We start from the raw sequence: 57,671 nt of genomic DNA, 5'->3' as shown, positions 1-57,671 counted from the left end.
GTTGACGTAGAGCTCGATGACATCCTTGATGCCCAGCTCACCGAAGGACCTCTGATACTTCTCGAGATAGCCATCCGGCTCATGAGACGCGATGGTGGCAAGCACCAGGCGGCCATTCGGAACCAGGCTCGCCACCTCCTTCAAGATGACACGATCGCCATCATGGTCCTCGTGGCCGCCGATGATGACGAGCGTTCCGGCTTTACCGTTCGAGGATCGTTTTTTCTTCTTGTCGGTCATTTGCCCACGTCTTTCTTGCGCAGGAAAACGTGCGGGTGGTTGTCCTCGCTGGTCATGAAAGCGACTGCGAACTCCCTGCTGTTATGCGCCCATCCAGACACGCCGGTCGCGGTAAGCACGATGGCTCCGGCTTCGCCGCCGATCGCCTCGACTTCCCTGAGCGCGGGATTCAGCACCTGCTCCAGGCCGCCTTCAGCCTGCCCCGAGGACAATGCCTGCCGCGCCGAGAGTGCCTGCATGACACGGGCCGCGAGAGCCTTTCGCGCAATATGCTCACCGTCTCCCGAGAAGGCGACGGCTCCCAACCGGTTGTCGGCATAGTAGCCGCAACCGGGTTGCGGAGAATCCCCCACACGACCCGGAGCACTGCCGTCCAGTCCGCCGGTCGAAGTGCCCACGGCGATGTCCCCGTACTGATCCAGGGCAACCACACCGATCGTATCCTTCGCCTCCGACTTGCTGGAGGCGTCGCGCTGCTGCGGCGTGATCAAATCCGCCGGATCGCAAAGCTCCAGCTGCTTGTCGGCGGCGAAACGCCGGGCCCCCTCCGACGCCAGCAGGATCGGCTCCTCATGCAGCATGGCCTTGGCGACACTGATTGGATGGCGCACGCCCTTGATCACTGCGACGGCACCCACATTGAAGTCCCTGCCCTCCATCAGGCCAGCGCACATCTCGACCTCGCCGTCCGAATTGAGGGCACTTCCATATCCCGCATTGAACGTCGGGTCCGCCTCGAGGATGCGACCGGCCGCTTCCACGGCATCGACCGCCGTTCCGCCGCCGGCCAGGACGGCCCGACCTGCCTCGAGTGCCTCGATGCATCCGTTGCGATGCGCCTCCTCCTCTTGCGGATCGATCTCCTTGGCGCCGCCGTGCAGGATCAGCGACCACATCAGCCAGCCCTCAGATGGCGAATATGGGTCTGATCGGGCCCTCCCCTCGAAGGCGTCGCGCCTCCGAAGCCGGTTACCTGCCGCCACACGGCTTCAACGTCGTCGACGGTGAGCACGACAAGGTCGTTCTCCCGAGCAAGCCGGAGACACACGTCGACGGCCTCCTTCTCGGGACAGACGGCGTGTATGCGGCCTGGGGCGCAGCCGGCGTTCAAGGCACCTTCCCGCAGCAAGCCGGCGATCGCTCCGGGGGCTCGGCCGCGCAGCTCCTGCTCATCCTCCTTGAAGACGATGACGTCGAATATCCGCGAAGCGATCGCGCCCATCTCGCGGATGTCGCAATCGCGGCGGTCGCCCGGTATGGCGACCAGGCCGATCGTGCGCTGATAGCCGCGCCTCATGTGGGAAACGAGCTTTCCGAGCGCCCTCAGCCCCTCCGGATTGTGCGCATAGTCGACGATCGTGCGGAAACCATGCCCGTCGAAGACGTTGAGGCGACCGGGAGATTGCTCGAACGAGGTGCCAAACTCCGCCAGCGCCGCCCGGATCGTTGCCGCCGGAACGTCGTGGCAATGCGCCATAGCGACGGCTGCCAGGCTGTTGGCAACGTTGAATTCGGCCGAACCCTCGAAGGTCGCGGGAATTTCGTCGACGCTCATCAGGAACATCGATTCCCCATCCTCGTGGATGAAAATGTCCCAGCCGTCGCTGCTGGGCTCCCGCGTCACGGCGCGGCCGCCTTCCGCCAGGTGGCTGCGCAAGAAACCGGGCCACTCGCTCCTGCTCGCCAGCGAGAAGTAGCAGATCCTGCCGCCGGCATCTCGCGACATTGCGGACGTGTGGACGTCGTCGGCATTAAGAATGCTCCATCCGCCGCGGCGGACGGACTCGACCACGACCGATTTCACCTCCGCCAGGTCCTCGATCGTGTCGATGCCCCTCAGCCCGAGATGGTCGCCGTGGACGTTCAGAACCGCGCCAACATCGCATGCATCGAAGGCAAGCCCTTCGCGCAGGATGCCGCCGCGCGCACATTCCAGCACCGCGACATCGACACCCGGCTCGCGCAGCACGATCCTGGCGCTCTGCGGACCGGAGCAGTCCCCTGTCATGATCCGCTCGCCGTTCAAGTAGACGCCGGTGGTGGAGGTGAGCCCGACGGTTGCCCCATTCGCCTGCAGGATGTGCGCCAGCATCCGGGCAGTGGTCGACTTGCCGTTGGTTCCCGTGATCGCGAAGATCGGAATCCGGCCGTCCTTGCCGCCTTTGAAGAGAAGATCGAGCACGGGCCGTGCGACGTTGCGGGCGCGCCCCGACGAGGGTTCGAGATGCATGCGAAAGCCAGGACCGGCATTCACCTCTATGATGCCGCCGCCGGTTTCGCTCACCGGCCGTGAGATGTCGGGACAGACGAAGTCGATCCCGGCAATGTCGAGGCCGACGATCTGTGCCGCCCGCCTGGCGATCAGCGCGTTTTCGGGATGGATTTCTTCCGTTCGGTCGATCGCGGTCCCACCGGTGGAGAGATTGGCGGTGGGCCGCAAGAGCACCATTTGACCCGGCGCTGGAACGCTCGCCAGGGTGAGCTGCGATTTTGACAGGAAATGCTCGACGCATTCGTCGATCTCGATGCGGGTCAATACCGAGGAATGGCCCTCTCCCCTTCGTGGGTCGCGGTTCGTCTCCTCGACGAGCTCGGCGACAGAACTCCGGCCATCGCCGACCACATGGGCCGGAACCCTCTCGGCGAGCGCCACCACCTTTCCGCCGATCACCAGGATCCTGTGGTCCGAGCCGACGAAATGCTGCTCGACTATAACGCTACGGCTGTGTTCTCGCGCCTGTTCGAAGCCCCAGCGGACCTCGTCTTCTGTTGCCAGACCGATGTTGACGCCGCTTCCATGATTGCCATCGAGTGGTTTGGTGACCACGGGGTAGCCCAGCCGTGCTGCCGCCGCGACTGCGTCCTGCGCCGATCGCACCAGCTCCCCGCGTGGCACCGGCAGGCCGGCCTGTTGCAGCAGGAATTTGGTCAGGTCCTTGTCCGAGGCGATCTCGGTCGCAATCTCGGAAGTGAGGTCGCTGCAACTGGCGCGGATGCGCTTCTGATGCTTTCCGTGACCAAACAGCACGAGGCTGCTGTCGTCGATCCGCGCCGCCGGAATGCCTCGCCTCTCGGCCTCGCGCACCAAGGAAGCAGTCGTAGGCCCCAAGGCACGCTCGGCGGCCAGAAGCTTGAGCTGCTGCAGCCTGGCTGCGAACTCGAATGGCCCCTGCGTTTCCGCAATGTCGCCGAGCCCCTCGACACCATGGAGATTGGCCGGCAGCAGGCTGTCCACCAGTTCGAGCGCGACGCGCCCGGCGAGCAGCCCGACAAGCTCGTCCTTGTAGGCGAACATGACGTTATAAGTGCCCGGACTGCCTTTGACCGACCGTGTCTTTCCTCGTGTCACCCGGTGACCGAGCATGCTCTGCAGTTCCAGGGCGACATGCTCGACGACGTGGCCGAGCCAGGTTCCTTCCTGCATGCGGCGGACGAAGCCGCCGGCGGCGCCATAGCTGCAGCCATGGCCCGCAAGGCCGGGCAACAGTCGGACGATTTGTTCGGAAAACCCGGGCAGTTTGTCTGTCGGGAACGCCTCAAGGGCTCCGAGGTCGATCCGAATCTGGACCATTGGCGTCATGCTATAGAGGTGCGGCCCGCGAAACACGCGGGCGTCCACGACGCGGATAGGGCGAAAACGCGAGGCGCCCCGATGAATTTCTTTGTCCGACATAGTCCGTTTCTCCTGACTAACTCCGCAACATCCGGAGGATCGGTTAGTTCCCGGCCTTTCAGCCCAAATATTTTTGCAGGAGAGAGAAACAAAAGTGGCCGTTAACATATGTTGGACCAAGAACACCCTCTGGTCATCTCGGCCACGTGCGGTCGCTGTTCTGAGGGCTACTTATCTCTCGGGACGAGGCGGGCCAGGCATTCGCTCGTTTTCACAAGCATTCGCCGGGCACATCGCGGCCGTTGAGCTAGTGCCCGGCTTTAGCTCATGGCGACCCATTGTGCGGGTCCAGCACTGAGGCATTAATCTTCAGCACGCCTTCGGCACCCGGGAACATTTCCAGACGCGTCAGGTTTGGAACCATCCTTGCACCGGAACTACAGCCATGCAGAGTCGAAAATCGGTGAAGGCCGCGCTCGTCAAGGAGATCGACGCGGTCCGCCTTCGTATCTCGCTGCTTGAAAGCGAGCTATGCAGAGATGGCAGACCCAGGCAAATTGGATGGCGTTCAGGATACGAACTGAACGCCCACAAAGCCCGCCTTGCTCGACTGGAGACCGTGCTTGCCCACTATCCGTCGGCACCGACGGCCCGGGCATCGAAACAGCAACAGCTTGAGTTGCGCGCAAGGCAACCAAGTAATTTTGGGGAAACGCCATGGCTGACAGACCCTCAATCAGAACTCCGCTAGCTCGAGTGCGGGGCCTTGGATCGGCGAAACACGGAACCGAAACGTTCATGCTGGAGCGGCTGACATCTGCTGCCCTGTTGATCCTTGTCATTTACATCGTCGCGGTCGTTATAATGCTGGTCGGTGAGCCTCGAGACGCCGTCCTCAGCGTCGTAGGATCGATCTATGTCGCGCCAGCCCTTATTGGCTTCATTCTCGTAAGCTGCGTTCACATGCGGCTTGGAATGCAATCGATCATCGAAGATTACTGCCATGCCACCGTGCTCAAATCGCTTCTTCTGATCGCCAATTGGTTATTCTGCTGGGCAGTCGCGCTCGCAAGCTTGTTCGCTGTGCTGTTAATCAGCTTCAGATAGCGATCCGGTTCTCAGCTGCAGCCAACGTCTGCCACCGGCAGGCTGAAGTTCGCCTCAGCGGCGAACCGGGCTGGCTTGCGCACAGGAGTTCGACAACCCGGCCTCATCTGATTTGCGGCAGCCTGTCCCATTGATGGAAAGGGGGTGGAGAGGTCAGCTCCCACTCCAATGTGGTAGCTCCTGGCCCCCATGGGTTCATGCCGGCGGCTCTTTGCCGGTAGAAAGCTTCCAAGATGCCGAAGAGGAAAATCACGACACTCGCGGCCGACAGGTACGATCCATACGAGGACACCATGTTCCAGCCGGCGAATGCGTCGGGATAGTCGACATAGCGACGCGGCATGCCCGCCAATCCAAGGAAGTGATGGGGGAAGAAGACGAGGTTCACGCCGACGAAGGTCGTCCAGAAATGGACCCCAGCCAGAAGCGGATTGTAGAGATATCCCGTCATTTTCGGAAACCAGTAATACCAGCCCGCGAAGATGCCGAAGATCGCTCCCAGTGAAAGTATGTAGTGGAAATGCGCGACGACGAAGTATGTGTCGTGCAGTTCACGGTCGAGGCCGGCATTTGCGAGTTGAACGCCCGTCACCCCGCCTACGGTGAACAGGAATATGAAGCCGAGGGCCCAGAGCATCGGCGTCCGCAGGCTGACCGAACCGCCCCACATGGTTGCAATCCAGGAGAACACTTTTATCCCCGTCGGCACTGCGATCACCATCGTGGCGAAGGTGAAGTAGCGCTGCGTGTCGAGGCCTATCCCGCTGGTGTACATATGGTGGGCCCAGACGACGAAGCCGATCACCCCGATCGCCACGATTGCGTAGACCATCCCGAGATACCCGAAGATCGGCTTTCGCGAGAAGGTCGAGATCACCTGGCTGACGATGCCGAACGCCGGCAGGATCATGATGTAGACTTCCGGGTGGCCGAAGAACCAGAAGAGATGCTGGTACAGCAGCGGGTCGCCTCCGCCGTCCGGCGCGAAGAACGTGGTTCCGAAATTGCGATCGGTCAGGAGCATGGTGATGGCGCCGGCCAGCACCGGCAGAGCCAGCAGCAGCAGGAAGGCGGTGATGAGGATTGACCACACAAACAGGGGCATCTTGTGCAGGGTCATCCCCGGCGCGCGCATGTTGAAGATGGTGGTGATGAAGTTGATGGCTCCCAGGATCGAGGAGGCGCCCGCAATGTGCAGAGACAGGATGACCAGATCCACGGCGGGACCGGGATGGCCGGAGGTCGACAGCGGCGGGTACAGGAACCAGCCGGTCCCAGGGCCATAGCCGCCGGGGACGCTGGGCATGAAGATCGACAATAAAAGCAACATCAATGCCGGCGGCAGCAGCCAGAACGAGATGTTGTTCATGCGCGGGAAGGCCATGTCGGGGGCGCCGATCATGATCGGAACCATCCAGTTGGCGAAGCCGCCGATCAGGGCGGGCATCACAGTGTAGAAGATCATGATCAGCGCGTGGGCCGTGGTGAAGACGTTGTAAAGCTGCTTGCCGGCGTCGATCGCCGCGTCGCCCTGGTAACCGTAGATCATCGACGCCAGTCCGGGGAAAAACTGGATCCCGGGTTGCTGCAGCTCGATTCGCATGCTCACCGACAAGAGCATGCCGATCAGCCCCGCGATGAAAGCGAAGATCAGATAGAGTGTGCCGATGTCCTTGTGGTTGGTCGAAAACAGCCATCGGGTGATGCCGGTCGGCTGGTGGCTGTCGAGACCGTCCGGATCTGCCGCCGTATATTCGTTCATGACCTTCTCCGCTTGAGCCGTCCGTCGCCAGCATCGAACCGTGCTGGAACTTGATTGTTCCCTCCACCGAACCGGCGGTAGGAACATTCCACGGAAGCCGCGGTTAGGTTCCGCGCGGCCGACCCTGCGCGGCTGAGGATCGACGTCCATGCTGGCGATAATTGCTGCGACACTGGTTCTGACTACGGTGGTTGGTGGGCTGATATCCGCCTTCTGGCTCGAGGCGCGTCATGGTCTCCATGGCCCCACGCCGCCGGACATGTCGGCGCCCAGGCAACTGAACGCCCCGGCCTGGAGCCGGTGGTCCTGACATGGACGCGATCACAGCGACACTCGACCCGAGAACGCGAGCCGGCTGGCTGCTGCTCGGCTTCGCGCTCGGCGGTTTCTTCGACGGCATCGTCCTGCATCAGATCCTGCAATGGCATCACCTTCTCTCGGGCGTCGCCGATCCGGCGGGTTCCGACCTGCGCTTCCAGATCATGGCCGACGGTCTCTTCCATCTTTTCATGTATGTGCTCGCCGTCGCCGGCACGGTGCTGCTGGTGGCCGCGAGGGCGGCTGGCGCGCGGCCCGGGACCACCACGGAGATCCTGCGGCTCGCCTTCGCCGGGTTCGGCGTCTGGCATGTCGTCGATGCTGTCGTGTTTCACTGGCTGCTGGGTCTGCACCGGATCAAGATGAACAGCGATTTGCCGCTCGCCTGGGATATTGCGTGGCTGGTCATCTTCGGCATCGTGCCGCTGGTGTTGGTGCTGGTGCTGCCCAACCGCGGCGGACCGGCACGCGGTGCTTCGGCAGCGCTGACCAGCATCGTCCTGCTTGCGGGACTGGCAGCCGGCGCCGGCCCGTTCTTCGACGGTGCCGCCAATTCCATCATCGTCTTTCGGGCCGGGATGGAACCGGCGGCGATGATGCGGGCCGTTGAAGTCGCCGACGCCCATCTCAAATGGGTCGACGCCAGCGGCACCATCTGGGCGGTCGACCGCGTCTCATGGCGCGGGTTGGTAGCCCTTCACGCACGCGGCGCCTTGGTGGTCAGCACGACGCCTGTCATTGCCGGATGCCTTGCCTGGACCGATGCCGCCGGAATGAGCAGTAGGTCCAGCCAGCAGCGAGGCACTCCTGCCAGGCTATGACTTCCGGACAGGGATAGGGGAGTATCAAGCATGCAATTCGCCACCGAGAGCAGCCACGGCCGGAGCCTGACACCGCGCATCGTCGTGGTCGGCGGAGGCTTTGCCGGTCTGGAGGTTGCCAAGGCGCTCGGCAAGGCGGAAATCGGGGTGACGATCATCGACCGCCACAATCACCACCTGTTCCAGCCCTTGCTCTATCAGGTTGCAACCGCCGCCTTGTCGGCGCCTGATATCGCCGAGCCCATCCGCAAGATCCTGGGCCGCTATCCCTCGGTTCAGGTCCTCTTCGGCGATGTCACCGAGATCGGCACCGAGGCCAGGATACTGGTGCTGGCCGATGGGACCACGGTCCCCTACGACATCCTGGTCTTGGCCACCGGTTCGCAGCCATTCTATTTCGGCCAGGAGAGCTGGGCTCGGGTTTGTCCCGGTTTGAAGACCATCGAGGACGCGCGCACGATCCGGTCACGGTTGCTGCTATCGTTCGAGCACGCGGAACGGACCACCGATCCAGTCGAGCAATCCCGGCTGATGACGATCGCCATTATCGGCGGCGGCCCGACCGGTGTCGAACTGGCGGGCTCGATCGCCGAACTCAGCCGGCACACACTGGCGCGCGACTTCCGCAACATCCGGCCCGAGAAGACAAGGATCATACTGGTAGAAGCCGGCGAGCGTCTGCTCGCCGGATTCGCCCCGGAGCTTTCCAGATATGCACGTCTGCGCCTTGAAAGCCTGGGCGTCGAGGTCGCGCTCGGCAACCGGGTCGAGGCGATCGAAGCGCATCAGATCACCGTCGGCGGCCAGGTGATCCCGGTGGCCTTGACGCTCTGGGCCGCTGGGGTGGCGGCTTCTCCGCTGGTCGCCCAGCTCGGTGTCGGGCTCGACCGCGGCGGTCGGGTGAAGGTCGAATCCGACCTGCACGTCGTCGGCCACCCCGATGTCTTCGCGCTTGGCGACGTCGCACTGGTCCTCGATGGGAACGGCCAGCCATTGCCGGGTCTTGCCCAGGTCGCCAAGCAGCAGGGCGAGCACCTCGGCAAGGCACTGGCACGCCGGATAAATGCTGGCGACACGCTGCCCGCTTTTGTCTTCAGCAATCGAGGCAACACGGCCATTGTCGGCCGCCACGCTGCCGTGTTCGAATCGGGCAGGCTGAAACTGAAAGGCTGGTTCGCCTGGTCTGCCTGGGCGCTCATCCATGTCTACCTGCTCGTCGGTTTTCAGCACCGCGTTCAGGTCTCGATCCAGTGGCTCTGGCGCTACCTGACCTATGAGCGTGGCGCCCGGCTCATCGCCGAGGAGCGAGTCGAACCGGGTTCGACATCGTCGCCGGGAGCGGCCCCGAGAGAGCCGCTGCCAACCAAGGCAGACGCCGCCCCGGCATTGCACGCCCGCACTGACTAGATTGCCGGGTGCTCAGTTCGGAGACAGTGGCGATGCGGGGGTCAGCTCTGGATTCCGCCACGGCCCGTCGTCCCACGGCAGCCCGAACCTCGATAATCGAGGCGGGTGGTTCCCAGCTTGTATCCGGTGCCGGCCTGATGGATCCGGATGGCACCAACGACGTTGCGTCCCTATATGAACAAATGAACACAGGCTCCTCGAAACGGGATCTGTTGAACCCCTCCTCTTCAGAGACAGCTCGTCATGACGTCACCTGCGACTGCTGAACAACCCCCGGTCATTCAGATGGGGCTTCCTGCCCTGAGCAACAGCTATGCGCAACTGCCGGAGCGCTTCTTCGCGCAAACACATCCGAAGCCGGTATCCGAACCGCGGCTGATCCGGTTCAACCGGCCCCTCGCCGAGGAACTCGGGCTCGATGCCGACCTGCTTACCAGCCCGGATGGAGTGGCGATGCTGGCCGGCAACAAATTTCCGGAAGGCTTGCAGGCAATCGCCCTGGCTTATGCGGGCCACCAGTTCGGAAGCTTCGTGCCTCAGCTCGGCGACGGGCGCGCTCTGCTGCTTGGCGAAGTGCTGGACGTCAACGGCATTCGCCGTGACATCCAGCTGAAGGGATCGGGACCAACGCGGTTCTCGCGCAACGGTGACGGCCGCGCCGCACTCGGCCCTGTCCTGCGCGAATATGTCGTCAGCGAAGCGATGGCGGCGCTCGGCATTCCGACGACGCGAAGCCTTGCGGCGGTGCTCACCGGCGACCCGGTCTATCGCGAGGTCCGGCTGCCCGGCGCCGTCCTGACACGGGTGGCGGCAAGCCATATCAGGATCGGCACGTTCCAATATTTCGCCGCGCGCCACGACACCGAGGCGCTCAAGATACTGGCCGACTATGCCATTCAGCGTCACTTCCCACAGCTGGCGGGGGAAGCACGGCCGTACCGGGCTTTGCTGGAGGCCGTTGTCGCCGCACAGGCGGACCTGGTGGCGCGCTGGATGCTGGTCGGCTTCATCCATGGCGTCATGAATACCGACAATATGTCGATCTCGGGCGAGACGATCGACTATGGCCCATGCGCCTTTATGGACGCCTATGACCCCAGCGCGGTGTTCAGTTCGATAGACCGCGCCGGCCGCTATGCCTATGCCAACCAGCCTCGTGTCGCCACGTGGAACCTTGCGCGCTTTGCCGAGACCCTGCTGCCGCTCATGAGCACGGACGAGAATGAAGCAGTGTCTGAAGCGGAAGAGGTGCTGAGGTCGTTCCAGGCCTCCTATGAGGCTGTGTTGCAGCGCGGCTTCCGCACAAAACTCGGACTGCTGACCGAAGCGGAAGGCGACTTGCAGCTCGCTGCCGACTTTCTGGACGTGCTGGCTCACGGCGAAGCGGACTTTACGCTCGGCTTTCGGCGCCTGGGCGATGACCTCGACGCTGCGGACGGCCAAGGCACGGCGCGGCAGTTGTTTAAGGATCCAGGCTCATTCGATGCCTGGTCGGCGCGGTGGCGCCAGCGCATTGCAAGCGAAGCAGCCGACACGGCCACGCGCCGTTCTGCCATGCAATCGGTCAATCCCAAATTCATCCCCCGCAATCATCGCATCGAGGCGATGATCCAGGCGGCGTTGGGCGGCGACTTCAGACCGTTCGAGGAGATCCTGGCGGTCGTCAGCCGTCCCTTCGATGAGCAGCCGGGAATGGAACGCTTTGCTGAGCCGCCACGCCCGGATGAGCGCGTCCTGCAGACATTCTGCGGTACATGAGACATTCGTGATGGTCGCTTAACATGTGCAAATGCGGAAGACCCATTTGCAAGCTATCATCACGGGCACTCTCGTAAGGGCTGAGCTATGACGATCATAGAATTGGCATTCGAATTGCTGGCACGGAAGCTCGTAGACCGTACCGGAATATCAGACGAAGATGCTCGAGACCTTGTCGCAGCCATGGGAGCTGACTGGTCATCGCTCGTGCGAGCAGCGAGGGCGATCAAAGAGACTTAGGTCTTTTGACGTCGTTTTAGCTGCCACCAGCTGCGGGCAGATCGGACCAGAGGCTGCTGCCGCGATCCAGGCGCGACACCGCGCTCGTCACCGATCATGTCAGCAACGTGGTCAAGCACTGTATTTCGGTCGCCACTGAAGCCCGCTACGCAAGTCGCCGGAAGCTCGCAATAAACTGCGATAGCAGCCCAGGCTTAGGATTTATATTGCAGGCCCGCACCACTGGCGGGGCGACGCGGGCGGGCCGCTGCCGTTCCTTGAAATCCGCGTTGGGAGTCAGATTCCGTCGGCACCGAAAAGCACAGGTGCTGACGAAGCAGACGGAACTTCCCCCCACGATCACGGTTTTGAGTCACGATGCCAACCCAAGGAGATGCAGATGTCGAGCAAAATGCCGCCCGTGCCGCCTGAGAACCAGAGCCAGAAGCGTCGAGGAGAAGGGCGACAGGTTAGCCACGATGATGCCCAGCACGGCACTCACGGAGCGCCGGATCCGGAGCGCCAAGGGCAGCAAGCCAACACCAAGGTCAACACCACTCATCAGGGCCGTCAGCAGGATCGGTGATCATGTCCACATCGAAGAAACACCCGAACACAATCCGGCAGGGCGGGCCAGGCGCATCGCACGAGAACGCCAGAAAACCCCTGCAGGTCAACAAACCCCCGGCGGATGAAGACCGTCGATCCAAAAGCCGAGTTTCAGGGGGTGGCGGTGAAAAGGACAGTCATCATTCGCACAATCCAGCCAAGAAGGGTAGCAACAATTGAACCCACGCCTTGTGAATGATTGTGCTGAAGCGCGCCGCGTGTGCATGTCATTGTCTCACAACCGAGCCATTTTTTGAGTGACATGCATTAGCCGGACCAGGGTGAGGATCGGCGAGTCGAGACGCCCGGAAAAACCGGAGGCCGTGGGCCCGCACCACTGGCGGAGCGATGCGGGCCCGGCCAAGGGTTAGGCCCTCGACCAGCAGCGAGGGGCTCGCTGCCGCATCCAGAACAAGCCCCGTAATTTCAGGTTCCGCTTATATACAAAAAAGCCGGCCACCTTTCGGCAGCCGGCCAGTTCCAACACAACAAGGGAACGTGCACTGATGGGGCAGTGCAACGCCCGAAGTGTTTCGAGGCGACGATGTTCCACCGGAAATCCACGGATTCGCCGTTCGATCTAGATTGGCCGGATTGAAAGATCTTTGACGATCTCTCCCAAGTTCTCGCGGAGCCCGGTCCGACGTGTGGCGCCCTGTCTGCGCCTTGGCTCTCTATGCGGCCAGCAAGCTCATCCTTGAACCCGGCGTGCAATTGGTCGAGCGCGCGGCAGACCGGGGACGCGTCAAGTCGAGCGTCGGTCGACGTAGGTGTAGACGCCGGCCCCAATGGCGACCGCGCCGACCGTGATCACGATCGATGGCGCGCCCATCAAACTGGCAAGGACCGCCCAGATGAGGGCGATGACGATAGCGCCGAGTGTTCCCAGGATCAGTTTCGGCATTGTCTACCCCTCCACGTTCGGACCGCCCGTCGATGGTCGTCACCCACCGGTCATGCGAAACGCCGCATGAAAGCACAGTGTGGCCCATGAGGTGAAGGGCCGCGCCGGAATACTCCGGTGCGAAAAAGATGATGCCCGCGCCGCCAAAGCCCGGGTGTTCAATAGCCAAATGGCTGGACCGGCGCCTAGCGCCTCAGCGCGTGGACTTCCGCCATGCTTTCGCCGCCCATCGGCAGGGCCATCTCATCATCGAGCAGCCGGGTGATGCGGGCAAAGCCCGTAAACGCCTTCCTGGCTGCTTCGGCCGACATTCTGCCCGACAGGGCCGCGGAGCAGCAATTCACGGCGCACTGATACACAGGCCCACGCCGTCCCAATGGCCATTTCTGCAAAAAGACCATCGCTTCGGCAACGCTATCGACTTCCTCGACGGGGTGTCCCTGCCCGCGCGCAATGCGCACGGGCGTAAAGAAATGCAAGCGGTCCATTTTGTTCTCTCCCTGGTCGGCCGCAGCGCGAACCAACCCTACTAAATTCGCGGATGGCGCGTTTGTTCCGCTTATTGCAAAAAAATCTGCGCTGGTGGGCTTGGGTTGCCGACGCCCGCTTTTGTCCGGAACGTTAGGCCGGCTGATGCATTTCGCTCTCGTGATTGCCTTGAGGGACACGTTCAAACCATGCGCATAGCCCATGTCGCCCCTTTGCACGAATCGGTGCCACCCCTTCTCTATGGCGGCACCGAGCGCATCGTTTCCTATCTGACCGAAGGGCTGGTCGAACTCGGCCATGAGGTGACGCTGTTCGCCAGCGGCGACAGCCGGACGTCGGCCAGACTGATACCAGGTCGCGAACGCGCGCTACGCCTCGATCCGCGCCCGCTGAAATCGGACACGGCGGCGCATCTTGCGATGCTTGCCGATGTGAGGAACCGAGCCCACGACTTTGATATCATTCATTTTCATCTCAGCCATTTCCTGCATTTCTCGTTCTTCGAGACCATGCCGGACAAGACGGTGACGACGCCTCATGGCCGGCTCGATTATGTCGATCTGGCGCCAGCCTATGAGCGTTTTCCGCGCTTTCCGCTGATCTCGATCTCGCATAGCCAGAAGACCGGGCTTGCGAATGCCAATTGGCTGGCCACCATCCATCACGGGCTGCCGACGGGTCTCTATCAGCCGACCTTCGAGACGGCGGCGGGCGAACCATACCTTGCCTTTCTCGGCCGGCTTTCGCGCGACAAGCGGCCGGACCGGGCCATCGACATCGCCTTGCGCTCGGGCATGAAGCTCAAGCTGGCGGCCAAGATCGGCGACGATGATCGCGCCTATTTCCATGAGACGATCGAGCCGTTGATCGATGGCGACCGCATCGACTATGTCGGCGAGATCGCCGAGAGTGAGAAGACTGAATTCCTCGGCAATGCCGCTGGTCTGCTGTTTCCGATAGACTGGCCCGAGCCGTTCGGCCTTGCCGCGATCGAGGCGATGGCGTGCGGTACGCCAACCATCGGCTGGAACTGCGGTGCGTTGCCGGAAGTCATCGACCATGGCGTTACCGGATTTGTCGTCGATTCTCTCGACGCCGCGGTCGCCGCGGTGCCGGCCTTGCTGCAACTCGACCGGCGAAAGGTGCGCGCCGTCTTCGAAAGTCGGTTCTCCGCCAACAGGATGGCGCGCGACTATCTCACTGCCTATGCGCGTCTCATCGGCGCCCCGGCTGAATCGAAAGCGTCGTGAACGACGGCGGACGTTCCGAGCCCGAAACAGAGATTTGTGACTGATGACCGAACTTGACGAGCGCAAGCTCGACCCTGCCGTGGCCCTTGCCTCCCTGGACGAAACCGCGCCGCGCGAGCCGCACCGGCTGTTTGCCCTGAAGCAAGGCGACTGTTTTGCCGTGGCCGATGCCTACGGCGATATCAGGGGTGCGGGCGACGGTTTCTTCCGTGACGACACCCGGGTGCTGTCGGAGTTCAGGCTCACCGTCGGCGGCCGGCAGACATCTCTGCTCGGCGCCTCGCTCAGCCAGGACAATGTGCTGTTCACCAGCAATATGACCAATTTGCCGATGCAAAGCGTCGGTGGCCGCGACATCCCCCAGGGCGCCATCCATATCGAGCGCGTCAGGCTGTTGTGGCAGGACCGGCTGTTCGAGCGCATCACCCTTTCCAACTACAGCCAGGAGCATTCGGCAATCCGCGTCTCGCTGCATTTTGCCGCCGATTTCCGCGACATGTTCGAGGTGCGCGGTTCGACCCGGCCGAAGCGCGGAATGGCGCATGCAGCGGAGATCGAGCCTGCCTCGGTGCTGCTGCGCTATGACGGACTGGACGGGCTGGCGCGGGTGTCTGCGATCACGTTCTCGCAGCCGCCGGACCAGCTGAGCGCCGAGCGCGCGGATTTCCTCATCGCAGTGACCAAGCGCAGCAGCAAGATGCTTTACGTCGAGGTCGGCGCGGAACTGACCGAAACGCCCGACCGCGACCGCTTCCGGGCGGCCGCGGCGCGCGCCCGTTTCGGCATGCGGGCCAAGCGCCGCCATGGAGCGACGGTGCACAGTTCGGGCCGCGTCTTCAACGATTGGGTCGAACGCGCTCGCGCCGATGTCGCCTTGCTGACCACCGAGCTGTCGACCGGCCCTTACCCCTATGCCGGCATCCCCTGGTTTTCGACGGCCTTCGGCCGTGACGGCGTCATCTCGGCGCTGCAGATGCTATGGCTCAACCCCGGCCTGGCGCGCGGCGTGCTTGCCTTCCTCGCCCAGCACCAGGCGACCGAGACATCGCCTTTCAGCGACTCGCAGCCCGGCAAGATCATGCACGAGACGCGCAAGGGCGAGATGGTGGCGCTGCAGGAGCTACCCTTCGGCCGCTACTATGGCGGCGTCGATACCACGCCGCTCTACATCCACCTCGCTTGCGCCTATGCCGAGCGCACCGGCGACATGGACTTCATCGCCAGCCTGTGGCCATCTCTCTGCGCCGCCGCCAAGTGGACGGAAGAGGCGAGCCGCGCAACCGGCTTCGTCACCTATCAGCGCGCCGCCGAATCCGGCCTTGCGAACCAAGGCTGGAAGGACAGCTTCGACTCCGTCTTCCACGCCGACGGGCGCATTCCCAAGGGGCCGATCGCGCTGGTCGAAGTGCAGGGTTATGTCTTCGCAGCCTTCAGGGGCCTTGCCGCTCTCGCCCGCCGCCGGGGCGAGTTCGCGCAGGCCGAGCACTGGGAAAATCGCGCCGAAGAGATGCGGATCGCCGTCGAGCGTGATTTCTGGCTGGACGATCTCGGCTTCTATGCGCTGGCGATCGACGGCGCCGGAGAGCCGTGCAAGGTGCGCACGTCGAATGCCGGACACCTGCTCTATGTCGGCCTGCCCGAACCGGCGCGGGCTAAGATGGTCGCCGACCAGTTGCTTTCGGCTTCCTTCCACTCCGGCTGGGGGGTGCGAACGCTTTCCGACGATGCTGTGCTGTTCAACCCGATGTCGTACCACAATGGTTCCATCTGGCCGCATGACACGGCGATGTGCGGCGCCGGCCTGGCGCGGTTCGGCGAGCGTGACAGCGTGGTGCGGCTGATGAGCGGCACGTTCGAATCCGCCGTGCATTTCAACATGCGGCTGCCGGAACTGTTCTGCGGCTTTACCCGCTCGCCGGGTGAAGCACCGATCGCCTACCCCGTCGCCTGCCTGCCGCAAGCCTGGTCGGCAGGCTCGGCCTTCATGCTGATGCAGGCGTGCCTCGGTCTGGAAATCGACGGCTGGAACGGCGAAATCCACGTCACTCGACCCCGTTTGCCGATCGGCATCGATACGCTGACGCTCAGGCATCTGGGTGTCGGCGAAAAGAGGGTCGATCTTACCTTCCAGCGTGTCGGCGACCGCGTCGTCGCCTTTCTCGCCGACCGCCATGAAGGGCTGGTTCCGCTGATCGTGCGGACATGATCGGAACGGCTTTCAACGGGAACCGATCCCAGGGTTTGTGCGTTGCAAAAAACACAGGTTCTCACGGGCGATCGTCGGCTGCGAACACTCAAATGGAACCATGAAGAAAAAGGCCCTGACGGCCAAAATTGAGTTGGAATTGGAATGACCGATTATGGCATGGCCCTGCTCTGGGTCTTGATCCTTGCAAGCCTTGGCCTTTCGATTCTAGCCGTTCTGTTATCGATCTCCAGGCAACGTCGTAGCCATAGCTTGACGGTTGCACCGACTGCCGGCGAGGACGTCGCATCGGAAGCGACGCGCAAGGTTTTGCGGGAGTTCGAGAAGAATGGACAATCTCCCGACGCGGCGCTGGTGAACTGGTCGCCCGACACCTTGCGCAAGATACTTGCCGACGACCTGCCGGACGCGCAGGTCATCGTCGTCTCGAACCGAGAACCCTATATCCACAACATCAAGGACGACGGCGTCGAGCTTCTGGTGCCGGCCAGCGGCCTGGTGTCGGCGCTTGAGCCTATCACCCGCGCCTGCAGCGGCACCTGGATCGCCTATGGCGGCGGAACGGCGGATCGTCTGACGGTCGATAGCAACGATCGGGTTCAGGTGCCGCCGGACAATCCGTCCTATACGCTGCGCCGCGTGTGGCTGAGCGACGACGAATATCAGGGCTACTATCTCGGCTTTGCCAATGAAGGGCTTTGGCCGCTCTGCCATATCGCCTTCACCCGGCCGGTCTTCCGTGCCTCGGACTGGGAGGCCTATGAGGCCGTCAACCGCAAATTCGCCGATATGGTGGTTGCCGAGGCGCGCAATGAGCGGCCGATCGTGCTGGTTCAGGATTACCATTTCGCGCTCCTGCCGCGCATGATCCGCGAGCGCCTGCCGGAGGCGATCATCATCACCTTCTGGCACATCCCGTGGCCGAACTCCGAAGTGTTCAGCATCTGCCCATGGCGCGAACGCGTTCTTGATGGACTGCTCGGGAGCTCGATCATCGGCTTTCACACCCAGTTTCATGCCAATAATTTCACTGAAAGCGTAGACCGGTTCCTGGAAAGCCGCATCGAGCGCGCCGACGCCGCGATCTCGTATGGCGGGCGGACGACCCTGGTGCACGCCTATCCCATCTCCATCGAATGGCCGGCCGAACTCCTGGCCAAACTGCCACCGGTCGAGGAAAGCCGCGCCCGCCTGCGTGAGCGGTTCGGCCTGTCGGCGGACGTCAAGCTGTGCGTCGGCGTCGAGCGCCTGGACTACACCAAGGGCATCCTCGACCGCTTCCATGCGCTGGACGAATTGTTTACGCGCCACCCCGAGTGGATCGGCAAGGTAGTGTTCCTGCAGATTGCTGCCCCAAGCCGCGGCACGCTGCCGGCCTACCAGCAATTGCACGATGAATGCCTGCGTTATGCCAACGAGCTCAACCAGCGCTACGGTCATGACGGCTACAAGCCCGTGGTCATGGTGGCTGAGCACCATTCGCAGCAACAGATCTATGAGATCTATCGCGCCGCCGACATCTGCATGGTCACCAGCCTGCATGACGGCATGAACCTCGTAGCCAAGGAATTCGTCGCCGCGCGTGACGACGAACAGGGCGTGCTGTTGCTCAGCACGTTTGCCGGCGCGTCGCGCGAACTGCTGGAAGCACTGATCGTCAATCCTTACGACGCGGCGATGATGAGCCAGGTGTTGCTGCAGGCGCTGACCATGTCACCGGACGAACAACGCGAGCGCATGCGCCCGATGCGCGAAATAGTGCGCGACAACAATGTCTTTCGCTGGGCCGGCAGCATGCTGCTCGATGCGGCGCGCCTGCGCAAACGCGGCGACCTCGAAAGAGCGACAAGTGTCGCCGAGCGGCCCGCAAACACCGGCAGCAACATCGTCTCACTGTTGGACCGCATGCGGAAGGTGGCGTCATGAATAGTCTGCCGAAAGCACCGGGCCTGCCAACCGCACCCGACCTGCCGGAAGGACAATGGGCGCTTTTCCTCGACATCGACGGCACGTTGCTGGAGCACGCCGCGCACCCCGACGCCGTGTCCGTGAGCGACGAACTGCGCAACCTCCTCGGCATCGTCGATGAACGGCTGGACGGCGCTGTCGCCTTTATCACCGGCCGCTCGGTCGAAGGCGCCGACCGCCTGTTTCATCCGTTGAAGCTGCGTGTTGCGGGTCTTTATGGGCTGGAACACCGGCTGACGCCGGACGGCCCGGTCGTTACCGCCGATGCTCCCGCCGATATCGCTGCCCTTGCCGACGCCATCGAAGCCGAACTGGATGATGGCCTTGTTCATATCGAGCGCAAGGGTCCGATCCTCGCCATCCATACGCGTGCGGCGCCGCATCTGCTGGCCAGGGCAACGCATCTCGCCGAACAGGCATTGACCGAGCTTCCCAAGGGCTATCGGGTTATCCCGGGCAACGCCGGCGTCGAACTCATGCCGCTCGAAGCGGCCAAGGGCGCTGCCGTGCGGCGTTTCATGGCAATCCCGCCCTTTGCCGGACGGCGGCCGGTCTTTCTCGGCGACGACACCGCCGACGAAAACGGTTTCGAGGCGATCAACGAGGCCGGCGGCATCTCGATCCGGGTCAAGCCGCGTGGGCCGACCGTGGCCCAATACAGGCTCGATGATGTCACCTGCGCGATAGCTTGGCTTGCCGCCAATTTCGACGCATCACCGGCCCTCAACCGCAAAGCGTCCTGATCGCTGCCCCTGCGGATCGAATCAAGATCGCCGCGTTTGCGCCGACCTTCGCCAAAAGCCGATCGATAAGCGCTGTTCTCATTGAATATCTTTAAGGCCAAAGCCGGCAAATGGATTGCTTGCCGGTTCCCCTGCGTCAGGCATAACCTGCGCAGTCGACGCGTGAGGGCGCGTGCGGCATCAAGGGGAGGACATCGCAGTGACCATACAAGGCGCATCACCTGATCTATACAATGAGGATCTGGCTCCGGCCAAAGTCCGAAACTGGGGGCCGTTCTCTATCTTCAACGTCTGGACGTCGGACGTCCACAGCCTCTGGGGCTATTATCTCGCCGCAAGCCTGTTCCTGTTTTGCGGCGGCTTCGTCAATTTCATCATCGCCATCGGCATCGGTTCGCTGATCATCTACGCGCTGATGAACATGGTCGGCTATGCCGGCGTGAAGACCGGCGTGCCCTACCCCGTGCTGGCGCGCGCCTCCTTCGGCATCTGGGGCGCCAACATTCCGGCCCTGGTGCGCGCCATCGTAGCCTGCTTCTGGTACGGCGCGCAGACGGCGGCGGCATCGGGCGCGATCGTGGCGTTGCTGATCCGCTCGCAATGGTTCGCCGATTTCAACGCCAACACGCATTTCCTCGGCCATACGGGTCTGGAAGTGATCTGTTTTGTGGTCATCTGGGCACTGCAATTGCTGATCATCCAGAACGGCATGGAAACGGTGCGCCGCTTCCAGGATTGGGCCGGCCCGGCGGTGTGGGTGATGATGTTGATCCTGGCGATCTATCTCTGTGTAAAATCCGGGAGATTTGCCTTCACCAGCGACATCCCGATGGATGTGCTGCTCGACAAGACAAAGGATGCCGGCGTACCCGGAACCCCTGGCTCCTGGACGTCGCTGTTTGCGGTGGCGGCGATCTGGGTCACCTATTTCTCGGCGCTCTATCTCAATTTCTGCGATTTCGCCCGCTATGCCCCAGACAAGGCATCGCTGCGCAAGGGCAACATCTGGGGCCTGCCGATCAATCTCATCCTGTTCTCGCTGGTCGCCGGCGTGACCACCATCGCTGCCTTCGACGTGTATGGCGAAGTGCTTCTGCATCCCGACCAGATCTCGGCGAAATTCGACAGCTGGTTCCTGGCAGCGCTTGCAGCCCTGACTTTTGCCGTGGCGACGCTCGGCATCAATGTGGTGGCAAACTTCGTCTCGCCGGCCTTCGACTTCTCCAATGTCTTTCCCCGGCAGATCGACTTCAAGAAGGGCGGCTATATCGCGGCCGTGATCGCGCTGGTGCTTTATCCCTTCGCGCCGTGGGAAGGCAGTGCCGCGTCTTTCGTCAACGTCATCGGCGCGACGATGGGGCCGATCTTCGGGGTGATGATGGTCGACTACTATCTGATCCGGAAGGGCGAGGTCGACGTCGAGGCACTGTACCGCGAACATGGCGAGTTCCGCTTCCAGGGCGGCTGGCACGTCAACGCCTTCATAGCCGCCGGCATCGGCGCCATCTTCTCCTCGGTCCTGCCGAACTTCACCAACTTGCTGCCGGCATGGTGGGGCGTTTATGGCTGGTTCTTCGGTGTCGGCATTGCAGGGGTCATCTACTACGTCCTTCGCACCGCCGCCCTTGGCGCAGGGGCCAGGACGGCAAAGGCGTGAAATGAGAGATAGGGAGTAGTCAGTAGTCAGTAGTCAGTGGGAATAGTATAATCCCTACTCCCTACTCCCTACTCCCTACTCCACCATCTCAGCCAATCTCCGCACCGTGTTCCAGTTGCGTGCGGTGCCGATGCCCATGCGCTTGTGGTTCATGGCAGCGAGCAGCCGCGAGCTTGGCCGCTCGCGCGAAAAGACGACCCAGATGTCGCCATCGACCGAAGCCACCTTCTCGTCCTCGGCGGCATAGGTCTGGAGCGCGGCCACACCATCCGCTGGCGCTGGCTTGCGCATCACCCGCACAGCCACCTGATCGCCTGCCTCGGCAGAGTCGGCCGGGAATGGGTTGCCGGCGGCAAGTTTCAGCCAATCCTCGGCAGTGCGCACGATGATGACGACGTTGCGGCCGAAGGTTTTTTCGAAGGCCGTTTCCAGCCGCTGTTCCAGCTTGGCGATGCCGGTCGCCCGTGTCTCGAAGACCAGATTGCCGGTCGCCACCAGGGTGCGCGGGTTCTTCAGCCCAAGCTGTTCAGCCATCGCCTTGAGGTCGGCCATGACGACCCGGCGGCCTTCGCCGAGGACATGCTGTAGAGCAGCGCAACATAGGTCTGCATCAGCTGCGAAACCTCACCGTGGCCCTAGACCAGTCGCGACTGGTCCACCGCGGCCGAGATGAAGCTGGCGAACAGGGGATGCGGCTCAAGCGGCCGGCTCTTCAGCTCCGGATGGTACTGGACGCCGATGAACCAGGGATGGTCGGGGTATTCGACCGTTTCCGGCAGCACGCCGTCGGGCGACATGCCGGCAAACACCAGGCCGCAATCTTCCAGCCGCTCCTTGTAGTCGATATTGACCTCGTAGCGGTGGCGATGGCGCTCGGAAATCTGGGTGTCGCCATAGATGTCGGCGATCTTCGAACCCTTGGCGAGTTCAGCCTGATAGGCGCCAAGCCGCATGGTGCCGCCGAGATCGCCCGTTTCGCGGCGCTTCTCCAGCATGTTGCCTTTCAGCCATTCGGTCATCAGGCCGACGACCGGCTCGTCGGTCGGACCGAATTCGGTCGACGAGGCGTGTTCGACGCCGGCCAGCGAGCGCGCTGCCTCGATGCAGGCCATCTGCATACCGAAGCAGATGCCGAAATACGGCACCTTGCGCTCGCGGGCGAATTTCGCCGCCAGGATCTTGCCTTCCGAGCCGCGCTCGCCGAAGCCGCCGGGCACCAGGATGCCATGCACCTTTTCCAGCCACGGCGTCGGGTCTTCCTTCTCGAAAATCTCGCTCTCGATCCAGTCGAGCTTGACCTTGACGCGGTTGGCCATGCCGCCATGCGACAAAGCCTCGATCAGCGATTTGTAGGCATCCTTGAGGCCGGTGTATTTGCCGACAATGGCGATCGTTACCTCGCCTTCCGGATTGTGGATGCGGTTGGACACGGCCTGCCAGGGCTCCATGCGCGGCTTCGGCGCCGGATCGATACCGAAGGCGGCCAGCACTTCCGAATCGAGCCCTTCCTTGTGGTAAGCCATCGGCACGTCATAGATGTGGGGCACGTCGAGCGCCTGGATGACGGCACTTTCGCGCACATTGCAGAACAGCGACAGTTTTCTGCGCTCTTCCTTGGGGATGGCGCGGTCGGCGCGGACCAGCAGGATATCGGGCGCGATGCCGATGCCGCGCAGTTCCTTGACCGAATGCTGGGTCGGCTTGGTCTTCAGCTCGCCGGCCGTGGGGATGTAAGGCATCAAGGTCAGGTGGACATAGACGGCGTTGTTGCGCGGCAGATCGTTGCCGAGCTGGCGGATCGCCTCGAGAAACGGCATCGCCTCGATATCGCCAACCGTGCCGCCGATTTCGCACAGCACGAAATCATAGTCGTCATTGCCGTCGAGCACGAAATTCTTGATCTCATCGGTGACATGCGGAATGACCTGCACGGTGGCACCGAGATAGTCGCCGCGCCGTTCGCGCTCGATGATGTTCTTGTAGATGCGGCCGGTGGTGATGTTGTCCTGCTGGTTGGCCGAGCGGCCGGTGAAGCGCTCGTAATGGCCAAGATCGAGATCGGTCTCGGCGCCGTCATCGGTGACGAAAACCTCGCCATGCTGGTAAGGCGACATCGTTCCGGGATCGACATTGAGATAGGGATCGAGCTTTTTGATGCGTGCGCGATAGCCTCGCGCCTGCAAGAGAGCCCCAAGGGCCGCTGCAGCGATGCCTTTTCCAAGTGAGGAAACCACGCCGCCTGTGATGAATACATATCGCGCCATGGGAGTCATCGCTTAACGCGGCCGAATTGATTCCGCCAGAGAAAAAACCGCCGCTGAGGCTTTTTCCAGAGAAGGCGCGATAGTCCCGAGGTTCGAGACTGGTGTTTTGGTCAAAACAAAAGGGCCGGCAAAAGCCGGCCCTTTCGGCAGGTTTGTGAAAGCGTCAGATGATGACGACCTTGGTGCCGACCCTGACGCGGCTGTAGAGGTCCATGACGTGCTCGTTGATCATGCGGAAGCAGCCATTGGAAGCGCTGGTTCCGATCGACTGCGGCGCGATGGTGCCGTGGATGCGCAGATGCGTGTCCTTCTTGCCGTCGTAGAGATAGATGGCGCGGGCGCCGAGCGGGTTCTGGCCGCCGCCGGGCATGCCGTCCTTGTACTGGCCGTAATGCTTGGGTTCGCGCTTCTGCATGTCGAGCGTCGGGATCCAGCGCGGCCATTCCTGCTTGTCGCCAACGGCAACCTTGCCCTTGAACTGCAGGCCTTCGCGGCCGACCGCGATCGCATAGCGGCGGGCGGTGAAAGCCGATTCGACGAGGTAGAGGCGGCGCGCGCTGGTATCGATGACGATCGTACCCGGCTCATAGCCGCTGAATTCGACGTCCTGCGGCACGAATTCCGGCTTCACCTTGAACTGCTTCTTGGCTTGCCGCTTGGCGAGAGCCTGGTCGAGCGCGCGCGTTTCGGGGAGATAGGCAATCGACGAGGCAGAGGACGTGCCGCCGAACAGGCCGGCGAACAGTCCGCCACTCGTCGGCTTCTGGCCCGGGGCCTCGCTGCGCAATTCGCCATTGTTGCCGGTCAGCGCGATATTCATCGCTTCGGCCGGAAGCGGTTCAGCCGATTCGATCGGCTCGATCGGCGCGATCGGGTCAACCGGAGCGATGATCTTGGTGGTCTTCTTGCCTGGCTTGGCGTCGGCAACCACGACCGGCTTGCCCTTGCTTGCCAGGAACGCCTGGCGCTGGGCATCGGCCCTGGCTTTCGCCGCATCGCGCATCGCCAGCTTGCGGGCCTCGAGCGCCTTGACGCGGGCGAGATCCCTGTCGGCGGCGATCTTGTCTTCGAGCTTGCTGATCTGAGCCAGATCATCCGGGCTCGGGTTTTTCTTCTTCTTGAGAAGCTTCAGCTGCGTCGCATCGCTCTTGGCGGCGACGTTGATGACAGCGGTTTTGCCAACCGCCTGCGGTGAGGTCATTGCCGGAGTGCCGGCGAAGACCGCGGAGCTCATGCCGAATACGGCACAAAACCCCATGAAAATGAAGCTGCGAAGCTGCATGGCGAAGATCCGATCGTTCAATGCTTGTTGCCCACGGCGTCGCCCGGCGCCCCCCAAGGGCGCAGAAAGTGCCGCCGGCAATCTATAATCGAAGTGGCGTACGGGCCTCAAGCACGGGGTGCGGTCGAATCTTCGTGATCGTGTGCCATTTGCCGCGACTGTGTTGAAACAACAACAGATCGCGGCATCTGACGCTACCGACTACTGGTTCGGAACCTGCGGTGTCACCGGCAAGGTAACGCCATTGGTAGCCGGCGGCGTAGCCGAATCGGTTGCAGGTGGCGTCGCCGGAGATGGAGCCGTCGCCGGGGCCGTGGTGGCGGGCGGCGTGGTGGCGGCGCCGTTGGCCGCGGGCGCGGCCGGTGCGGTGTTGCCCGAAGGCGGCGTCGGCGCCGTCGTGCCGGGCAACTGATTGAGCACGCCGTTGCCGCTGTCGGCCGGCACGCGGTCGAGAATGTCGATCGGTTTTTCGCCATAGCGGGCAACGATCGAGAGTGTCAGCGACGTCACGAAGAAGGCCGCGGCCAGGATCGCCGTCGCCCGCGTCAGCGCATTGGCGGCGCCACGCGCGGTCATGAAACCGGAACCGCCGCCAATGCCGAGACCACCGCCTTCGGAGCGTTGCAGCAGCACCACGCCGACAAGGGCGAGCACGACCATGAGGTGGATGACGATCAGTACGGTTTCCATATTTTATCCTGGCAAGCCCTGCCGCTCCCTGGCGATCAGGGCCGGTGATTTGGAGGCGGCTCCATACAATGCTTTAACGGCCTTTCCAAGCCCGTGGCCAGAATATGGGAAGCAATGCGCCCTTTGCAAAGATTTCCGCCGAACTGCTGCGTTCATAAGTCGATGACCGAAATTCCGGGGCCTACGCGATATTCTGGTATGCCTCGGCGATGGCGAGAAAGTCGGACGCCTTCAGGCTGGCGCCGCCAACCAGCGCGCCATCGACGTTTTTGACGCCCAGCAGTTCGACTGCGTTGGACGCCTTGACCGAGCCGCCATAGAGAATGCGCATCTTGCCGGCCACGACTGCGCCGAGCGCTTCCGCCAGTTTTTGGCGGATATGTGCGTGCGCCTCCGCCACGTCTTCGGCGGTCGGCGTCAGGCCGGTGCCGATAGCCCATACCGGCTCGTAGGCGATAACGGTGTTGGCGGGCGTTGCGCTCGGTGGCACCGAGCCGGCGACCTGCCGCGACAACACGTCGAGTGCTGTGCCCGCTTCGCGCTCCGCCTTGGTCTCGCCGATGCAGATAATGGCGACGAGCCCTGCCCGCCACGCCGCCGAGGCCTTGGCGAGGACGATGGCATCGTCCTCGCTGCGCTGTTCGCGGCACTCGGAATGGCCGACAATGACGTGGCTGGCGCCCGCATCCTTCAGCATCTCGGCTGAGACACAGCCGGTGAAGGCGCCGCTTTCCTTGATGTGGCAGTCCTCGCCACCGGCCCGCACCGGCGTGCGCGACAGGATTTCGACGGCGCGCGACAGCAAGGTCGCCGGCACGCAGACCAATGCTTCGGTCTCTGCGTCGAGCCCGCTCATGAAGCCGTTGCCGATCATCCTGAGCTCGTTCAGCGAAGCGCTGGTGCCGTTCATTTTCCAGTTGCCGGCAACGAGCGGTCGAATTCCTGGCGTCATGGGGATCTGGTTCTCCGGGCGACATTGGGGTCTCGCCCTCCCTATCAAAATCAGGCCACAAAGCAATCGACAGTGAGCCGGAAGGGCGCTATTGCGCTTGTTTCAGACTCGGGCGCACGCAAAACTGCGCAAAAATCGGAAGTAACAATGCTTGGTATATTAAGAAGCGCGGCAGGGACCTGGGTCGCGAAAGCCCTGCTGTCGCTGCTGGTGTTGAGTTTCCTTGCCTGGGGCGTCACCACGCGGATGACGGGCGGCTTCCTGGCCGGCCATCATGCGGTGATCACCGCCGGCAGCACCACCGTGTCGATCACCGAGTACCGCCTAGCCTACGATCGCCAGATCGCCATGCTGCAACAGCAGATCGGCCAGCGCATCAGCCGCGACCAGGCCAAGGCCTATGGCATCGACAACCAGGTGCTGGCTCAGTTGGTGTCCGGCGCCGTCCTCGACGAACAGGCGCGCAAGCTCGGGCTTGGCTTCTCCAAGGACAGGCTGGCCGATCTGACGCGGCAGGAACCCGCCTTCCAGGGCCCGAATGGCCAGTTCGACCGCCGGCTGTTCGAATCCCGCCTGCGCGAACTGGGAATGCGGCCGGAGGATTATCTGAAGAACCGGGCTCAGGTGGCGGTGCGTCAGCAGATCGTCGAAGCGGTTTCGGACGGCCTCAAGGCTCCGGACACCTTCTTCAAGGCAGTTGCGCTCTATCGGGGCGAAGACCGCACCATCGACTATCTGATCTTGCCAAAGGCGTTGGTGGAGCCCATCGAGGCGCCATCCGACAGCGTGCTTCAGGCTTATTTCGAGGCCAACAAGAAAACCTACGCGGCGCCAGAATACCGCAAATTCTCCTATGTCCGGCTCGAGCCCGAAGACATCATGGATGTCAGCGCCGTAACGGACCAGCAGGTCAGCGACGACTACAACAAGAACAAGGGCCGCTACACCACGCCGGAAATGCGCACCATCGAACAGCTGGTGTTCCCTTCCGCGGACGCCGCCAAGGCGGCTTCCGATTCGCTGAAGACGGGCGCCACTTTCGACAAGATCGTCACCGCGCAGGGCAAGACCCCGGCCGACACGCTGCTCGGCACGCTCTCCAAGGATAAGATCACCGACAAGGCGGTCGCCGATGCCGCATTCGCGCTTGCCGTCAACGAAGTCAGCCCGGCCGTCCAGGGCGCGTTCGGTCCGGTGCTTTTGCGCGTCACCGAGATCAAACCGGAAACGGTGAAGCCGCTGGCGGAAGTGTCAGACCAGATCCGAAAGGATCTGGCGCTCGGCGAAGCAAGCCGCATCCTGCTCGACGTGCACGACAACTACGAAGACACCCGCGCCGCCGGCAGCACGCTGGCCGAAGCCGCCGCCAAACTGAAGCTCAAGGACGTCACCGTCGAGGCCATAGACCGCACCGGCCTCAAGCCGGACGGCACCATCATCAAGGACCTGCCGGCATCGCCGGACCTGATCAAGGCGGTGTTCGAGGCCGAGCCCAACACCGAGAATCAAGCCCTGACCACGCCTAACAACGGCTTCGTGTTCTATGAACTGACATCGATCACGCCGGCTCGCGACCGCACGCTGGACGAAGTCCGCCAGCGCGTGGTGGCGGACTGGACGACAGAGGAAACGACCAAGCGGCTGACCGCGAAAGCAGACGAACTCGACAAGCGCCTCAAGGCTGGCACCACACTCGACGTCATCGCCGGCGAACTGAAGCTTGAAAAGCAGACCAAGCGCGGCGTGAAGCGCGAGGCCGACGATGTCGATTTCGGCAAGGAGGGTGCTGCTGCGATGTTCGGGGTCGGCGAAGGCGGCACCGGGCTGATCCCCTCGCCCACCGGCGACGGCCAGATCCTGTTCAAGGTCGCCGAAGTGTTCGAGCCGGCCGGAGCCGACGCCAGCTCGGTACCCGACGATGCGCAAAAATCCTTCACGCAAGGCATGTCCGACGATCTGCTCGACCAGCTGGTGGCGCAGTTGCAGACGCAGTACGCCGTCAGCGTCGACCAGGCCGCCGTTTCCCAAGCCCTCGCCCAATGAATGGCCTTAGCCCAATGAACGTCTTGGCCCAATGAGCGCCCTGAAGACCCATATCGCCAAGGTCGCCACGGGAACCGGGCTTACCTTCGAGGAAGCGCGCGAAGCTTTCGACATCATCATGTCTGGCGACGCGACGCCGGGCCAGATCGGCGGCTTCCTGATGGCGTTGCGCGTGCGCGGGGAGACCGTGAGCGAGATTTCCGGCGCCGTCGCCACCATGCGTGCCAAGATGCTGCGCGTCGAAGCTCCTGAGGGCGCCATCGACATTGTCGGCACGGGCGGCGACAATTCGCATTCAGTCAACATCTCGACCGCTTCGGCCTTCGTCATTGCCGGCTGCGGCGTGCCGGTCGCCAAGCACGGCAATCGCGGCCTGTCGTCGCTGACGGGCGCTGCCGATGTGCTGGTCGCGCTCGGCGTCAAGATCGATATCCTGCCAGAGGTGATCGGCCGCTGCATCCAGGAGGCCGGCGTCGGCTTCATGTTCGCGCCGGCGCACCACCCTGCGATGAAGCATGTCGGCCCGACCCGCGTCGAGCTCGGCACGCGTACCATCTTCAACCTGCTCGGACCGCTGTCCAATCCGGCTGGCGTCAGCAGGCAGATGGTCGGCGTGTTCCTGCCGGAATGGATCGTGCCGGTGGCCGAGACATTGAAGGCGTTGGGCACCGAGCATGCCTGGGTGGTCCATGGGGATGGCTATGACGAAATCACCACCACCGGCGAAACGCAGGTGGCGGAACTGGCCGGCGGCGAGATCCGCCATTTCACGCTCACCCCGGAAGCCGTCGGCCTGCAGCGCCACACCAAGGACGAGTTGCGCGGCGGCGACGCCGCCTACAATGCCACGGCGTTGCGCGACATGCTGAGAGGTGCTGCCGGGGCCTATCGCGATACGGTGCTGATGAACGCCGGCGCCGGCATGGTGGTGGCCGGCAAGGCGACGACGCTTGCCGACGGCATGGCCGCGGCCACACAGGCCATCGACAGCGGCCGGGCGCTGGGCGTGCTCGACAGGCTGGTCGAGATTTCGAACGGATGAGCCGTGGCTGACATTCTGCGCAAGATCGAGGCCTACAAGCGCGACGAGATCGCGGCGGCGAAGGCGCGGATACCGTTGGCCGAGATCAAGGCGCGAGCCAAGGATGCCGACGCACCGCGTGGCTTTCGGAGGGCACTTGAGGCGAAGCGCAGATCGGGCAGCTTCGGCCTGATCGCCGAGATCAAAAAGGCAAGCCCATCCAAAGGCTTGATCCGTGCCGATTTCGACCCGCCCGCACTGGCGCAGGCCTATGAGAAAGGCGGTGCCGCCTGTCTTTCGGTGCTGACCGATGCGCCATCCTTCCAGGGCGCGCCGGAATTTCTCACCAATGCACGGAAGGCAGTGTCCCTGCCCGCGCTGCGCAAGGATTTCCTGTTCGACCCTTACCAGGTCTACGAGGCTCGCGCATGGGGCGCCGATGCCATCCTGATCATCATGGCCAGCGTCGATGATGCCTTGGCGAGCGAATTGGAAGCGACCGCGTTCGAACTCGGCATGGACGCGCTGATCGAGGTGCATGACGAGGCCGAGACGCAGCGCGCGGTAAAACTCTCGTCGCAGCTGATCGGCATCAACAACCGCAATCTCAGAACATTCGAGACCAGCCTCGAGACCTCGGAACGGCTGGCATCGATGGTGCCGGGCGGCCGATTGCTGGTCAGCGAGAGCGGAATTTTCACCCACGACGATTGCTTCAGGATGCAAAAGACCGGCATCAGCACCTTCCTCGTCGGCGAGAGCCTGATGCGGCAAGAGGATGTCGCTGCGGCAACGCGGCTGCTTTTGACAGGCAAGGCGAAAGCAGAGGCCATCTGAGGATGGCAGCCGCCCTCACCCATCTCGGCGCCAAGGGCGAGGCCAACATGGTCGATGTCGGCGAGAAGGCGGAGACGACGCGCACGGCGGTCGCCGAGGGCTTTGTCTCGATGCGGGCCGAAACCCTGAAGATGATCCTCGACGGCGACGCCAAGAAGGGCGATGTGCTGGGTACCGCGCGCATTGCCGGCATCATGGCTGCCAAGAAAACGCATGAGCTGATCCCACTCTGCCATCCGCTGCTTTTGACCAAGGTGTCGGTCGACATCGAACCGGACACCACGCTGCCCGGCCTCAGGGTCACCGCGCTCGCCCGCGTCACCGGCAAGACCGGGGTCGAGATGGAGGCGCTGACCGCGGCATCTGTCGCGTGCCTGACCATTTACGACATGGCCAAGGCGGTCGACCGCGCCATGGTGATTTCCGGTATAAAGCTGGTGGAAAAGACCGGCGGCAAGTCCGGCGACTACAAGGCGGGTTCGTAAATGGCGCTGGTTCCGGTCGCCGAGGCGCTTCAACGCCTACTCGACGGCGCTGTGGCGTTGCCCGGTGAAAGCGTCGCGCTGGCGGATTCGGCCGGCCGGGTGCTGGCGGAGCCGGTCGTGGCGCTGCGTACCCAGCCGCCTTTCAATGCATCTGCCATGGACGGCTATGCCGCACGGGCGCGGGATGTGGCGACCCTCCCGGCGAGGCTTTCGGTGATCGGCAAGGCGCCTGCAGGGCGAGGCTTTGACGGCGCTGTAGGTAAGGCGGAAGCTGTGCGCATCTTCACCGGCGCGCCGCTGCCGGAAGGCGCAGACACCATCGTCATCCAGGAGAATGTCCGCGATCTCGGCGGTGGCCGGATCGAGGTCACCGAACCGACGGCGAAGAACCGTAACATCCGCCGCCTTGGACTGGATTTTGCCCAAGGCGACGTGCTGCTGGAGAAAGGCCGCGTGCTCGATCCGGCTGCATTGTCGCTGGCGGCGTCGGCCAATCATCCCCGGTTGAACGTGGTGCAACGGCCGCTGGTCGCCATCATCGCCACCGGCGACGAATTGCTGCCACCGGGTAGCGAACCTGGCCCCGACCAGATCATCTCGTCCAACGCCTATGGCGTCGCTGCTGTGGCGCAGTCGGTCGGCGCTCGCGCGCTCGATCTCGGTATAGCGGCCGATCGCAAGGAAGCGATCGCGGCGCTGGTGAAAAAGGCGGTCGATGCGAAAGCCGACGTCATCGTCACGCTCGGCGGCGCCTCGGTCGGCGACCATGATCTCGTCCATGACGTGCTGACCGGCGAAGGCATGAACCTCGACTTCTGGAAGCTCGCCATGCGCCCGGGCAAGCCGCTGATGTTCGGGCGGCTGGGCGATATCAGGTGCATCGGCCTGCCCGGCAATCCGGTGGCGAGCCTGGTCTGCTCGCAATTGTTCCTGAAGCCGTTATTGGCGCAGCTCGGCGGCCGTCCCCACCGGCAGGACATCCGCCAGGCTCAGCTTGGCGCCGCGATGCCGGCCAATGATCTAAGGCAAGACTATGTGCGCGCCGTGGTCCGGGAAGAAGCCGGCGCATTGGTGGCGACGCCGTTCGGCATCCAGGATTCCTCGATGCTGAGAATGCTGGCCGACGCCACCGGCCTGATCGTGCGCGAGCCCTTCGCTCCGGCGGCAGAAGCAGGCGCTGCTTGCAGCGTTCTGATGTTGCGCTGAAGGTCGCGGATCCAAGCCGTTAATTCCAAGAGATAAGACTGGTTGTTACTCCGCCAGCAATGTCCGCGTCAGCGGATGTGTCGGATCGGCAAGCCCGTCGACGATGCTGAAATGATGCCGGTCCGGCTCGACCACTGTGCTGGTCGTGGCGCCGAGGCCGATCCAGATGTTGGCAAGCAGCGCATTCTGGCGCAGGAACTCCGCCCGCTCGCCGCCGCCAGCCCAGCAGGTGATGCGCGCGCCCTGCATGGGGCGCAGCAGAACCGGGCTTTCGGCCAGTGCTTCCGCTTCATCGATGGCCAGTGTCGCGTTCATCCTCGTCCGCATGATCGGCCGCAGATCATGAACCCCGGAGATCGAGACGACATTGCGTATGCGGCCGGCCACATCGGCGGCCAGAGGCGTCGTTGTCGTCACCATCCTGGAGGCGAGATGGCCGCCGGCGGAATGCCCGGTCAGGATCACCGGCCCGCCGACCATCGTCGCCGCCTTGCCGATCGCCGCCGCGATTTCCCTGACGATGCCGGAAATGCGTATGTCGGGACAAAGCGTGTAAGTCGGCATTGCCACGGCAAAGCCATTGGCAACCGCGCCGTTGGCCAGATGCGACCATGGCTTGTTGTCGAACGCCTTCCAGTAACCGCCATGGATGAAGACGACGAGCCCTTTGGGCATGACATCGGGAAGGAACAGATCGAGCCTGTTGCGCGGGCTGTCGCTATAGGCGATGTCGAGCTTGGCCCGACCGGACGCCGACATTGTGTCGCGAAAAGCCTGTGCCGGTGTGTCCCACGCGGCCGGCCAGCGATTGCTGCCGGCAATGTTGTCGCCGTTGGCGTAGGCATTGTCCCAATCGGCAACACGATGTTGGAGCATCTGCATCCCTCCCGGATGGCTTCAGTTCAGTCGACAGGAATGGCCGCCGAACAGGGCGGCGTCAATCCTGCGACCTAAAAACATTTTAGGCTTGAAACAAATTTCGACTGGTGCGATCCTGCGCCTTGTTCAGCCATGGGCGCGAGGCAGACAGGGGCAGCCGAAAATGCTTGGGCCATCAGCGCATATCGACACATTCACGCGCGACAACCTGCCGCCGCCGGAGCAATGGCCGGAGTTTTTGCTCGACGGCTTCGACTATCCCGACCACATAAATGCCGGCGTCGAATTGACCGACAGGCTGGTCGAAAAAGGGTTCGGCGACCACACCGCGCTGATCGGCAATGGCCGCCGCCGCACCTACAAGGAACTGTCCGACTGGACCAACAGGCTCGCCCATGCCCTGGTCGAGAATTATGGCGTCAAGCCGGGCAACCGGGTGCTGATCCGCTCGGCCAACAATCCGGCCATGGTCGCCTGCTGGCTGGCCGCCACCAAGGTTGGCGCGGTGGTCGTCAACACCATGCCGATGCTGCGCGCCGGCGAACTCGCCAAGATCGTCGACAAGGCGGAAATCACGGTTGCGCTTTGCGATACAAGGCTGATGGACGAGATGACCGCCTGCGCCAAGGGCAGTGCGTATCTCAAGCAGGTCATTGGCTTCGACGGCACGGCCAACCATGACGCGGAACTCGACCGCGCCGCCCTCGACAAGCCGGTCACCTTCACTGCCGTCAACACCGGCCGCGACGATGTCGCCCTGCTCGGCTTCACCTCCGGCACCACCGGCGTGCCGAAGGCGACGATGCATTTCCACCGCGACCTGCTGATCATCGCCGACGCCTATGCCCGCGAAATCCTGGAGGTGACGCCCGACGACATCTTCGTCGGCTCCCCGCCCCTTGCCTTTACCTTCGGTCTTGGCGGACTCGCCATCTTCCCGCTGCGCTTCGGCGCCGCGGCGACGCTGCTGGAACAGGCGACGCCACCCAACATGATCCACATCATCGAGACCTACAAAGCGACCATTTCCTTCACCGCTCCAACCGCCTATCGGGCCATGCTCAAGGCCATGGATCAAGGCGCTGACTTGTCCTCGCTGCGCGTCGCGGTTTCGGCGGGCGAGACGCTGCCGGCGCCTGTCTTCGAGGAATGGACTGAGAAGACCGGCAAGCCGATCCTCGATGGGATCGGCGCCACCGAGATGCTGCATATCTTCATCTCCAACCGCTTCGACGACATGAAGCCGGCCTCCACCGGCAAACCCGTCGGCGGCTATCAGGCACGCATCGTCGATGACGAGATGCGGGAGTTGCCGCGCGGCTCTACTGGCCGGCTGGCGGTGCGCGGCCCGACCGGCTGCCGCTACATGGCCGATGCCAGGCAAAAGGACTATGTCCGCGACGGCTGGAATCTCACCGGCGATACGTTCACGCAGGACGAGGATGGCTTCTTCCACTTCGCCGCGCGTTCCGACGACATGATCGTCAGCGCCGGCTACAACATCGCCGGCCCCGAGGTCGAAGCGGCGCTGCTCTCGCATCCCGACGTCGCCGAATGCGCGGTGACCGGCGCCGAGGACGGCGAACGCGGCCAGATCGTCGAGGCGCATATCGTGCTTGTGCAAGGCGTTTCGCCGGACGCATTGACCGTCAAACGCCTGCAGGACCACGTCAAGGCAACGATCGCGCCCTACAAATATCCGCGTTCGGTGAAGTTCATCGACGCCTTGCCCAAAACCCAGACCGGCAAGATCCAGCGCTTCCGGTTGCGCGCGGAGAAGATCAATTGATTAAGCCGCACGATCCGGCGTCCGATGGCGCGCAGATGTCGTTCAAGGAGCGGATGTCCTACAGCGACTATCTGCAGCTGGACAAGGTGCTCGATGCGCAGGCGCCGCTGTCTTCTGCCCATGACGAGATGCTGTTCATCATCCAGCATCAGACATCCGAATTGTGGATGAAACTGGCCCTCCACGAGATCGGCGCCGCGATCCGCTCGATCCGCGCCGACCGCCTCGAACCGAGCTTCAAGATGCTGTCGCGTGTCGCGCGCATCTTCGAGCAGCTCAACAATGCCTGGGACGTGCTGCGCACGATGACGCCAAGCGAATACACCGAGTTTCGCGACGCGCTCGGCCAATCCTCGGGCTTCCAGTCGTGGCAGTACCGCGCTATCGAGTTCATGGCCGGCAACCGCAACCTTGCCATGCTCGGGCCGCACAAGCACCGGCCCGACCTTACGGACAGGCTGGAAGCCATCCTGGCCACGCCGTCGCTCTATGACGAGGCGCTTCTGCTTTTGGCGCGCAATGGCTTCGACATCGGCGCCGACGCCAGTCGCACGGACTGGCGCGAGACGCGCGTCGAGAACGAAGAAGTGCTGGCTGCCTGGCAAACCGTCTACCGCGACCCGCAGCGCTACTGGATGCTCTACGAACTGGCCGAGAAGCTGGTCGACTTCGAGGATTATTTCCGCCGCTGGCGCTTCAACCACGTCACCACGGTCGAGCGCATCATCGGCTTGAAGCGCGGCACGGGCGGCACCTCAGGCGCCTCCTATCTGAAGAAGATGCTGGAGGTCGTGCTGTTTCCGGAGCTCTGGACGGTCCGCACCCGGCTCTAGAGCATTTCACCGTTTAACGGAAACGGCGAAATGCTCTAGCTCTTTGGTTGACGCAATTTCGGACGGAAAACCGCTTCACACTTTTCCTGAAATTGCTCTAGTTTCTCACGTAACCGCGGTCTTGACCGCGAAGCGGGCGTCCTGCCAGGCGCCGGTGCGCAGAATATCCTCCAGGACTTCGACCGCCTGCCAGACATCGCCATATCCGACATAGAGCGGCGTGAAGCCGAAACGGATGGTCGACGGCGCCCGGAAATCGCCGATCACGCCGCGCTCGATCAGCGCGCGCATCACCTGATAGCCATGCGGATGGAGGAACGACACCTGGCTGCCGCGCTGGCTGCCGTCGCGAGGACTTTCCAGTTCAAGCCCGTAGGCGCCGCATCTGGCTTCGACGAGCTGGATAAACAGGTCGGTCAGCGCGATGCTTTTTCTGCGCACCGCCGCCATATCGATGTCGTTCCAGATATCGAGCGCGCCCTTGAGCGCCCGCATCGACAGCACCGGCTGCGTTCCGCACAGGAAGCGGCGAATGCCGCTGCCGACGGCAAAGCCCTGCTCGAAGGCAAAGGGCCGCGCATGGCCCCACCAGCCGCTGAGCGGCTGGTGGGCATCGTCATGGTGGCGCTCGGCCGCGTAGATGAAGGCTGGCGAGCCCGGGCCGCCATTGAGGTATTTGTAGGTGCAGCCGACGGCGAAATCGGCATTGGCACGGTCGAGTTCGACCGGCAAGGCGCCGGCGGTGTGGCAGAGATCCCAGATGATCAGCGCGCCGGCGTCATGTGCCTTGCGCGTCAGCGCCGCCATGTCGCGCAACTGGCCGGATTTGTAGTTGACGTGGTTGACCAGGATGACGGCAACGCTGTCGTCGATCAGGTCCTCGATTGCGGCCGCGTCGACGCCCTCCAGCCGCAGCCGCGTTCCCGGCCGGGTCGAGGCGACGCCTTCGGCCATGTAGAGGTCGGTCGGGAAACTGTCGCCCTCGGCAACGATGACCGACCGATTCGGCCGCATGCCGAGCGCGGCGTGCAGCAACTTGTAGATGTTGATCGAGGTTGTGTCGCAGACCACCGTCTGCCCGTCAGCCGCGCCGATCAGTCGTCCGAGCTGATCTCCCAGTTCCACCGGCATGTTGAACCAGCCAGCGGTGTTCCAGGCGCGAATGAGGTCGTGCGCCCATTCCTGCGTGGCGGCCTGCTGCAATTCGCTGAAGACGGCTGGTGACGCGGCACCCAGCGAATTGCCGTCGAGATAAATTACGCCTTGCGGCAAGACAAAGCGTTCGCGCATGGAGCGCAGCGGATCGGCGGCATCCATTGCTTCGATTGTAGCGAGATCGGGTGTCGTGCTCATGATCCGGCGCCCCTCCATGGACAAACGCGCGCGGCGGAGCCTGCCGCCCAAACATGCCGGCGATCTTGAGTGGTCGCCCTTGAACTGTCAAACATTATATATAATTCACCCATTGAAAGGCTTTGATATATAATGATCCGCCGAGCGTTTATGACTGATGGATCACGATGCTGGATGACGAGCAGACCTCGAAGACGGAAGTGGCCTATCGCCTGCTCAGGCGCGATATTCTTGCGACCCGGCTGGCGCCTGCCGCGCCGTTGAAGCTGAGCACGTTGCGCAACACCTACGGCATCGGCTGGACGCCGTTGCGCGAAGCGCTGTCGCGGCTGGAGGCGGAACGGCTTGTGACCGCCATCAGCAACCGCGGGTTTGCGGTCGCTCCCGTCTCTCGGGCGGAGCTCGAGGATCTGGCGCGTGCGCGGCTGGTGGTCGAACTGCCCCTGCTGGTGGAATCGATCGAGAAAGGCGACCGTGAGTGGGAAGACGCGGTCGTTGCCGCCCACTATCGTCTCTCACGGTGCGGGTCTGTTCTCGACGATCCATCGGATGATGCGGTCGACGCGTGGTACGAAAAACACGATGCCTTCCATGCGGCGCTGCTCAGTGCCGCGACATCCAGCTGGCTGCTGCGCTTCAATGCAACGATTTCCGACCAATTGCATCGCCATCACCGCTTTCTGGGTCTGGCCCCCACGCTGCGCGCCGCCGCCGGCCGCACGGATGGGCACCGGAAGGCCGTGGCGGCCCTGCGCGACGCCGTGGCGATCGAACACCATACCGCCCTGATGGAAGCGGCCCTCGATCGCGACGTCGAACGTGCGAAAACTCTGATGACCGCTCACATCGGCTCCACGCTGCAGGTCTATGCCCAGAGCGAACCCGGCGCGGATGCTGCGCAGCCCCGTCCGAAAGGGAAGCGGCGATCGTAACCGACGACGCAGGGCACTTTGTCTTCGTTTCACCCCGTTGCTGGCAACTGGGCGCAGGCGGCGCTCGCAGCGCCGAACGTTACGCTGAACAAAACGTCAACACATTCATTAAACTTTAAAAGGTTGCGGAACACAACTGGAACAGATAGTGTTTGTTCTGGGTTTGTTTTTTCCGATTCTGGTTTCAGAACCCTTGGGGGCCGCGATGCTGACGCGCAAACAACATGAGCTTCTGATGTTCATCCATGAACGCCTGAAGGAGAGCGGAATCCCGCCGTCCTTCGACGAGATGAAGGAAGCGCTCGACCTCGCCTCCAAGTCCGGCATCCACCGACTGATCACAGCGCTTGAGGAGCGCGGTTTCATTCGCCGGCTGCCGAACCGGGCGCGCGCGCTGGAAGTGCTGCGGCTACCCGACTCGATCGCACCAGGCCTCAATGCGGCGAGGAAGTTTTCGCCGAGCGTCATTCAGGGCAGTCTTGGTCAAACCGGCCAAGGGCAAGGCGGCCAGGGACAAGGCGCGTTGGGCCAAGGCGGTCTCGGCCGCCAGATCAGGCCGGGCTCGCCGTCGCGTTCGATGTCGGCCGGCAATGACGATGCCGTTTCCGCGATTTCAATCCCGGTTATGGGACGCATCGCCGCCGGCGTGCCGATCGACGCCATCCAGCATCAGACCCATTCGATCTCGGTGCCGCCCGACATGATCATGGGCGGCGAACACTACGCGCTCGAGGTTAAGGGCGATTCGATGATCGAGGCCGGCATTTTCGATGGCGACACGGTCATCATCCGCAATGCCGACACAGCCAGCCCCGGCGAGATCGTGGTGGCGTTGGTCGACGATGAGGAAGCGACCCTGAAACGCTTCCGCCGCAAGGGCGCCTCGATCGCCCTGGAAGCCGCCAACCCGGCCTACGAGACCCGCATTTTTGGACCGGACAGGGTGAAGGTGCAGGGCAAGCTTGTCGGATTGATCCGGCGCTACTGAGCCGGCTTGGGTTTGTACTTTTCACGCTGGTTGTAAGGCGGCAGGCCGCGCGCTTCGCGGGAGAAGCGGCGTTGCTCGTGCCAGGGGCGATACGGCTTGTCGACGGCGAAGCGGATGGTTGGCGCTGCCGCTGCCGATTGCGGATCGAAGAAGACGGCGGCGCTGCCGTCGCGGGCCAGCTGTTTCTTAGTCACGACCAGCACCAGCGGGTCGCGGCACGGATTGTAGGCGGTGGCGTCATCGATGACGATCAGGCTCGCGAAGGCACAGGCCGGCCGCGCCGTCTTGCGGTCTTTCGCAAGCGCTACAATGGCTCCGGAAGGGTGCCGGGCGATACAGAGATCGCCGGTGCAATAGAAGGGCGAGCCGGGCGGCAGATCGAGCGGATCGAGATCGAACCGCGTATCTGTTGCCTCGAAAATCTCAGGTGGGATAATGGTTTCGGCCCGCAGCGCCCGTTTCCAATTGTCCGTGGTGAATTCGTTGGAGCGTTCGCGGTTGAGGGCGAGTTCGCCGCCACCGATCGGCATGGCCACCAGATGCGCATCCTCGGATATGAGCACGTCGGGCGTAAGCACCTGCGGCACCGTCAACAGGCCGGCCAGCGCGAAAGGCACGGCCGCCAACCTGAGCCAGGTGGTGGCCATGGTGGCGATGACGAGGGCGACCGCCACCAACAGCACCGAGCGGATGGAGATCAGCCCGACGGCGTCGACCGGCGAGCGCTCGGAAATCCAGGCCGATATAGCGATCATCGCCATCAGACCCTTGCCCATCACATAGAGGAGCGGCCCGTCGGCGCCGAACGGCATCGCCAGTGCGCTGAGCACGGCAAAGGGCATGACGATCAACGAAACAATCGGCATCACGGCCAGATTGGCGATCAGGCTGAGCGGCGACACACGCTGAAAATGCCAGATGGCGAACAGCAAGGTTGCACTGCCGGCGATGATCGAGGTCATGGCGAGGCCGCCCATGGCCAGCGCGAATTTTCGCGACAGGAAGCCGACGAAGGAGCGCTTTGCCAGCGGCGTTCTCACCTTGTCGGCGCGGTAATCGGCCCAGCCGGCATAGGCGCCGACAAGGGCGGCAGTGGCGGCAAACGACATCTGGAAGCTGGGACCGACCACCTCGTGCGGCGACACCAGGATGACGGCAATGGCGGAGATCGCCAGATTGCGCATGGTGAGTGCGGCGCGATCAAACAGCACGGCGACAAGCATGACCGCCAGCATGATGAAGCTGCGCTCGGCGGCAACCACGACGCCTGAAATAACGAGATAGGCGGCGATCGAGACAAGCGCTGCCGCGGCCGCATATTTCTTCACCGGCCGGCGCGAAGAGAAATCGGGAAACAGCGCAAAGGCGCCACGCAGCAACGCCATGATGGTGCCGGCAACCAGCGCCATGTGCAGGCCGGAGATGGAGATGATGTGGTATATGCCGGTGCGCCGCATCGCTTCGTTGACCTCGTCCGGGATGCCGGCGCGCACCCCGACAATCAACGCCGCGGCAATCTCGCCTTCGGCGCCGCCGATCTTGCCCCTGATATGGTCGGCAATGTTTTCGCGCGCGTTCTCGATTGCCGAGGAGAGCCGCGCGGCCAGCGGCGGCGGTCCCTGCGTAGCAATGGTTTTCGGATTCCCGAGAAAGAAGCCGCTGCCGCCGATACCGGTGAAATAGCTGTCGAAGGAGAAATCGTAGCTCTCCGGCCGCACCGGACCGGTCGGCGGCAACAGCCTGGCATAGCCGGTGATCAGGGAGCCGGCGGTCATATCGGCGGGAACGGTCCGCGCCGAGAGCCTGACCCGCTCCGGGGCGTAGCGCAACTCGGGGTAAGCGGTCGAAACCACGTCAAGCGTCAGCCTGATGCGCCCGCTCTCCATCTGTTCGAGACTGACGACGCGGCCGGTCAGCCGTGTCTGGATCTCGGAGCCGAGCATCTGCGTTCCGGCGCGCCAGGTCTCGACCTTGGCGGCGACGACGCCGAGCGCGCACAGCATCGCGGCCATGCAGAACAGATGCGTCCTCGGCCGAGGTCGCGTGGCGACAGCGCAACATGTCACCAGCACCACAATGGCGATTGGCTGCGCAAAGCCGGGCTCGCCGGCCAGCGAGAAATAAATGATGACGCCGGCCGCCAGGAAAACCGGCACCAGCAGGAAGGCGACGCCCCGGTCGAGCTCCGCGTTGGCGGCCGCGGCAAGGCTGCGGCGGAGCGCGGGCCATGACGGACGGCGAAGCCGTCTGCGCAGACGGGCGATAGATCCGGGCGCTGTGACTTGCGCCGGCAAGGCGTGACCGGGCAGCGCAGGCGCGACGCCGGGATGCGGCTCCGGCAGCGCGAGGGGCAGCGGCTCGGCATAGGGACTATCGGCAAACAGCGAGCGTTCGCTGACGCTTGCCTCGGCGCCTTCGCCTTCCTTCGTGCCCCGGCCACGTCCAGCCATCGGGTCTGCCCCTTGCGCCCCAGACCTCCCATGCTACATGAACGCGCAAAGTGCGAAAGTCCGTGTGTCGTGCGTTAGAATCAAACCCACCGCGCTTTCACTCCTCTCGAAAGTCCTGCAGCAAGGCGCGCCGTAAGTCCTCCTCAAGCATGAACACACCGACAACCCGGCGCTCAGTTGTCACGTTCCTGTGAACGAAACACTGAGAATGTAGTCCGCGTCGTGAAGGAAGCCGCGAAAATTGGAGGCGGCGAGGACCGCCCTTCTAGCAGCAGAGACGCCCGGGATATGTGCCCTTAGCTCGCCAATTGTGCTTTTTAGCGCTTTCAACGGGCCAGGAAGTATGTAGACTTTGGCATCCGGGTAGACCATGAGCATCTTGCGGAGATCAGACGTCGATCCGCGCACGCTATCGACCATACCGCCGAGAGTGTGGACATCTCCAGAGGCGAGGCCCCTGATTTGCTGAGTGTCGCCGTTGGACGCTCGCACCACCATAGGGTTTTGGAATTTCTGGAGCAAAAGTTCGACTAAGCTTTGCAGCATTGCATCGAGATGACGATCCGCTGCGTCACTCGCAAAGATGCCAGTTTGAACTTCAATGAAGTGCGCCTGATTTTTGGCCTCCAGAGCTTGCTCCTTAGCGACCTCTCTGCTTTGGACAAATTCCTGCCGGGTAAGTTGTAGCTCCTCACGCTGTAGGGCGAGTTCTCCCGATTGCACCATGGTGGCCACGGCCAGCCATAGAAACGCAGGAGGGGCGAAAACGCCGGTCAGCACAGCCGCGAAATCATTCAGGCTAAGTGGCGTCTTGAACTCAACATAGCCTCCCGACGCCAGCGCCCAAGCGACAAGCAGAACGTAGATTCCCGTCACGATCCAACCGCCGGCCACCCAGCGCGAGCCTTTTGCCTTCCTTGGCGTTTCTGACACTTCACTCATCTCACCCCCAATGACCAATTCCCTTGCTGTGGTCTCTGCCAAATGGCGTTGCACGGAGCTACAGGCTTTAGCTGAATTCACGGTGCCTTCGTGCCCCCGGCCACGTCCAGCCATCGGGTCTGCCCTTGCGCCCCAGACCTCCTATGCTACATGAACGCGCAAAGCGCGAAAGTCCGTGCGGTCGCGTCCACCGCGCCGGAATTGACTCGCCAAGGACGCTCAATCCTCAATCATATCCCGGCCCTCCGCCCTCAGGCGAGCAAGCCCATCGTGCATTGCCTTCAATTGTTCGGGTGTATGACCCTGCCATTCAGCGAGCTCCCCCAGGATGAGTAACGGATCACGGGAGCGGTAGGATTTCGTCGGATTACCGGGAAATTTTTTATCGGTCAGGTTAGGGTCATCCATGAAAAACCCCGTCGGCTTTACGATGTAAATCCTTTGACGACCGTCACCCGTTGCAAGCTCTGCTCCCCAGATGGCGGCTTCCAGTGTCTGGGTGAAATAGATCCATGACAGTGGTTTACCTCTGAAATTGGAAGGGTGGCCGACGCTCAGCAGATCCCCGGGTTTCAAATCCGCCCGGGTGCCATGGTAGAACGGATCACCCTCCGTATGGTCAGCGTTTCTGGTCATCGGTAGTCCTTCTTTCAATCATGCTTCCTTAGTGGCGAGACCGGACTGCACACAGTTGCGGTGTTCACGATAATGATTGCAGAAAGGTCAATATGCGTGACCAAGCCAACGCTGTCACGGCGGCGCTGTAGTCGCGCAGTGCCGCCTCCGTAATGTCCGCTCGTCAGAGGAGGCTACCACCGTCGCAGCGATGTTCCAGGCACTGTGACGGACGCTGCAGCCGAATGAAACCCAGACATTGACGCTGCTGCCAAACGAGGTTGCGCGGAGGTGCGAACAGATTTTGTGCTACAAGGCTCCGGCGCCCGTTGACGCAACCGATAATTGCCGACGTGCCCCGGCCTCGTCCAGCCATCGGGTCTGCCCCTTGCGCCCCAGACCTCCTATGCTACATGAACGCGCAAAGCGCGAAAGTCCGCGCGATCACGCCCCGCTTTCCAAGGTTCCCGAGAGTTCCATGTCCGACACGGTCGTCACCCGTTTTGCCCCCTCGCCCACCGGCTATCTGCATATAGGCGGCGCGCGCACCGCACTGTTCAACTGGCTGTACGCCAAGCACACCGGCGGCACGATGGTGCTGCGCATCGAGGACACCGACCGCGAACGCTTCAACGAGGCGGCGACACAGGCCATTCTGGATGGGCTGACCTGGCTCGGCCTTTCCTGGGACGGTGAGGCCATATCGCAGTTCGAGCGCGCGCCGCGCCACCGTGAGGTGGCCGAGGAGCTGGTGCGCCTGGGCAAGGCCTATTACAGCTACGAGACGCCTGCCGAGCTCGAGGCGATGCGCGAGGCCGCACGCGCCAAGGGCTTGCCGCCGCGCTACAACGGCCAGTGGCGCGATCGTGCCCCCTCGGAGGCGCCTCCCGGCGTCAAGGGCGCCATCCGCATCAAGGCGCCGACCGAGGGCGAAACCGTGGTGCACGACCGTGTGCAGGGCGAGGTGCGCTTCCCCAACAAGGACCTCGACGATTTCATCATCCTGCGCTCGGACGGCAATCCGACCTACATGCATGCCGTCGTCGTCGACGACCATGACATGGGCGTCACCCACATCATCCGTGGCGACGACCATCTGACCAACGCCGCGCGCCAGACGGTGATCTACAACGCGATGGGCTGGGACGTCCCGTCGATGTCGCATATCCCGCTGATCCACGGCGCCGACGGCGCCAAGCTGTCGAAGCGGCACGGCGCACTCGGTGTCGAGGCTTATCGCGCCATGGGCTATCTGCCCGAGGCACTGCTCAACTATCTGGCGCGGCTCGGCTGGAGCCATGGCGACGACGAGATCATGTCGATCAAGGACATGATTTCGTGGTTCGACATCGGCGATGTCAACAAGGGTGCGGCGCGCTTCGACTTCGCCAAGCTCGAGTCAATCAACGGCGCGCATATGCGCAAGATGGCCGATACCGAGCTGTTCGACATTTTCGTCGCCACTCTGCCATACCTCGAAGGCGGATCTGCTATCGCCGCCCGTCTCGACGACGCCAGGAAGGCGCAGCTGCTGGCCGCCTTGCCGGGCCTGAAAGAGCGCGCCAAGACGCTGGTGGAACTGGCCGATGGCGCTGCCTTCCTGTTCGTCGAGCGGCCGCTGCCGATCGCCGAGAAGGCGGCAGCACTGCTCAGTGCCGACGCGCGCGCGATCCTGCGCGGCGCACATGCCGCTTTGCAGACTGTTTCGGGCGATTGGTCGGCTGCCGCGGCTGAAGCCGCGGTGCGCGAGTTCGCAACGGCCGGCGGCCACAAGCTCGGCGCCGTGGCCCAACCGCTCCGGGCGGCCCTTACCGGCCGTAGCACCTCGCCCGGCGTGTTCGACGTGCTTGCCGTGCTTGGCCGCGAGGAAAGCCTGGCGCGGATTGCGGATCAAATCGATTAGGAGCGAGCTGGCCCAAAAAGATTGGCATTGAAAGGCGGGTTTCGCAGTGCAACATTAGGCCTTGGCCCAATCAGGCACGCACCTCCCAAAATGCGGTGGCGAGTTCGCGCATTCCGGTGATTTCGACGTGTCGTTTGCAGGAATTGCCTTGCCGGCATGAGGAACATGAAGGAGTTTGAGAATGAGCGAAGCTGCGACAAGACTGGAAACCGGCAGCAAGACGACGCACCCGTCGACTGCCACGCTCGAACTGGCCGGCAAGACGCATGAATTCAAGGTGCGAAGCGGGTCGGTCGGGCCCGACGTCATCGACATCGGTGCGCTCTACAACACCACCGGCGCCTTCACCTACGATCCCGGCTTCACTTCGACGGCGAGCTGCGAGTCGGCGATAACCTTCATCGACGGCGATGCCGGCATCCTGCTTCACCGCGGCTATCCCATCGACCAGCTGGCCGAGCATGGCGACTTCCTCGAAGTCTGCTACCTCCTGCTCTACGGCGAACTGCCGACCAAGGCACAGAAGGACGATTTCGACTACCGGGTGACGCGCCACACCATGGTGCACGAGCAGATGTCGCGCTTCTTCACCGGCTTCCGCCGCGACGCGCATCCGATGGCTGTGATGTGCGGCGTGGTCGGCGCGCTGTCGGCCTTCTATCACGACTCCACCGACATTTCGGACCCGTATCAGCGCATGGTCGCCTCGATGCGGCTGATTGCCAAGATGCCGACGATTGCGGCCATGGCCTACAAATACCATATCGGCCAGCCCTTCATTTACCCGAAGAACGAGCTGAACTTCGCCGCCAACTTCCTGCATATGTGCTTTGCGGTTCCGTGCGAGGAATACAAGATCAATCCGGTGCTGGCGCGCGCCATGGAGCGCATCTTCATCCTGCATGCCGACCACGAGCAGAACGCCTCGACCTCGACCGTGCGGCTTGCAGGCTCGTCGGGCGCCAATCCGTTCGCCTGCATCGCCGCCGGCATCGCCTGCCTGTGGGGCCCGGCGCATGGCGGCGCCAATGAGGCGGCGCTCAACATGCTGGGAGAAATCGGCCATGTCGACCACATCCCGGAATTCATCGCCCGCGCCAAGGACAAGAACGATCCGTTCCGGCTGATGGGCTTCGGCCATCGCGTCTACAAGAACTACGATCCTCGTGCGAAAATCATGCAGAAGACGGCGCATGAGGTGCTCGGCGAACTCGGCATCAAGGACGATCCGCTGCTCGACATCGCCATGGAGCTGGAAAAGATCGCGCTGACCGATTCCTACTTCATCGAAAAGAAGCTCTATCCGAACGTCGATTTCTATTCCGGCATCACGCTGAAGGCGCTGGGCTTCCCCACCACCATGTTCACCGTGCTGTTCGCGGTCGCGCGCACCGTCGGCTGGATCGCGCAGTGGAAGGAAATGATCGAGGACCCGCACCAGAAGATCGGCCGCCCGCGCCAGCTCTATACCGGCGCCCCGGAACGCGACTACGTGCCGATTGCGAAAAGGTGAAAGAGAGTGAATGGTGAATGGTAAGTAGTGAATAGCAGGTAGTAATAGCAGGTAGTAAGTAGCAGCTTGATTATAGTCGAGAGCTCGTTAATCACTATTCACTATTCACTATTCACTCGCTAAGCCCTATTCGCTCTCCCGATGTGGCGAAGAACGACATCGGCGGCGATGTCGCCGGAGGGCCTGTCGGTGGCCATGCGTCTGGCAACCTCGCCAAAGCCGTCCTTTTGCCAAGCGCGGTAGGCGGTGTCTGAGAACAGTGCCTCGAGCTGCCGCGCCAGATAGTGCGGCCGCACATACTGGTTGTAGCTTTCCGGCACGACCGGCCGGTCGGCAATAAGGTTGGGCAAAGCAGCGCTCCACACCGTGATCAGGCTCTGCGCCATCAGCATGATCGGATCGAACTTGTAGCAAGAGATCATCGGGACACCCGACATCGCCAGTTCCAGTGACACCGTTCCAGACGCGATCAGCGCCGCATCGGCCTTGCCGAAGGCCTGCCACTTGCGCTCGGGATCGAGGATGACTTCCGGCTCCTGATCCCAGCGCGCCACCGATGTTTTGACCAGTTCGGCGACATGCGGCACCGTCGGCAGCAACAGCCGCAGCCGGTGGCCACGCGCGCGCAGCGCCGACACCGTCTCGCCGAACGGACCGATAAGCCGGCTCACCTCGCCGCGCCGCGACCCTGGCAGGACGAGCAGCGTCTTGACGTGATCGGCCGAGAGATCGCGTGGCTGGGCTTGCGCCCTGGCCGCGCCCAGCACGCCTGGATCATGCGTGAGGCGATGTCCGACGTAAGTGCCGGGCGGGCCGCCGAGACGGCTGAGCTCCTTTACCTCGAAAGGCAGGATGCACAGTATGTGGTCGACATAGGGCTTCATCGCGGCCGCCCTACCCGGCCGCCACGCCCAGACGCTCGGGCAGACATAATGGACGATCGGGATCGACGTATCGGTGGCGCGGACCTTTTTGGCGACGCGCAGCGAGAAATCGGGGCTGTCGATGGTGATCAGACAGTCGGGTTTTTCGGCGGCGACAGCACTTGCCGTCTGGCTGATCCGCCGCATCAGGCGCGGCAGGTCACGCAGGATCGCGCTGAGCCCCATCAGCGCGATCTCGGCGCCGTCGAACAGCGGCGCCAGTCCGAGCGCCTGCAGATGCCGCCCGCCAGTGCCGACGAGTTGCACCTCGCGCCCGGTCATGCGCTTCAGCGCCTGCACGATGTCGGCGCCCAGCAGGTCGCCGGATTCTTCGCCGGCGACGATGGCAATCTTCAGCGGCTTCTCAGCTGCCATGGACAGACTCCGCAGCCGGCAGGCCGAACACGAACAGGCCGAGCGCATTGGCGCGCGCGAGAACGGCGGGGCCTTCGAGGATGAGCGAACGGCCGGCTTCGACGGCAATGCCGGCGAGCCCCGCGGCATGCGCCGCCTCGACGGTCTGGGGGCCAATAGATGGCAGATCGGCACGCAATTCCTGGCCAGGCTTGGCGCATTTGACCAGGACACCGCGCGTCTTGCCGGCCAGCCTGCCATGGCCGCGCAACTGCTGCGTCCGCTCGAGCAGTCCGTGGGTGCCCTCGACGCCTTCCAGGGCAACAGTGCGGCCACCGATGGCAATTGCCGCCTGACCAATGTCGAGCGCGCCGATGGCCTTTGCCGCCGCGTGTGCCGCCTCGATATCGCGCCAGTCGGACTTTCGCGGCACTGCTTTGGTCAGCGGCCCTTCGGCCGCGACGAGCCGGGGCACGACTTCATGCGCACCGACAACCTTGACGCCCCGTGCCTCCAGGCCGCGGGTCAATATCTTCAACAGCCCGTCATCGCCGCGGGCAAGCGCCATGGCGAGCGAGGGTATAAGTGCCAGTAGCCCAAGGTTCGGACGCATGTCGACCAACCGCGGCCTGCGCCTGATCTCGCCGGCAAGCACAAGATGGGTGATCCGCCGGCGCCTCAGCAACGCAACCAGCGAGCCGATGTCTTCCAGCGCAAGGCTTTCATGCTCATAGATTGTGAGGTCGGACTGACGGTCGGCCTGACCTTCGACCAGGATGATGACGGGCGGATGTCCGGCCTCCGCCAGGCCGGCGGCAACTTCGACCGGCAAGCTACCGCCGCCGGCAATGATGCCGACCCTGGCGTCCGGCGCAAGATCGAGGCCCGTTGAAGTGGCCTCAGCCTTCGTCATCGGCATCGTCGCCGTCGCCACCCTTAAGCGACGGGACGGCAAAATGCCGCTTGCCGCGACTGGTGATGAAATCGATGATTTTCATGGCCGTCGGCGACGACGCAAACTCGGCCTTGGCGAATTCGATGTTCTCGCCGACAGTGCGGGAGCGGTCGAAGATGGTCTTGTAAGCCTTGCGCAGCAGGTAGATTTCGGCGCGCGGCAACCCGGCGCGCTTCAGGCCGATGATATTGAGTCCACGCAGGCTGGCGCGATTGCCCACCGCAATGGCGTAAGGAATGACATCGCCGACAAAAGCCGAGCAGCCGCCGAGAAAGGCGTTGTCGCCAACACGCACGAACTGATGAACGGCGCTGAGGCCGCCAATATATACGTTGTCACCGACCTCGCAATGGCCGCCCAGGGTCGCGCCATTGGCGAAGGTGGCGTTTTTACCGACGACGCAATCATGGGCAATGTGGGCATAGGCAAGGAAATTGCCGTTGTCGCCGACGGTCGTCTCGCCGCGGCTGGAATCGGTGCCGAGATGCATGGTCACGCCTTCGCGGATCGTGCAGTTCTGGCCGATGACCAAAGTGGTGCGGCCGCCCTTGTGCTTGGTGTTCTGCGGCGGTCCGCCCAGTGTCGCCATTGGATAGACCCTGGTCGCGGCGCCAATGGTTGTCGCGCCCAGCACCGAGACATGGCTGACCAGTTCGACGCGGTCACCGATCACGGCGTCAGAGCCGACATAGCAGAAAGGCCCTATGGAGGCGCCTTCGCCGATCTGCGCGCCGGCCTCGATGACGGCCGAGGGGTGGATTGAAGTCTGTATTTTCATGAGCATTTCGAACCGTCAGCCGGTAACCATCATTGCCGAGATCTCGGCTTCGGCGGCCTTTGTGCCCTCCACCATGGCCTCGCAGGCGAATTTGAGCAGGTTGCCGCGCATCTTGATTTTCTTGACGTGGATTTTCAACTGGTCGCCCGGGACGACCGGTTTGCGGAATTTCGCATTATCGATGGTCAGGAAATAGACCAGCGAGGGCTTTTCCGTGTTGAGGTTACGGATGCAGATCGCGCCGGCCGTCTGCGCCATAGCCTCGACGATGAGCACGCCCGGCATCACCGGCTGATCCGGGAAATGGCCCTGGAAATGCGGCTCATTGATGGTCACGTTCTTGATGCCGATGGCAGAATCATTGCCGTCGATTTCGATGATGCGATCGATCATCAGGAAGGGATAGCGATGCGGTAAAAGCTTCATTAACCCCAATATATCGACCGCTTCGAGCGTCGCCGGCACCATCTCAGCTACTTCCCCCTTCGCCCTGCTTGCGCGTCCTGGCGAGCTTCCTCAGCATGGCGATCTCGCGCATGGCTTCCGCCATCGGCTGCGCCGGATAGCCTCCCCAGATCTCGCCCGCCGGCACGTTGCTCATGAACCCGCTTCTTGCAGCAAGCTTGGCCCCTGATCCGATGGTCAAATGATCGGCAAGGCCAACGCCGCCCCCCATGGTGACACCGTCGCCGACGGTGACGGAGCCGGAAATACCAGAGAGCCCGGCAATAATGCAATTGCGGCCGATGCGAACGTTATGGGCGATCTGCACCAGATTGTCGATCTTGGTCCCCTGACCGATGACCGTATCCGACATGGCGCCGCGATCGACGGTCGTGTTCGAGCCGATTTCGACATCGTCCTGAATGATGACGCGGCCGACCTGCGGCACACGCTCAGGGCCTTTGGCGCCGCCGACAAAGCCGAAGCCGTCCTGGCCGATCCTGGCGCCGCCATGAATGATGACGCGGTTGCCGATCAGCGCGTACTGAACACTGACACCCGGCCCGATGTAGCCGTCACGGCCGATCTGGCAGGAGGGGCCGATAACGGCGTGGGGGGCAATGACCGTTCCGCTGCCGATGGAAGCACGCGGGCCAACGACGGCTCCGGCTTCGATGATCGCGCCTGCCTCGATATGCGCCGTGGCATCGACATGAGCTTGCGGCGAGACCCCGGTTTCGCTGGTCATCGGCCCCGGCGTAGCCGCCGTCGGGAACAGCAGTCGGCCGATCATGGCGAAGGCCTGCTGCGGGCGCGGATGAACCAGAACCGCGATGCCGGCCGGCGCCTTGCCGGCGAACTCAGCGGGACAAAACACGGCCGCCGCCTTGAGCGACTGCATCAGCGCGAAATTGCGCTTGCCGTCGACGAAGACGAGCGCACCCTCGCCGCCTTCGTTGGCTGGCGCCAACGCATCGATCGATATGTGGGCAAGGTCGGAATCGACGAGCGACGCGCCGGTCAGATTCGCGACTTCGCCGGCCGTATACCGGCGTGATGGCGCGAAGAACACCGGATCGGTCATTCCAGAAGCAATATCCAGCTAGGTCGGATCAATTCTCTTCCGGACCCCAACGGCCCGGAAGCATCGTTACCGCAAGATCAGAAGCGGCTCGACATGCCGAAGTTGAATTCCTGCACGTCGTCGGTCTTTTCCTTCTTGACGGGCATCGCGTAGTCGATGCGGATCGGGCCGAAAGGCGATGACCACAACAAGCCGACACCAACCGAAGCGCGCAACTCTAGATCAGTTGAAGCTTGAGTAACCCCGGCGACGTTAATCTTGCTGCCATACAGTGTGGCGGCATCAGCAAACACGGCGCCGCGCACACCAAAGCTTTCCGGAATGACCGGTATCGGGAACTGAGCTTCCGCCGACGCATTGAAATAGGTGGTGCCGCCGAGGTGGTCACCCGTTGCAATATCCGCAGGACCGATGCCGCCATACTCGAAGCCGCGGATCATGCGGTCGCTGCTCTGGAACTGATCGAAGATACGCAGGCCATTATCGCCATAGCCCGCAATATGGCCAGCACCGCCGGAGATCAGGCCGACCAGATCCAACTGTTCCGACAGGGTCTGGTAGACAGTCCCACGACCGGTAACCTTGACGAATTTGGCATCGCCACCAAGGCCGGCCACTTCCACAGTCGTGGTGGCGTAGATGCCTTCATGCGGGCTCTTCATGTCGTCGATGGTGTTGTAGACCAGCCCAAGGCTGACCGACGACTTGATCCACGGGCTTTCATTAATTCCCTCGACGATCGCCGGAGATATCTTGCAGTCGGCGTCCGGGGTCCCGTCGCCAGGCAGGTTGTTCGGATCGCCCGGGTCGGTAGGATTGTCATCGCAACCGTCGTCGAGCTTGTATTTCTCCTGGGCGATATTGTACGCCAGCTGGGTCGAGATGTTGTCGGTGATCGGCAGACCGAACCGAACTGTCGCGCCCAGCGTCTCGCTGTCATATTTGCTGTAATTCCGGGTCTGCTGGAAGATGTCGAAGCCGGCGGCGATACGGCGCCCGAGGAAATAGGGTTCGGTGAAAGACAGGCTGTAGTCGCGCGAATTCTTGCCACCACCCGCCGAAACCTTGATGTACTGGCCGCGACCGAGGAAGTTGCGCTCCGCGACCGAACCTTCGACGGACGGACCGGCAGTGTCACCACCGGTCGAATATCCTGCGCCGACCGAGAACTCGCCGGTCGATTTCTCGACTACGTCAACCACGAGCACGACTTGGTCTGGCTCAGAACCCGGGACAGTCGAAACGTCGACTTTCTCAAAGTAATCCAGCTTTTCCAGCCGCTTCTTCGCGCGCTGGATGAGTACCTGGTTGAAGGCGTCGCCTTCACTGACATCGAACTCACGACGAATGACATAGTCGCGCGTGCGGTCGTTGCCGCGGATTTCGATGCGCTCGATATAGGCCTTGGTGCCCTGGTCGATCGTATAGACGACCGAAATGGTGTGGTTCTCGAAGTTGCGATCACCGCGCGGCGTCACCTGGGCGAAGGCATAGCCCGAACCCGCGACCTTTTCGGTCAGCGCGATGATGGTGTCCTCGACATCCTTGGCGTTGTAGACGTCGCCCTTGTGGGTCTGAACCACCGATTCCAGCGCCTTCGAATCGACTTCGGGAATGGTGCTCTCGACGCTGACGTCGCCGAACGTATAGCGGTCGCCTTCCTGGACGGTGATGGTAACGGTGTACTGGTTGGTCGTGTCATCGAGCTCGCCGACGGCTGAGACCACCTGGAAGTCGGCATAGCCGTGATTGTAATAGAAGCGGCGCAGCGATTCCTGGTCGGCGCGCAGCTTGTCCTCGTCATAGACGTCGTCACGCAGCACGAAGGACAGGAAGCTCGAGCGCTTGGTGGCGATGACGTCGGACAGGCGGCGGCTCGAATAGGCGCTGTTGCCGACGAAATTGACGGCGGCGATCTTGGTGCGGCCGCCTTCGTTGATGTTGAAGACCACGTTCACCCGGTTGTCGCCGAGATCCATGATCTGCGTCGTGACAGTGGCGTCATCGCGGCCAATCCGCCTGTAGGCAGCCTTCACCGCCTCGACATCGGAGTCCAGCGTTGCCTGCGAGAACGTCCCGCGCGGCTTCAACTGCACGGCGACTGCCAGCGCATTGTCCTTGAGCTTCTTGTTGCCCTGGAACAGAACCTGGTTGACGACCTGATATTCGGCAACCTTGACCACCAGCGTCGAACCGACCTGATTGATCTGCACGTCCGAGAACAGCCCGGTGCCGAACAGCGCCTTGACCGCATCGTCGATATCGGCGCTGGAAAACGCCTTGCCCGGCTTGATCGTGATGTAGTTGCGGATGGTGTCGGCGTCGACACGCTGGTTGCCGCTGACCTCGACTCTCGAGACAACGGCTGCCTGCGCCGCAGATGTGGCAACGAACTGCACGGCGAGCGCACCTGGTACAACCAGAGCGGCGGACATAGCCACCGCGGACGCGGCGCTCAAAAATTTGGATGCTGCCTTCATCGGGCTTTTGTACCTTTTCTCGAAGTCCCCACGGCGAGAAAACCGGACGTGCGGTAATTTCTCCTACCGTATTAACCGGATTTTCCCTACACGCAAGGCTTCTGGTTAATTTGTAATTACTTAACCCTGATGCGTGGCTTTCGCGTCACGCATACCCCCGTGCATGGTAAACGGCGTCTCAACATTGCCGGTGCTGAAGCCAAATTTCTTCATGATTTCAGCACCCAAACAGATCGTTCCAGAAGACGAAGCCCATAAATCCCAGCACCAGAAAGAGGCCGGCCCGGTATCCCATTTCCATCATCCGCTCCGATACCGGACGCCGGAAAACGGCTTCGAGTGCGTAGAACAGGAGGTGGCCGCCGTCGAGGGGGGGAATCGGCAAAAGGTTCAGAATTCCGATCCCGACCGACAGGCCGGCGACGAGTTGCACCAGCCATAGGAAGCCCAGCTTTGCCGCCTGCCCCGACATCTTGGCGATCTTGATCGGGCCGCCCAGCTGGCATTTGTCTTCGCGGCCGACAACGAATCGCTGCAGGAACTGGCCGGTGCGCTGAATGACGTGCCCCGTCTCCTCGACCGCGGCGCCGACTGCTCCGACAGGGCTGTAGGTGATCAGCCTGGGCTGGCCGACATCCTTGTTGTTGACGACGCCGATGACGGCCACCTTGACCTTGTTGCCCAGTGCGTCCAGCTGCTCCATCGGCTCCGGCGTCGCGACGACCGTGACCTCCTTGCCGTCGCGCAACATGGTGAAGGTGATGGCGTCGCCGCCGCGGCCCGAAACTAGGCGCTGGACGTCGGCGAAGGTCTCAACCTTGCTGCCGTCGACGGCGACGAATCGGTCGCCTGGCAAAATGCCGGCCCTTGCGGCTGGACTGCCGGCGGTGACCGCCGCCACCATCGGCTCAAACACAGGGCGGCCATAGAGGGAAAACAGCACGGCAAAGACGGCAATGGTCAAAAGGAAGTTGAACAGCGGTCCGGCCACCACCGTGGCGGCGCGTTTCCAGATGGGTTGCGTGTGGAAGGCGACCTTGCGTTCAGCGTCAGTCAGCGTTTCCAGATCTTCCGAACTCGGCTGGCTCGACGTGGCGCTCATGTCGCCGACGAATTTGACATAACCGCCGAGCGGTATGGCGCAGAGCTTCCAGCGCGTGCCGTGGCTGTCGTTGAAGCCGAGAAGTTCGGGGCCGAAGCCGATCGAAAAGGCCTTCACGCCAATGCCGCACCAGCGGCCGACCAGGTAATGGCCCATTTCGTGAATGAAGACGACCACGGTCAGCACGAACAGAAACGGCACCAGCGTGCCGAGGACAAAGCCTTCCGTGCTGAAAAACGCGTGAAGAATTTCGTTCAAGTCATGCCCTCAAATTCACCCGCGGCAAAAGGTGTCGCCGCGACTGTGACATCAATCCAGGCGAATCCGTGGCGTGCGCCATTTCTTCGCCGTGAAATATCACTCAAGCCGGAAACAGCCCCTGCGCCGGATGATCGGCGCCCGCCGAAATCCAGCCGATCACGTATAGGGCAAAAGCCGCCGCGACAAGCCCGTCCACCCTGTCCATGACACCGCCATGCCCGGGTATCAACGCGCTTGAATCCTTGCGGCCGTGGCGGCGCTTGACCCAGGATTCGAAGAGATCGCCAGCCTGGGCAACAATCGACAGCACCAGCGCAACCAAGGCGAGGACGCCAAGATTGCCGGCCCCGGCGGCGGCAGCCAGAAGCACGCCGGCGGCCACGCCGCCGACAGCGCCGCCAAGCGCGCCGCTCTGCGTCTTGCCGGGGGATATAGATGGCGCGAGCTTGGGCCCACCGACGGAGCGGCCGACGAAATAGGCGAAGATGTCGGTCGCCCAGACCACGGCGAACAGAAACAGGATTGCGACCAGGCCGGGATGGTCGCCGCCGCGCAGCAGCGCCAGCGATAAGCCGGACAAAGCCGCGTAGGCAAGACCGGCTGCATCCCATTGCGCCGCTCCATGCATACGGGCGCCGACAGCAGCGATCACAACCATGGCCAGGACAAGAGACAGAAGCCACGATGCCGGCACGCCTGCAACCAGGGCGACGACGAAAACCAGAAGCAGCGCTTCGGGAATGAAGCCGAGGGTCGCACCGGCCAAGGGGCGCGACATGCGCGCCCATTCATAGAAGATGACCGCCGATATCCCGGCGCAAAGCAGGCGGAACCACAGCCCTCCCAACCAGGTCAGGCCAAGCGCTATTGCGGCCAGCACCAGCGCCGAGACGATGCGAAGCTGAAGATTGTTCATCCCGCCGCCGATCACGAGGCAGCGACATCTTGAGCGGCAAGCCCGCCAAAACGGCGCTCGCGGCCAGCAAAATCGCGCAATGCGTCGGCCAGGTGTTCGCGGCTGAAGTCAGGCCAGTAGCAAGGCAGAAAAACCAGTTCGCTGTAGGCTGCCTGCCACAGAAGGAAGTTCGACAGCCGAAGCTCGCCACTGGTGCGGATGACCAGCTCCGGATCGGGAATGCCTGCGGTGTCGAGGGCGCCGGCAAAAGTGTCTGCCGTGATCGCCTCTGCGTCGATCTCGCCGCGCGCCACTGCGGCTGCGAGCTTGCGTGCCGTGCGCACGATCTCGTCGCGCCCGCCATAGTTGAAGGCGATGACCAAGGTCAGTGATTCATTGCGCGCAGTCAGCGATTCGGCCTCTTCGAGCAGGCCCCTGATGTCCGGCTGCAGCCCCGCCCTGTCACCGATGATCCTGACGCGCACGCCGTTCTGGTGCAGTTCGGCCAGATCGCGGCGGATGAACAGCTTCAAAAGCCCCATCAGGTCGCTGACTTCGGCCTTGGGCCGCGACCAGTTTTCCGACGAAAAGGCGTAGACGGTCAGGAAGGAAATGCCGAGACCGGGCGCGGCGCGCACCGTCTTGCGCAGCGCTTCGACGCCGGCGCGATGGCCGGCAAGCCGCGGCATGCCGCGCGCCTTGGCCCAGCGTCCGTTTCCATCCATGATGATCGCGACATGCGCGGGCGTTGCCATTGTCTCGCTTTCGGGCCGGTGTGGGCCGACCCTAGACCTGCATGATTTCAGCTTCCTTATCGGAAAGCAGGTGATCGATGGTGCTGATCGTTTCGTCGGTCAGCTTCTGGACCTGATCGGAGCGCTTGCGCTGATCGTCCTCGCTGATGTCGCCGTCCTTTTCCGCCTTCTTCAAGAAGTCCATGCCGTCGCGACGGACATGGCGCACCGCAACGCGGGCGTTCTCGGCGTAGCCATGCGAAATCTTGACCAGTTCCTTGCGGCGCTGCTCGTTGAGCTCGGGCAGCGGAATTCTGAGATTGGTGCCGTCGACGATCGGATTGAAGCCGAGATTGGATTCTCTGATGGCACGGTCGACCGCGCCGACCATCGACTTGTCCCATACCGAAACCGAGATCATGCGCGGCTCCGGCACCGACACGTTCGCCACCTGGTTGATGGGCATGGTGGTGCCGTAGGCCTGGACCTGGATGGCGTCGAGCAGATTGCTGGAGGCACGGCCGGTGCGCAGCGAAGCCAGATCGTGCTTGAAGGCGGCGATCGCGCCATCCATGCGCCGCTTGAGGTCGTCGAACTCACCACTCATCTTAGTCTCCTCGACCCGTTTGATCCGGGTTCAGTGCTTAGGGCCTATATTCGGACCCGCTTTCGAAAACTGATCCCCTTTTAGGAGAGTATACTCCGGGTCACTCGTCGGCGACGATCGTGCAACGGCCGCCGCCCCGCAGAATATCGCCGAAACCACCTTTTTCGTGGATCGAATAGACGATTATCGGGATGTTGTTTTCGCGCGCAAGTGCAATTGCGGCGGTATCCATGATCGAAAGGCCCTTGTTGATGACTTCGGCATGGCTGATGCGCTCGAAGCGGGTCGCATTCGGATCCTTCTTGGGATCGGCCGAATAGACGCCGTCGACCTGGGTGCCCTTGAACAACGCGTCGGCGCCGATCTCGGCGGCGCGCAAGGCCGCGGCCGAATCGGTGGTGAAGAACGGATTGCCGGTGCCGCCGGCGAAAATGACGACCTTGCCCTGGTTCATATAGGCGGTGGCCTGGCGCTGGGAAAAACTCTCGCAAAGTTCGGGCATGGCGATGGCCGACAGCACGACGGCATCGACGCCGATCTTGTTCAGCGAGGTGCGCAGCGCCAGCGAGTTGATGACGGTGGCCAGCATGCCCATGTGGTCGCCGGTGACGCGGTCGCCGCCCTTGGATGCCACCGCCACGCCGCGAAAGATATTGCCGCCGCCAATGACGACGCCGACCTCGATGCCAAGTGCGCGGGCTTCGGCGATGTCGGCGGCGATTCGGTCGACCACCGAGACATCGATGCCGAAATGCTGCTCGCCCATCAACGCTTCGCCCGACGCTTTCAGCAGGACACGTCGATAGAGGGGCTTTGCCGTCATCTGGACCTCGTCATTGTTGCGTGTGGCAGCCTGGGCAGGCCGCCCTCGCGCGGGCGCCGCCGCTGGCGCGATGCCGAGTTCCGATACACGAAGGGGGCCCCGGGGGGGCCCGGCGCCCCCGCCCCCAATACGCCCTTGGGGGGGGGGGCCGGCGGGGTGTGGGGTGGGGGGGGGGGGGGGGGT

At 62.8% G+C, this 57,671-nt stretch carries 48 protein-coding genes and 1 pseudogene (1 of these 49 running past the window's edge); 22 read left to right on the top strand and 27 right to left on the bottom strand.

Annotated elements, in window-relative coordinates:
- The 3 genes in view from NKH38_RS21980 to cphA are tightly spaced (each overlapping or abutting the next) and all read right to left on the bottom strand, a layout consistent with a single transcriptional unit that may run on beyond the window.
- Positions 1-240: the start of a cyanophycinase gene (locus NKH38_RS21980; RefSeq protein ID WP_352763410.1), read on the bottom strand. The gene continues 585 nt to the left of window position 1, outside the view; 240 of the gene's 825 nt are visible here — the first part of the coding sequence; the start codon lies at positions 238-240; the stop codon falls past the left edge of the window.
- Entirely contained in the window at positions 237-1,136 is a 900-nt protein-coding gene (locus tag NKH38_RS21975) for an isoaspartyl peptidase/L-asparaginase family protein (RefSeq protein ID WP_352763412.1), read from the bottom strand. Before NKH38_RS21975 ends, NKH38_RS21980 begins: the two co-directional genes overlap by 4 nt.
- Positions 1,136-3,913 (bottom strand): cyanophycin synthetase, encoded by a 2,778-nt coding sequence (gene cphA / locus NKH38_RS21970; RefSeq protein ID WP_050590558.1) that lies wholly within the window; start codon positions 3,911-3,913, stop codon positions 1,136-1,138. The genes NKH38_RS21975 and cphA overlap by 1 nt, the downstream gene beginning before the upstream one ends.
- A gap of 657 nt (positions 3,914-4,570) precedes the next feature.
- On the opposite strand from cphA, the gene sdhD reads away from it, so the two are divergent.
- A complete protein-coding gene (gene sdhD, locus NKH38_RS21965) occupies positions 4,571-4,960 on the top strand; it encodes a succinate dehydrogenase, hydrophobic membrane anchor protein (RefSeq protein WP_027050929.1) in 390 nt (129 codons plus the stop codon).
- 103 nt (positions 4,961-5,063) lie between these two features.
- Here the strand turns inward: sdhD and ctaD are convergent, their stop codons facing one another.
- On the bottom strand, positions 5,064-6,722 hold the full coding sequence (gene ctaD / locus NKH38_RS21960) for a cytochrome c oxidase subunit I (protein WP_352763415.1): 1,659 nt from the start codon (positions 6,720-6,722) through the stop codon (positions 5,064-5,066).
- 311 nt (positions 6,723-7,033) lie between these two features.
- Between ctaD and NKH38_RS21955 the strand changes: the two genes are divergently transcribed.
- The 5 genes from NKH38_RS21955 to NKH38_RS21935 all read left to right on the top strand — a co-directional run bounded on the left by NKH38_RS21955 (position 7,034) and on the right by NKH38_RS21935 (position 12,034).
- A complete protein-coding gene (locus NKH38_RS21955; protein WP_352763417.1) occupies positions 7,034-7,861 on the top strand; it encodes a DUF2243 domain-containing protein in 828 nt (275 codons plus the stop codon).
- Positions 7,862-7,891: 30 nt separating this feature from the next.
- Entirely contained in the window at positions 7,892-9,268 is a 1,377-nt protein-coding gene (locus tag NKH38_RS21950; RefSeq protein ID WP_023806117.1) for an NAD(P)/FAD-dependent oxidoreductase, read from the top strand.
- A gap of 285 nt (positions 9,269-9,553) precedes the next feature.
- Positions 9,554-11,026, top strand: a complete 1,473-nt coding sequence (locus tag NKH38_RS21945) for a protein adenylyltransferase SelO (RefSeq protein WP_352748803.1) — start codon at positions 9,554-9,556, stop codon at positions 11,024-11,026.
- Positions 11,027-11,645: 619 nt separating this feature from the next.
- Positions 11,646-11,831 (top strand): hypothetical protein, encoded by a 186-nt coding sequence (locus NKH38_RS21940; RefSeq protein WP_352763420.1) that lies wholly within the window; start codon positions 11,646-11,648, stop codon positions 11,829-11,831.
- 2 nt (positions 11,832-11,833) lie between these two features.
- Entirely contained in the window at positions 11,834-12,034 is a 201-nt protein-coding gene (locus NKH38_RS21935) for a hypothetical protein (RefSeq protein ID WP_352763423.1), read from the top strand.
- Positions 12,035-12,599: 565 nt separating this feature from the next.
- Here the strand turns inward: NKH38_RS21935 and NKH38_RS21930 are convergent.
- The gene (locus NKH38_RS21930) at positions 12,600-12,758 is read right to left on the bottom strand and encodes a hypothetical protein (RefSeq protein ID WP_023724403.1); all 159 of its coding nucleotides are present in this window, start codon (positions 12,756-12,758) and stop codon (positions 12,600-12,602) included.
- Positions 12,759-12,943: 185 nt separating this feature from the next.
- Positions 12,944-13,450 carry a DUF982 domain-containing protein gene (locus NKH38_RS33435; protein ID WP_502896639.1) on the bottom strand — a complete coding sequence of 169 codons (507 nt, stop codon included), beginning with the start codon at positions 13,448-13,450 and terminating at the stop codon, positions 12,944-12,946.
- Between NKH38_RS33435 and NKH38_RS21920 the strand changes: the two genes are divergently transcribed.
- The 5 genes from NKH38_RS21920 (at position 13,436) to NKH38_RS21900 (ending at position 21,071) form a co-directional block, all read left to right on the top strand.
- Complete coding sequence (locus tag NKH38_RS21920; RefSeq protein ID WP_023672687.1) at positions 13,436-14,497, top strand: glycosyltransferase family 4 protein; 1,062 nt, start codon at positions 13,436-13,438, stop codon at positions 14,495-14,497. The two genes, NKH38_RS33435 and NKH38_RS21920, sit on opposite strands and share 15 nt — an antisense overlap.
- A 43-nt stretch (positions 14,498-14,540) precedes the next feature.
- The gene (locus tag NKH38_RS21915) at positions 14,541-16,703 is read left to right on the top strand and encodes an amylo-alpha-1,6-glucosidase (protein ID WP_023693460.1); all 2,163 of its coding nucleotides are present in this window, start codon (positions 14,541-14,543) and stop codon (positions 16,701-16,703) included.
- A 144-nt stretch (positions 16,704-16,847) separates the two neighbouring features.
- Positions 16,848-18,629: an alpha,alpha-trehalose-phosphate synthase (UDP-forming) gene (locus tag NKH38_RS21910; protein WP_352763428.1), complete on the top strand. Its 1,782-nt coding sequence runs from the start codon at positions 16,848-16,850 to the stop codon at positions 18,627-18,629.
- Positions 18,626-19,414 (top strand): trehalose-phosphatase, encoded by a 789-nt coding sequence (gene otsB, locus NKH38_RS21905; RefSeq protein ID WP_352763432.1) that lies wholly within the window; start codon positions 18,626-18,628, stop codon positions 19,412-19,414. Before NKH38_RS21910 ends, otsB begins: the two co-directional genes overlap by 4 nt.
- A gap of 199 nt (positions 19,415-19,613) precedes the next feature.
- The gene (locus NKH38_RS21900) at positions 19,614-21,071 is read left to right on the top strand and encodes an NCS1 family nucleobase:cation symporter-1 (RefSeq protein ID WP_023710457.1); all 1,458 of its coding nucleotides are present in this window, start codon (positions 19,614-19,616) and stop codon (positions 21,069-21,071) included.
- A gap of 75 nt (positions 21,072-21,146) precedes the next feature.
- Here the strand turns inward: NKH38_RS21900 and NKH38_RS21895 are convergent.
- The 5 genes and pseudogenes from NKH38_RS21895 to tpiA all read right to left on the bottom strand — a co-directional run bounded on the left by NKH38_RS21895 (position 21,147) and on the right by tpiA (position 26,259).
- Positions 21,147-21,682, bottom strand: a pseudogene (locus NKH38_RS21895) (DUF1697 domain-containing protein).
- Positions 21,683-21,706: 24 nt separating this feature from the next.
- Positions 21,707-23,344, bottom strand: coding sequence for a CTP synthase (gene pyrG, locus NKH38_RS21890; RefSeq protein WP_081725397.1), 1,638 nt, complete (start codon positions 23,342-23,344; stop codon positions 21,707-21,709).
- Positions 23,345-23,498: 154 nt separating this feature from the next.
- On the bottom strand, positions 23,499-24,617 hold the full coding sequence (locus NKH38_RS21885) for a L,D-transpeptidase (RefSeq protein ID WP_023693456.1): 1,119 nt from the start codon (positions 24,615-24,617) through the stop codon (positions 23,499-23,501).
- A 201-nt stretch (positions 24,618-24,818) separates the two neighbouring features.
- The gene (secG, locus tag NKH38_RS21880) at positions 24,819-25,307 is read right to left on the bottom strand and encodes a preprotein translocase subunit SecG (RefSeq protein ID WP_023693455.1); all 489 of its coding nucleotides are present in this window, start codon (positions 25,305-25,307) and stop codon (positions 24,819-24,821) included.
- A gap of 181 nt (positions 25,308-25,488) precedes the next feature.
- Positions 25,489-26,259, bottom strand: a complete 771-nt coding sequence (tpiA, locus tag NKH38_RS21875) for a triose-phosphate isomerase (RefSeq protein WP_023819952.1) — start codon at positions 26,257-26,259, stop codon at positions 25,489-25,491.
- 147 nt (positions 26,260-26,406) lie between these two features.
- Between tpiA and NKH38_RS21870 the strand changes: the two genes are divergently transcribed.
- The 5 genes from NKH38_RS21870 to NKH38_RS21850 are packed head-to-tail and all read left to right on the top strand — an operon-like array spanning position 26,407 to position 31,851.
- On the top strand, positions 26,407-28,302 hold the full coding sequence (locus NKH38_RS21870; RefSeq protein ID WP_352763437.1) for a peptidylprolyl isomerase: 1,896 nt from the start codon (positions 26,407-26,409) through the stop codon (positions 28,300-28,302).
- 31 nt (positions 28,303-28,333) lie between these two features.
- Positions 28,334-29,344, top strand: a complete 1,011-nt coding sequence (trpD, locus tag NKH38_RS21865; RefSeq protein WP_023684712.1) for an anthranilate phosphoribosyltransferase — start codon at positions 28,334-28,336, stop codon at positions 29,342-29,344.
- A 3-nt stretch (positions 29,345-29,347) separates the two neighbouring features.
- Positions 29,348-30,160, top strand: a complete 813-nt coding sequence (trpC, locus tag NKH38_RS21860) for an indole-3-glycerol phosphate synthase TrpC (protein WP_023684711.1) — start codon at positions 29,348-29,350, stop codon at positions 30,158-30,160.
- Positions 30,161-30,162: 2 nt separating this feature from the next.
- Positions 30,163-30,645 carry a cyclic pyranopterin monophosphate synthase MoaC gene (gene moaC / locus NKH38_RS21855; protein WP_023684710.1) on the top strand — a complete coding sequence of 161 codons (483 nt, stop codon included), beginning with the start codon at positions 30,163-30,165 and terminating at the stop codon, positions 30,643-30,645.
- On the top strand, positions 30,646-31,851 hold the full coding sequence (locus tag NKH38_RS21850; RefSeq protein ID WP_023693454.1) for a molybdopterin molybdotransferase MoeA: 1,206 nt from the start codon (positions 30,646-30,648) through the stop codon (positions 31,849-31,851).
- Positions 31,852-31,896: 45 nt separating this feature from the next.
- On the opposite strand, the gene NKH38_RS21845 is transcribed toward NKH38_RS21850, so the two are convergent.
- A complete protein-coding gene (locus NKH38_RS21845; RefSeq protein ID WP_352763442.1) occupies positions 31,897-32,727 on the bottom strand; it encodes a hormone-sensitive lipase in 831 nt (276 codons plus the stop codon).
- Between the two features lie 166 nt (positions 32,728-32,893).
- On the opposite strand from NKH38_RS21845, the gene NKH38_RS21840 reads away from it, so the two are divergent.
- Complete coding sequence (locus NKH38_RS21840) at positions 32,894-34,519, top strand: AMP-binding protein (RefSeq protein ID WP_023815759.1); 1,626 nt, start codon at positions 32,894-32,896, stop codon at positions 34,517-34,519.
- Positions 34,516-35,352, top strand: a complete 837-nt coding sequence (kynA, locus tag NKH38_RS21835) for a tryptophan 2,3-dioxygenase (RefSeq protein ID WP_027049448.1) — start codon at positions 34,516-34,518, stop codon at positions 35,350-35,352. The genes NKH38_RS21840 and kynA overlap by 4 nt, the downstream gene beginning before the upstream one ends.
- A 105-nt stretch (positions 35,353-35,457) precedes the next feature.
- Here the strand turns inward: kynA and kynU are convergent, their stop codons facing one another.
- Complete coding sequence (gene kynU / locus NKH38_RS21830; RefSeq protein WP_023834107.1) at positions 35,458-36,705, bottom strand: kynureninase; 1,248 nt, start codon at positions 36,703-36,705, stop codon at positions 35,458-35,460.
- A gap of 167 nt (positions 36,706-36,872) precedes the next feature.
- On the opposite strand from kynU, the gene NKH38_RS21825 reads away from it, so the two are divergent.
- Positions 36,873-37,637, top strand: a complete 765-nt coding sequence (locus NKH38_RS21825; RefSeq protein ID WP_023834108.1) for a GntR family transcriptional regulator — start codon at positions 36,873-36,875, stop codon at positions 37,635-37,637.
- A gap of 205 nt (positions 37,638-37,842) precedes the next feature.
- Positions 37,843-38,625 (top strand): transcriptional repressor LexA, encoded by a 783-nt coding sequence (gene lexA / locus NKH38_RS21820; RefSeq protein ID WP_352763445.1) that lies wholly within the window; start codon positions 37,843-37,845, stop codon positions 38,623-38,625.
- Here the strand turns inward: lexA and NKH38_RS21815 are convergent.
- The 3 genes from NKH38_RS21815 to arr all read right to left on the bottom strand — a co-directional run bounded on the left by NKH38_RS21815 (position 38,619) and on the right by arr (position 42,653).
- Positions 38,619-41,075: a ComEC/Rec2 family competence protein gene (locus tag NKH38_RS21815; protein ID WP_352763448.1), complete on the bottom strand. Its 2,457-nt coding sequence runs from the start codon at positions 41,073-41,075 to the stop codon at positions 38,619-38,621. The genes lexA and NKH38_RS21815 overlap by 7 nt on opposite strands.
- Before the next feature lie 180 nt (positions 41,076-41,255).
- Positions 41,256-42,017, bottom strand: a complete 762-nt coding sequence (locus NKH38_RS21810; protein ID WP_155923558.1) for a hypothetical protein — start codon at positions 42,015-42,017, stop codon at positions 41,256-41,258.
- Between the two features lie 219 nt (positions 42,018-42,236).
- A complete protein-coding gene (gene arr, locus NKH38_RS21805) occupies positions 42,237-42,653 on the bottom strand; it encodes an NAD(+)--rifampin ADP-ribosyltransferase (RefSeq protein WP_023696562.1) in 417 nt (138 codons plus the stop codon).
- A gap of 457 nt (positions 42,654-43,110) precedes the next feature.
- On the opposite strand from arr, the gene gltX reads away from it, so the two are divergent.
- Together gltX and gltA are read left to right on the top strand one after the other, a co-directional pair.
- A complete protein-coding gene (gene gltX / locus NKH38_RS21800; protein WP_352763452.1) occupies positions 43,111-44,535 on the top strand; it encodes a glutamate--tRNA ligase in 1,425 nt (474 codons plus the stop codon).
- Between the two features lie 181 nt (positions 44,536-44,716).
- Complete coding sequence (gene gltA / locus NKH38_RS21795) at positions 44,717-46,048, top strand: citrate synthase (protein ID WP_023671037.1); 1,332 nt, start codon at positions 44,717-44,719, stop codon at positions 46,046-46,048.
- A gap of 119 nt (positions 46,049-46,167) precedes the next feature.
- On the opposite strand, the gene lpxB is transcribed toward gltA, so the two are convergent.
- From lpxB to pyrH, 11 genes are all read right to left on the bottom strand, one after another.
- Positions 46,168-47,346 (bottom strand): lipid-A-disaccharide synthase, encoded by a 1,179-nt coding sequence (gene lpxB / locus NKH38_RS21790; RefSeq protein WP_023726646.1) that lies wholly within the window; start codon positions 47,344-47,346, stop codon positions 46,168-46,170.
- Positions 47,336-48,238 carry an LpxI family protein gene (locus NKH38_RS21785; RefSeq protein ID WP_023824869.1) on the bottom strand — a complete coding sequence of 301 codons (903 nt, stop codon included), beginning with the start codon at positions 48,236-48,238 and terminating at the stop codon, positions 47,336-47,338. Before NKH38_RS21785 ends, lpxB begins: the two co-directional genes overlap by 11 nt.
- Entirely contained in the window at positions 48,225-49,058 is an 834-nt protein-coding gene (gene lpxA / locus NKH38_RS21780; RefSeq protein WP_352763457.1) for an acyl-ACP--UDP-N-acetylglucosamine O-acyltransferase, read from the bottom strand. Before lpxA ends, NKH38_RS21785 begins: the two co-directional genes overlap by 14 nt.
- A gap of 15 nt (positions 49,059-49,073) precedes the next feature.
- The gene (gene fabZ, locus NKH38_RS21775) at positions 49,074-49,526 is read right to left on the bottom strand and encodes a 3-hydroxyacyl-ACP dehydratase FabZ (RefSeq protein ID WP_023684696.1); all 453 of its coding nucleotides are present in this window, start codon (positions 49,524-49,526) and stop codon (positions 49,074-49,076) included.
- Position 49,527: 1 nt separating this feature from the next.
- Positions 49,528-50,586: a UDP-3-O-(3-hydroxymyristoyl)glucosamine N-acyltransferase gene (gene lpxD / locus NKH38_RS21770; protein WP_023700728.1), complete on the bottom strand. Its 1,059-nt coding sequence runs from the start codon at positions 50,584-50,586 to the stop codon at positions 49,528-49,530.
- 77 nt (positions 50,587-50,663) lie between these two features.
- Complete coding sequence (bamA, locus tag NKH38_RS21765; protein ID WP_352763462.1) at positions 50,664-53,066, bottom strand: outer membrane protein assembly factor BamA; 2,403 nt, start codon at positions 53,064-53,066, stop codon at positions 50,664-50,666.
- 217 nt (positions 53,067-53,283) lie between these two features.
- A complete protein-coding gene (gene rseP / locus NKH38_RS21760; RefSeq protein WP_023693444.1) occupies positions 53,284-54,426 on the bottom strand; it encodes an RIP metalloprotease RseP in 1,143 nt (380 codons plus the stop codon).
- A 103-nt stretch (positions 54,427-54,529) separates the two neighbouring features.
- A complete protein-coding gene (locus NKH38_RS21755; RefSeq protein ID WP_023815768.1) occupies positions 54,530-55,345 on the bottom strand; it encodes a phosphatidate cytidylyltransferase in 816 nt (271 codons plus the stop codon).
- A gap of 11 nt (positions 55,346-55,356) precedes the next feature.
- A complete protein-coding gene (locus NKH38_RS21750) occupies positions 55,357-56,079 on the bottom strand; it encodes an isoprenyl transferase (protein ID WP_023748403.1) in 723 nt (240 codons plus the stop codon).
- Positions 56,080-56,110: 31 nt separating this feature from the next.
- The gene (gene frr, locus NKH38_RS21745) at positions 56,111-56,665 is read right to left on the bottom strand and encodes a ribosome recycling factor (RefSeq protein ID WP_023671027.1); all 555 of its coding nucleotides are present in this window, start codon (positions 56,663-56,665) and stop codon (positions 56,111-56,113) included.
- Positions 56,666-56,765: 100 nt separating this feature from the next.
- A complete protein-coding gene (pyrH, locus tag NKH38_RS21740; RefSeq protein WP_023671026.1) occupies positions 56,766-57,488 on the bottom strand; it encodes a UMP kinase in 723 nt (240 codons plus the stop codon).
- Positions 57,489-57,671 lie beyond the last annotated feature (183 nt).

Source organism: Mesorhizobium sp. M1078 (assembly GCF_040318615.1).
Taxonomy (GTDB): Bacteria; Pseudomonadota; Alphaproteobacteria; order Rhizobiales; family Rhizobiaceae; genus Mesorhizobium.
The sequence above is the reverse complement of the archived record's forward strand: the minus strand, read 5'-3'. Positions and strand labels throughout refer to the sequence as shown.

Excerpts from the sequence above, each read along its gene's own strand:
- NKH38_RS21975 (WP_352763412.1), bottom strand. The coding sequence starts at position 1,136 with ATGTGGTCGCTGATCCTGCACGGCGGCGCCAAGGAGATCGATCCGCAA.
- cphA (WP_050590558.1), bottom strand. The coding sequence starts at position 3,913 with ATGTCGGACAAAGAAATTCATCGGGGCGCCTCGCGTTTTCGCCCTATC.
- sdhD (WP_027050929.1), top strand. The coding sequence starts at position 4,571 with ATGGCTGACAGACCCTCAATCAGAACTCCGCTAGCTCGAGTGCGGGGC.
- ctaD (WP_352763415.1), bottom strand. The coding sequence starts at position 6,722 with ATGAACGAATATACGGCGGCAGATCCGGACGGTCTCGACAGCCACCAG.
- NKH38_RS21955 (WP_352763417.1), top strand. The coding sequence starts at position 7,034 with ATGGACGCGATCACAGCGACACTCGACCCGAGAACGCGAGCCGGCTGG.
- NKH38_RS21950 (WP_023806117.1), top strand. The coding sequence starts at position 7,892 with ATGCAATTCGCCACCGAGAGCAGCCACGGCCGGAGCCTGACACCGCGC.
- NKH38_RS21945 (WP_352748803.1), top strand. The coding sequence starts at position 9,554 with ATGGGGCTTCCTGCCCTGAGCAACAGCTATGCGCAACTGCCGGAGCGC.
- NKH38_RS21940 (WP_352763420.1), top strand. The coding sequence starts at position 11,646 with ATGTCGAGCAAAATGCCGCCCGTGCCGCCTGAGAACCAGAGCCAGAAG.
- NKH38_RS21935 (WP_352763423.1), top strand. The coding sequence starts at position 11,834 with ATGTCCACATCGAAGAAACACCCGAACACAATCCGGCAGGGCGGGCCA.
- NKH38_RS21930 (WP_023724403.1), bottom strand. The coding sequence starts at position 12,758 with ATGCCGAAACTGATCCTGGGAACACTCGGCGCTATCGTCATCGCCCTC.
- NKH38_RS21920 (WP_023672687.1), top strand. The coding sequence starts at position 13,436 with ATGCGCATAGCCCATGTCGCCCCTTTGCACGAATCGGTGCCACCCCTT.
- NKH38_RS33435 (WP_502896639.1), bottom strand. The coding sequence starts at position 13,450 with ATGGGCTATGCGCATGGTTTGAACGTGTCCCTCAAGGCAATCACGAGA.
- NKH38_RS21915 (WP_023693460.1), top strand. The coding sequence starts at position 14,541 with ATGACCGAACTTGACGAGCGCAAGCTCGACCCTGCCGTGGCCCTTGCC.
- NKH38_RS21910 (WP_352763428.1), top strand. The coding sequence starts at position 16,848 with ATGACCGATTATGGCATGGCCCTGCTCTGGGTCTTGATCCTTGCAAGC.
- otsB (WP_352763432.1), top strand. The coding sequence starts at position 18,626 with ATGAATAGTCTGCCGAAAGCACCGGGCCTGCCAACCGCACCCGACCTG.
- pyrG (WP_081725397.1), bottom strand. The coding sequence starts at position 23,344 with ATGACTCCCATGGCGCGATATGTATTCATCACAGGCGGCGTGGTTTCC.
- NKH38_RS21885 (WP_023693456.1), bottom strand. The coding sequence starts at position 24,617 with ATGCAGCTTCGCAGCTTCATTTTCATGGGGTTTTGTGCCGTATTCGGC.
- secG (WP_023693455.1), bottom strand. The coding sequence starts at position 25,307 with ATGGAAACCGTACTGATCGTCATCCACCTCATGGTCGTGCTCGCCCTT.
- tpiA (WP_023819952.1), bottom strand. The coding sequence starts at position 26,259 with ATGACGCCAGGAATTCGACCGCTCGTTGCCGGCAACTGGAAAATGAAC.
- NKH38_RS21870 (WP_352763437.1), top strand. The coding sequence starts at position 26,407 with ATGCTTGGTATATTAAGAAGCGCGGCAGGGACCTGGGTCGCGAAAGCC.
- trpD (WP_023684712.1), top strand. The coding sequence starts at position 28,334 with ATGAGCGCCCTGAAGACCCATATCGCCAAGGTCGCCACGGGAACCGGG.
- moaC (WP_023684710.1), top strand. The coding sequence starts at position 30,163 with ATGGCAGCCGCCCTCACCCATCTCGGCGCCAAGGGCGAGGCCAACATG.
- NKH38_RS21850 (WP_023693454.1), top strand. The coding sequence starts at position 30,646 with ATGGCGCTGGTTCCGGTCGCCGAGGCGCTTCAACGCCTACTCGACGGC.
- NKH38_RS21845 (WP_352763442.1), bottom strand. The coding sequence starts at position 32,727 with ATGCTCCAACATCGTGTTGCCGATTGGGACAATGCCTACGCCAACGGC.
- NKH38_RS21840 (WP_023815759.1), top strand. The coding sequence starts at position 32,894 with ATGCTTGGGCCATCAGCGCATATCGACACATTCACGCGCGACAACCTG.
- kynU (WP_023834107.1), bottom strand. The coding sequence starts at position 36,705 with ATGAGCACGACACCCGATCTCGCTACAATCGAAGCAATGGATGCCGCC.
- NKH38_RS21825 (WP_023834108.1), top strand. The coding sequence starts at position 36,873 with ATGCTGGATGACGAGCAGACCTCGAAGACGGAAGTGGCCTATCGCCTG.
- lexA (WP_352763445.1), top strand. The coding sequence starts at position 37,843 with ATGCTGACGCGCAAACAACATGAGCTTCTGATGTTCATCCATGAACGC.
- NKH38_RS21815 (WP_352763448.1), bottom strand. The coding sequence starts at position 41,075 with ATGGCTGGACGTGGCCGGGGCACGAAGGAAGGCGAAGGCGCCGAGGCA.
- NKH38_RS21810 (WP_155923558.1), bottom strand. The coding sequence starts at position 42,017 with ATGAGTGAAGTGTCAGAAACGCCAAGGAAGGCAAAAGGCTCGCGCTGG.
- arr (WP_023696562.1), bottom strand. The coding sequence starts at position 42,653 with ATGACCAGAAACGCTGACCATACGGAGGGTGATCCGTTCTACCATGGC.
- gltX (WP_352763452.1), top strand. The coding sequence starts at position 43,111 with ATGTCCGACACGGTCGTCACCCGTTTTGCCCCCTCGCCCACCGGCTAT.
- gltA (WP_023671037.1), top strand. The coding sequence starts at position 44,717 with ATGAGCGAAGCTGCGACAAGACTGGAAACCGGCAGCAAGACGACGCAC.
- lpxB (WP_023726646.1), bottom strand. The coding sequence starts at position 47,346 with ATGGCAGCTGAGAAGCCGCTGAAGATTGCCATCGTCGCCGGCGAAGAA.
- NKH38_RS21785 (WP_023824869.1), bottom strand. The coding sequence starts at position 48,238 with ATGACGAAGGCTGAGGCCACTTCAACGGGCCTCGATCTTGCGCCGGAC.
- lpxA (WP_352763457.1), bottom strand. The coding sequence starts at position 49,058 with ATGAAAATACAGACTTCAATCCACCCCTCGGCCGTCATCGAGGCCGGC.
- fabZ (WP_023684696.1), bottom strand. The coding sequence starts at position 49,526 with ATGGTGCCGGCGACGCTCGAAGCGGTCGATATATTGGGGTTAATGAAG.
- lpxD (WP_023700728.1), bottom strand. The coding sequence starts at position 50,586 with ATGACCGATCCGGTGTTCTTCGCGCCATCACGCCGGTATACGGCCGGC.
- bamA (WP_352763462.1), bottom strand. The coding sequence starts at position 53,066 with ATGAAGGCAGCATCCAAATTTTTGAGCGCCGCGTCCGCGGTGGCTATG.
- NKH38_RS21755 (WP_023815768.1), bottom strand. The coding sequence starts at position 55,345 with ATGAACAATCTTCAGCTTCGCATCGTCTCGGCGCTGGTGCTGGCCGCA.
- NKH38_RS21750 (WP_023748403.1), bottom strand. The coding sequence starts at position 56,079 with ATGGCAACGCCCGCGCATGTCGCGATCATCATGGATGGAAACGGACGC.
- frr (WP_023671027.1), bottom strand. The coding sequence starts at position 56,665 with ATGAGTGGTGAGTTCGACGACCTCAAGCGGCGCATGGATGGCGCGATC.
- pyrH (WP_023671026.1), bottom strand. The coding sequence starts at position 57,488 with ATGACGGCAAAGCCCCTCTATCGACGTGTCCTGCTGAAAGCGTCGGGC.